Raw genomic sequence first — 54,447 nt, 5'->3', positions numbered from 1 at the left:
AGGGGCGGCCGGCTCAGGTTCGCGCGGGTGGCGCGGGGGCCGGTGCGGTTCACGGTGTCGCTGTCGAGCCCGGCGCTGACCGACCGGATGTGCCTGCCGGCGCGCACGCACGGGTGGCTGTCGTGCCACAACGGGGGGCGCGCGGTGATCAACGCGCGGCGCTGGGGGCTGGGCGCGGCGCCCTACGGCGGTGATCTGGCCGGGTACCGGGAGTATCTGATCAATCATGAGGTGGGGCACGCGCTGGGGCACGGGCACCGGGGGTGCCCGGGGCCGGGGCGGGCGGCGCCGGTGATGGTGCAGCAGACCATGTCGCTGTACGGGTGCCGGGCCAATCCCTGGCCGTTCCCGCGGGGCTGACCGCGCCGTCGCCCGGGGGCCTAGACTCGGGGCCACACCATGCGCATGATCAAGAGGGCGGGCTCCCACGAGCTGGAGGTCCGCAGGTCCCGGTTCGTCTGCACGCTGGCGCGCGTCCCCGACGAGGGCGCGGCGGCGCGGTTCATCGCCGATCATCGCCGGGCCCACCGCGACGCGACGCACAACTGCACGGCCTACGTGGTGGGCGAGCACGGGGAGATCACCAAGAGCAGCGATGACGGGGAGCCGGCGGGGACGGCGGGGGTCCCGATGCTGGAGGTGCTGGTCCGGCGGGGGCTGACGGGCGTGGTGGCGGTGGTGACGCGGTATTTCGGCGGGGTGAAGCTGGGCGCGGGCGGGCTGGTGCGCGCCTACGGGCAGGCGGTGTCGGCGGCGGTGGACGCGGTGGGCGTGGTGGAGCTGCGGCCGGTGGTGACGGTGACGGTGCGGGTGGAGCACGCGGTGGCGGGCCGGTTGCTGGGGGATCTGCACGGTGCGGGCCGGGTGCCGTCCGATGTGCGCTACGCCGGCGAGGTGGAGCTGGACGTGGCGGTCGAGGTGGCGGAGGCGGCGGCGTTCGAGGCGTGGGTGGCGGAGGTGACGGCGGGGCGTGCCCGGACCCGCCGTGGCGCGCTGGGTCATGTCGAGGTCCCGGTCCCCTGACGGGCCGCGCGGGCGGGGGAGCGGCGGCCGAGGGCGAGGCCGGCGACCAGGACGCCGGCCAGGGTCACGGCGGCGGCCAGGTGGTAGGCGGTGCCGAGGCCCTCGGTGAGTTCGCCGCGCAGGGCGTCGCCGTCGAACCCGGCCGTTCCGGCGGCGGACACGGCGACCATGAGGGCGGTGCCGACGGCCAGCCCGGTCTGGTGGGTGACCGAGGCCATGCCGGAGGCGACGCCCTGGCGGCCGGGGGCGACGCCGGTGCCGGCGGCGATCCACATGCAGGTCCAGACGATGCCCATGCCCAGGCCGGTCACCATGATCGCGGGCAGGACGGCGGTGAAGGGCGCGCCGGGGGAGAGGGTCAGGCCGAGCAGGGCCAGTCCCGCGGTTCCGGTGAGCAGCCCGGCGGCCAGGGCGGTGCGCATGCCGGTGCGGGCGATGAGGCGTTCGGCGGCCTTGGTGCCGGCGATGTTGAGCAGGGTGAGGGGCAGGTAGGCCAGTCCCGCGCGCAGGGGGTCGTAGCGCAGGACGTCCTGCAGGTAGACGGTGAGCAGGTAGTAGTGGGCGCCCAGTCCCGCGCCGAACACCGCGGTGATGGCCATGGCGGCGACCAGGCTGGGGTTGGCGAACATGCGCGGCGGCATGAGCGGGTCGCGGCCGCGGGCCTCGATGACCGCGAAGGACGCCAGCAGGGCCAGGCCCGCGCCGGTGGCGGCCAGGACGGGCGCGGAGGTCCATCCCCAGGCGGGGCCCTGGGCCAAGGCCAGGACCAGCAGGGTGATCCCGGCGGTCGCGGTCAGCGCGCCGGGCAGGTCGAAGCGCCGCGGCCGCTCCTCGCCGTGGGCCTCGTCGGGCGGCAGCAGCGCGAACGCGGCGGCGAGGGCGGCCAGGGCCAGCACGACGAAGATGTAGAAGGTCGACTCCCAGCCGAATGCGTCGGTGAGGACGCCGCCCAGCAGCGCCCCGGCGGCCAGGCCGCTGCCGCCCATGGCGGCCCAGACGGCCATGGCGCGGTTGCGTTCGGGGCCCTCTGCGAACAGGGTGCCGACCAGGGCCAGGGTGGCGGGGAACAGCAGCGCGGCGCCCAGTCCCTGCACGGCGCGCACGGCGACCAGGAGGGCGGGGGTCTGGGCGAGCCCGCCGACCAGTGAGGACACCGCGTACAGCAGCAGGGCCAGGACGAACATGCGGCGCCGTCCCAGCAGGTCGGCGGCCCGTCCGCCCAGCAGCATGAAGCCGCCCAGGGTGATGGCGTAGGCGCTGACCACCCACTGGAGGGTGTGGCCGGGGAAGTGCAACTCCTGCCCGATGTCGGGCAGGGCGACGTAGACGATGTTGTAGTCGATGGCGATGATGAACTGGGCGAAGGCCAGCAGGGCCAGTGTCCATCCGGGGCGTGCGGGCGTCGGTGAGCCGGGCATGGGTTCCTCGCGGCGGGTCGGTCGGCGGTCCGCGCGGGGGGCGCGTCCGTCACGCCGCGAGGGTAGAAGCTGACATCAGTGTCAGATTCAAGCCGCGGACAGGCGGGGGCGGTCGGCGTTGATCCCGATCCCCTTGGAGCGGGCGCGCGCACGCCCAGGTCCAGCGCGGCGCGGCGGAACCAGATGCTCGACCACATTCCCGTGTTGCCGCGGTCGCCGATCAGGTTGAGACCAGCCTGCGTTCCTGGGTGCAGGAGCTTCTCCAGCGAGGAATGGCAACGGTGCGGTGGCCGCGTTCGGCGCCGGACGCACCGGCCCTATCGGAGCCGTGTCGTTGGTGCAGTGACCCCCGAGGCCAGGCGTCGTCGTTCACGGCGGCCTCGGCGGCCAGGTCGGACCGGACGGTGTCGGGCACGTGTGCCGTCGGTCATCTGCCTGGCGATCGTGGTGAGCGTGTCGGCGCGGTCACCGGCCGGGTGTCGAAAGGACAGCAGCTCATGTAGGAGAACACACCGTGACGGCGCTCTCGCAGGGCTGCGGCGCGGACGCGAACGGTGGGCCGTCAGGCTTCAAAGGACCTTGAGAAACCGTTCGGCCAGGACGGACGCCGAGGCGGGGTTCTGCCCGGTGTACAGGTTGCGGTCGACGACGGTGTAGGGCTTCCAGGGTTCGCCCTTGGTGAAGTCGACGCCTAGGTCGACGAGTGCGTCCTCCAGCAGCCAGGGGGCCCTGGGGCCGAGATCGAGCGCGTTCTCCTCCTCGTTGGTGAAGGCGCTGACCCGGTAGCCGGCGAACGGCGACTCGCCGCGGACCCTGGTCGCCAGCATCGCGGCCGGTGCGTGGCAGACGATCGCCAGGGGCTTGCCGGAGGCCAGCGCCGCGGTCAGCAGCCGGCCGGCGTCGGCGTCGGCGGACAGATCCTCCATGGGGCCGTGCCCGCCCGGCAAGTAGACGGCGTCGTAGTCCTCCAGGCGGGCGTCCGCGAGCTTGATCGGCCGCCGCATCTCCTCCGCGGAGCGGATGGTCGCCTCCAGGTCCAGGGCGGTCTGCGCGTTGCCGGCCATCTCCGGCCGCAGGCTCATCATGTCCACGTTCGGGACGACTCCCCCGGGAGTGGCGACCTCGATCTGGTGGCCGGCCTGCGTGAGCGCCTTGTAAGGGGCCGCGAACTCTTCGGCCCAGTAGCCGGTGGCCCACCTGGTGCCGTCCTTGAGCGTCCAGTACGCCGTGCCGGTCATCACGAACAGCAGCTTCGCCATCGAAAAGCCCGCCTTCCTCTCGCATTGTCGCTTCAAGTCATACCTTGATTACTTGGAGTTATGTCTGTGCTGGCTGCGGGCGGGAGCTGGAGCGGCGGGATTGCGCCGCGACGGTGTTGGGGGCCGACATCGGCGGGCCGCGTATCGTCACCGATCCGACCTTCGACGACCCCGGCCCCCACGGCTACCTCGGCAAGACGCTCGGCCCGGCAGTGCCCGAGAACCGGCTGGGGCCGGTCGGCGTCGTGCTGGTCAGCCACGACGCGCATCCCGACAACCTCGACGCCGGGGACGCGCCTTCGCCCGGGCGCGTCTCTGGCGGTCCCGGCCGTGCACGGGCCCGAGGACGGCGAGCGTGACGCCGACAGCAACATCAACTGCGAGGTCACCGGGTTCGTCGTGTCCGGCCAGGACCTGCCCAGCGCGCCGTGGCAGCCCGCGTCACGGGCAAGTTCCGCAAGCGCCCGGTGTCGATGGTCGGCCGCGGGGCCGCGGCCGCCGTCACGGTGCTCGGGGTCAGTGTCGTCGTCCCGGCCCACTACGACGGATGGACGCATTTCCCCGAGGGACGAGCCGGGTTGGAGACCGCGTTCGACGAGGCCTGTCGTTCCGCGCTGCTCCGCCTGGCCGACCACGGAGCCTGGACGGCACTGCGCGACCGAAACCGCTCCAGCGGCGGCGTCGGCCACCGCGAGAACTTCTTCAGTTCACCCGGTGACGGCTCCGCCGCGAACGGCGTCGGTACGAGAAGTCGCGTCAGGTGGGTCACCAGATGAGGGTGGCGGCCAGGCCGAGGGCGGCGCAGGCGCCGAGGGTGCGCAGGACGCTCCAGCGGAGCAGGAAGATCATGGCGAGGGCGGCCAGGGTGATGGCCAGGGCGGTGGGCCGCCAGGTGGCGGGATCGGGTACCAGGAGGTGGACGGGGCCCCGGTCGGTGGTGCGGGTGTCGCGGAAGAGGGTGTGGGTGGCGAAGTAGACGGCGAGGTTGGCGATGACGCCGACGACGGCGGCGGTGATGCCGGTCAGGGCGGCGGAGATGGCGGCGTTGCCGCGCAGCCGTTCGACGTAGGGGGCGCCCAGGAAGATGAAGATGAAGCAGGGGACGAAGGTGACCCAGGTGGTCAGGAGCGCGCCGAGCAGGGCGGCGGCCCAGGGGTCCAGGTCGCCGGGGGCGCGGTAGGCGCCGACGAACGCCACGAACTGCACGACCATGATGAGCGGTCCGGGGGTGGTCTCGGCGAGGGCGAGGCCGCGGACCATCTCGCCGGGGTTGAGCCATCCGTAGGTGGTCACGGCCTGCTGGGCGACGTAGGACAGGACGGCGTAGGCGCCGCCGAAGGTGACCAGGGCGGTGCCGGAGAAGAACAGGCCCTGGTCGGTGAAGACGCTGCCGGTGCCGGTGAGGGCGGCGACGGCGGCCAGCGGCACTCCCCACAGAAGGAGCCCGGCGGCCAGCACCTTGGCCCCGCGGCGCAGGCCGGGCGGTTCGTGGTGCAGGGTGTCGTCGGAGATCAGCGGTTCGGGACCACCGTCGCCGTGCCGCGTCCCGGTGGTGAAGGCGTGCGGGCGCAGGCGTGCCAGCAGCCATCCGGCCGCCGCGGCGGCGGCGATGACGACCGGGAACGGCACGGCGAAGGCCGCGAGTGCGGCGAACGCGGTGACGGCCAGGGCGATCAGTGCGGGGTGGGTGAGGGAGCGGCGGCCGACCCGGATGACGGCTTGGGCGACGATGGCCAGGACGGCCGGGGCCAGCCCGGCGAACAGCCCGGTGACCACGGCGGCCGTCCCCCAGCCGACGTAGATCGCCGAGAGCGCGAGCAGGGCGAGCACGCCGGGCAGCACGAACAGGGTGCCGGCGACCAGGCCGCCGCGGGTGCCGTTGAGCAGCCAGCCGATGTAGACGGCCAGTTGCTGGGCCTCGGGGCCGGGTAGCAGCATGCAGTAGGACAGGGCGTGGTTGAAGCGCTGCTGGCCGATCCAGCGTTTCTCCTCGACGAGGGCGCGCTGCATGACCGCGATCTGCCCGGCGGGTCCGCCGAAGGTCTGCAGGGAGATGGCGAACCAGGTCCGCACCGCTTGGCGCAAGGGCACCACATCGCGTGGCGTATGGGCGTGCCGCGGATCGGCTGGGGCGGTGTCGGGCGTGTGTGCGGGCTCGGCGGCCTGGCGCTGGTCGGGGTCGGCTTGGGTCACGGGGGCTCCCTGGGGGAAGGTCAGGCGGGCTCGTGGCCGAGCAGCAGTTCGCGCCGGTAGAACTCGTACAGTCCGTCGAACAGCGGGCGGGTGAGGGCGAGGATGTTGTCGTCGTCAGCGACCATGGACAGGCCGCGCAGTGCGGTGTCCAGGCCTGGGGCTTCGGGGGCGTCGTAGCGTTCGTCGTCCAGGTCGGCCTCGTGGACGATCTCGGCGATCCGCCACAGCACCGGGTCGGTCAGCTCGTAGCGGCGAAGGATGGTCTCGAAGCTGCAGTCGCCGCCGTGGTGGCCCAGCTCCACTCCGCGCATGTCGAAGCCGGTGGCCTCGTCCGGCACTTGGGCGGGGTCGGCCACGAACACGAACTCGGCGCCGGTGTCGATCTCGCGGCGGATCAGCCAGGCGCAGGCGGCCCGGTCGATGTGGATCCCCTGGCGGGTGGCCCATTTCATGACGGTTCCTCGGTGATGGTGGTGCCGGGTGGCTGGGCGAGTCGTTCCACGGCGGTGCGTGCCTGGTCGCGTTCGGGCGGGGGGAAGTGGTCGCGGCGGGTGATGCGCCGCAGTTCGCCGCGCAGCCGCCGCAGGCTCGCGGCCCGTGCGGCAGCCGGGAGGTCGAGGGCGGCCAGGGCCTCGTCCCGCACGGTGCGGTACTCGGCGGCCCGCGCGTCCCGCATGGCGGAGGCGAGCTGGTTCTCCTGCGCCTGGGTGGTGGGCCGGGCCAGCCAGACCCCGGCGGTGCCGCCGGCGTCGGTGACGTCTTCGGCCACCCATTCCAGCTGCTCGCGGGTACGCGCGTCGGCCGGCAGCGCCACCAGGCCGTCTCCGAGCTGGGCCACGCCGAGCCGTTTCAGCTTGCGCCACACCGCGATCCGCGGCGCCGACGGCTCCCGCGGGACCCGGTAGGACAGCAGCACCCACGCGCCGGGGGGCTGCACCACATCGTTCACCGAGCGTCTCCAGAGGTATGACGACCAACGCCTTCTATGTAACCATGGTTACACCAACCTGGCGTGAACTGGGGAGAGGCGAGCATGAAGTCATCAGGGGTGTTCGTTCTCGACCGGTCGGCGTCCGGCGGGCCCGTGCCGGCCGGTGTGTCGGCGCGGATCCCGCTGGGGAAGTGCACCGCGGTGGTGGGGACGAGCGCCGCAGGGAAGACGACCCTGCTCCGCCCGCTCAACCGGCTGGAGGAACCATCCGAGGGGCGAGTGTCGCTGGACGGCGTGTCCCTGCACGAGACCTGGGCGGCCTTCTGCCGTTCGACAACGGCGCGTTCGACGACGTGGTCGCGTCGGTGAGCCACCCTTTCACGGCCTACGCGCACAGGGATCCCCAGCCCGACCACCATGCGACCACCAGTTACACCTTCGACTGGGCCTTCAATGGGCAGTCGGTCCCGGTGAGGTTGTGGCGCAGGCCGTTTCAGGGGAGCGGCCGGAATACGCCAGAAAGGGATCACGGCCTGACGGTTGATCGTTAGGGTGATCGGGGTCGGGTTGGCGGCGGTCCTGGGGGTTGCGGGTGACCTCGATCGATCGGACCGCGTATCCGCAGTTTGCGCGGGTGTTGTCGGCCCGAGAGTTGGCGGAGGCGTTCACGCCGACCGGGGCCGAGGTGGAGTGGGCGCGGTCGTGCACCGATGATGAGCATCATCTGCTGGCGCTGGTGGTGTGGCTGAAGTCCTACCAGCGGTTGGGGTACTTCCCGAAGCTGGCGGAGGTCCCGGCGGCGGTGGCGGCGCATGTCCGTGGGGTGCTGGGGCTGGCCGGCGATGAGGTGGGATTGCGGCAGGCGGCTTCGGCGTCGGCCAAGCGGCACCGCGCGCTGGTGCGCAAACGGCTGGGGGTGTCCTACGAGGCGGCCCGGGTCCGGCAGGTGGCCGAGGCCACGATCCGCAAGGCGGTGCAGTCCAAGGACAACCCGGCCGATCTGATCAACGTGGCGTTGGAGGAGTTGGTCCGCGCGCGGTGCGAGTTGCCGGGCTACACCACCTTGGACGCGCTGGCCGCCTCGATCCGCGCCGAGGTCAACACCGGGTTCTTCGGGTTGGTCGCCGGGCGGCTGGACCGGACGGCCAGGGCGCGGCTGGCGCGGTTGCTGGTGGTGGATCCGGCGAGTCGGCGCAGCGAGTTCGACCGGTTGAAGGACGTGGCCAAGGCGGCGTCGCTAGGCAAGTTCAAGCAGCGTTTGGCGCTGCTGGCCGACCTGGATGCGATCGGCCCGACCGGGGTCTGGCTGGAGGGTGTGCCGGCGGGGAAGGTCGCGCACTTCGCCGGGGAGGCGCGGGTCACCGACGCCTCCGACATGCGCAAGGTCGGCACCGACAAGCAGTTGACGTTGCTGGCCGGTTTCGTGCATACGGTCGCGACCGAGGTCCGCGACGACGTGGTGACGATGTTCTGCAAGCGGATCGCGGCGATCCACAAGCGGGGCCGTGACCACCTGGAGGCGCTGCGCGAGGCGCACCGCGCCGAGTCCGAGCGGCTGCTGGGAGTGTTCGGCGAGGTGCTGGCAGCGGCCCGGGAGGCGAGCTCTGACGCAGCGCCGCCGGACGGCGCGGTGCCGGACGCTGCGAGGTCGGGTGCGGGGGGCGACGAGCGGCAGGCCGCCGAGCACGCGGGCCGGCTGGTGCTCAAGACGCTGGAGCAGGCGGGTGGGGTGGAGGCGTTGACGGCCGCGCACGAGGCGGTGTCGGCGCATCATGGCAACAACTACTTCCCGCTGCTGGAACAGCATTACCGCTCGCACCGCTCGGCGCTGTTCACCCTGGTGGAGGCGGTGGAGCTGGAGGCCACCAGCGCTGATCGCAGTGTGCTGGACGCGGTGGAGTTCCTGACCGCGCTGCGCAGCGCCAAGGCCGCGCTGGTGCCCGAGCAGATCGTGGTGCAACGGCAGGGCCCGGGCGGGGAGCCGGTGTCGGTGACGTTGTCGATCGACGTCGACGCCTTCACCTCGCTGCAATGGCGCAAGACCGTCCGGGACCCGGCGCGGCCCGGCATGCTGGTGCGCCGCCATCTGGAGGTGTGCGTGTTCTCCTACCTGGCGGCCGAGCTGCGCTCGGGCGACATCGCAGTGGCCGGGTCGGACTCCTACGCCAACCTGCACGACCAGCTGATGTCGTGGGAGGAGTGTCGGCCGCTGGTGCCCGCGTTCTGCGCGCAGGCCGGGATCCCGACCGAGGCGGCCGCGCTGACCCGGCACTACCGCGACGAGCTCGCCGCCGTCGCCGCGGCGGTGGACGCCGGCTATCCAGGCAACACCGATCTGCTGCTGGAGGGCGGCCGTCCGGTGCTGCGCCGCCGCAAGGGCGCCGAGCGGCGCCCCTCGGCGCAGGAACTGGAGGCGGCGATCCACGAGCGGCTGCCGCAGCGGGCGTTGCTGGACATCCTCACCCGCACCGCCTACCTGCTGAAATGGCACCGCCACTTCGGGCCCGCGTCCGGCTCGGACCCCAAGATCCGGGGAGACGTGATGGGCCGGTACGTGCTGACCGCGTTCGCGCACGGCACCCTGCTCGGGCCGACCCAGGTCGCCGCGCATATGCGCGGCACGGTGAGCGTGCACGAACTGTCGCTGGCGGGCAACAAGCACACCACCGCGACCAAGATCGACGCGGCGTCGGTCGATGTCATCGACCACTTCAACCGGCTGGACGTCGCGTCGGTATGGGGTGACGGGAAGTCGGCGGCGGCCGACGGCACCCAGATCGACACCTGGGAGGACAACCTGCTGGCCGAGACCTCCATCCGGTACGGCGGGTACGGCGGGATCGCCTACCGGCATGTCTCCAACACCTACATCGCGTTGTTCTCCCACTTCATCCCGTGCGGGGTGTGGGAGGCGGTCTACATCATCGAGGGGCTGCTGAAGAACGCCTCACAGATCCAGCCCGACACCGTCCACGCCGACACCCAAGGCCAGTCGCTGCCGGTCTTCGGTCTCGGCGCCCTTTTGGGCTTCGACCTTTTGCCGCGCATCCGCAACTGGCACGACCTGGTGTTCTTCCGTCCCGGCCCGACGGTCCGCTACAGCCACATCGACTCGCTGTTCGGCGAGGCGGCGGTGGACTGGAAGCTGATCGAGACGCACTGGAGCGACCTGCTGCGCACCGCGATCTCCATCCGGGAGAACAAGCTGTCGTCGGTGACGCTGCTGCGTCGGCTGGGCAACCACTCGCGCAAGAACCGCCTGTACCGGGCCTTCCGCGAGCTGGGCCGCGCGATCCGCACCATCACGCTGCTGCGCTACCTGTCCGAGCCGGAGCTGCGCGAGCAGATCACCGCGATCACCAACCGGACCGAGGCCTTCCACGGGTTCGCCGACTGGCTGATGTTCGGCGGCAAGCTCATCGGCCACAACGACCCCGACCACCAGGAGAAGGTGGTGAAGTTCAACGAGCTGATCGCCAACTGCGTCATCTACTCCAACGCCTGCGACATCACCGACGCCGCCAACGCCCTGGCCGCCGAGGGCCACCCGGTCGACACCGACGACCTGGCCACCGTCTCGCCCTACATCACCCACACCATCCGCCGGTTCGGCAACTGGACCCTCAACCTCACCCCGCCCGACCAGACCCCCACCACCCGGCTGGACCTGGAACCCCGCGTGCTGTTCGGTACACCGCCCGCCTGACACCCGGCCCGGCGCTGTTCCGTAAGGGATCCTCTACCGGAACACCGGCCAGCCGGGATGGAGCCCCAGGTCGAGGTGTTCCGTAAGAGTGTTCCGCGAACTGTCCCGGTGACGGGGGGCTATCCGGAACACTTGAGCGCGTGAACGCCGTGAACGCCCCGACGCCCGGCGCGGCCCCCGGCGTCGTCCGGGTCGGGTACGCCCGCTGCTCCACCGACGAGCAGGACGTCGTCGTCCAGACCGAGCAGCTGCTCGCGCTCGGCGTCCCGGCCGATCGGATCTACATCGACCGGGGCTTCTCCGGTACTACCCGCCGCAACCGCGGCGGCCTGGACCAGGCCCTCGCGGCGGTGTGGCCGGCCAGCGTGTTCACCGTGACCAAGTTCGACCGGTTCGCTCGCAACATGGGCGAGGCCAACCAGATCCTCACCGACCTGTCCGACCGGGAGGTGCTGTTCGGGCTGGGGGGATCGGTCTACGACTGGAACGACCCGTTCGGCCGGCTGTTCCTGCAGACCCTGGCGATGGTGGCGGAGTTCGAGGCGAACCTGGGCCACCTGCGCACCCGCGAGGGCATGGCGCTGGCCAAGAGGAACGGCAAGCTCAAAGGCAAGCAGCCCAAACTGCCCGAGTCCGCGCGGCGTTCCATCCGCCGCCGCTACGCAGAGGGCGAGGTGTCGCTGGCCGACCTGGCCACCGAGTACAGCGTCGGGCGGTCCACCATCCACCGCATCATCCATGGCCAGGAAACACCCAGCTAAGCGACGGTCTCATCCCCTGCTTGCGGCTCGTCGTAGCTGGAGGAGTTCGGGCCTCTTCGAGGACCGGGGTTCCGACGCGCCTCGTCGCGGGTTGGTGTTCCCGGCGGCGGGGCGCCGCCGGGAACACCGCTGCGCTGACGAGGGTGGAGGGCTGACTTGGGTTCAGGTGGGCGGGGTGTTCCAGTCCTGCTGCGCCGCCCACTGCTGGAGGGTGGTGGTGGTCAGGCCGTAGCGGGCGGCGTGGTGGGGGCGTGCGGGGTAGCCGACGAGATCGTTCCAGACATTGCTGTACGCCGAGGGCGCGCCGAGGCGCTGCTCCTGCTCCTGCGGGGTGATGTGGACGGCGGTGATCTCGCGGCCGAAGGCCTTGGAGAGGGTGTCGGCGATCTGGGCGTGGGTCAGCGCGTCGCCGGCGAGATCGATCTCGGCCTGATGGAACTTGGCGGGGTCGGCCACGGCGGCGGCGACGGCTGGTCCGAAGTCGTGCGCGCAGGTGAGCGCCAGCACGGTCTGCGGGCTCGTGGCGGTGAACAGCTTGCCCTCGGCCAGGCCGGGGAACTGTGTGTCCCGCTTGGGCGGGAGGAAGTTGTCCATGTAGAAGGCGGGCTTGAAGATGGTCCACCGGTCGATGCCCGACTGCCGGATCGCCTCTTCGGCGGCCTCCTTCTCGTCCCAGTAGGCCTTCATCACCGGGTCGGTCACCTCGACGTCGGGGTACCGGCTGCGCCACCCGGTCGCCGACACGGAGGTGTGGATGATCTGGGCGACGCCGGCGCGCTTGGCCGCGGTGGCGATGTTGGCCGCCTGGCGCCGCTCGGCGCCGGGATCGGCCGGGTCGACGCCCGCCATCTGCATGGAGAAGACCACGTCGTGCCCGGCGCTGGCGGCGTCCAGGGACGCGGTGTCGTCCATGTGCCCGGTCGCCAGGGCGACGCCCTGCCCGGCGAGCGCCCGGGCGGCGGCCGACGAGGGGTTGCGCACGAACGCGGTCACGGGGTGACCCGCGCGCAGCAGCGCCCGGACGGCCGCGCCGCCCTGCATCCCTGTCGCCCCAGTGACCAGCACTTTCGCCTTGTCGTTGGGTGTCACAGCACGCCCTGCTTTCGATTGATCGTGTTCTTTCCGGCACGCGGGCACGAACACCCGCCAACTAGAGACTACTCGGTATCGAGTCATGGTCGTATCGGGTTGACGGTCTGCTGGGTGCAAGGCTGGCCGGTGACCGGCCGGAAGGGTTTCAAGCGGTGGCGGTGCCGCCGACCAGGGGCAGCAGCACCTGGTCCACCAGGCGGGCTATCCCCTCGACGTCGAGGAGCTCACCGAGCAGGTCCTCCTGCCAGACCAGCACCCCGACGGCCGCGGCGATCTCCAGCCTGCCCGGCGCCAACAGACGCGCCACCCTCTCCGCGGTGATCTCGCCGCGCTTTTCAGCGCGGTACAGGCAGGCGGCGATCCCCTCGCGCTGCCCGGCGATGTACCGCTCGCGCAGGGTGTCGGTGATCTGAGGGTGCGAGCCGGCGACGCCGGCCAGCACAGCCGAGAAGCGACGCCCCTGGGGGTGCAGGCACGCCGAACTGTGGGTCAGCGTGGCGATGAGGTCCTCGCGCAGCGTCCCGGCCATCGCCCCGGCCGGGACGGCGGGGAGCATGAGGCTTTCCAAGGCGTCGGCGACCAGATCCTCGCGCGAGGCCCAGCGACGATAGACCGTGGCCTTGGCCACCCCCGCGCGCGCGGCCACCGCACCCATGGTGAGATCCCCGTACCCGCTCTCGACGATCAGGTCCAGCACCGCGTCGATGATGCGGGCGTCCCGCGCCTCATCACGGGCAGGCCCGAAGGCTCCACTGGGACGCTGACGCCCAGCGGGGCGGGTCGACCTGGTCATGTACACGACGGTATCCCCTGCCATCGGGCCCTTTCGCCCTGTCCACGGGAAGCCGCGGGGCGGGCCATCGCAGCGTCTGCATATGCAGGTTCGACGGCTACTTCGCCCTGGTCGTAGCTGTAGGAGTTCTCACCAACCAGCTATAACGCGACCTGACGATCCCTTTCTGGCGTATTCCGGCTGTCCCCCGACATGAGACACGCATCCGGACCTGGTCGGACTTGGCCACCCGTATCAACCAAATCAACGATGGGAGCGCCCGATGACCCGCACGCAGACCACCGAACCGCCCACCGGCTGGCCGCTTACCGCCGCGGCGGTCTTCCGGGCGCTCTCCGCGTTCCAGACGACCGCGGACGACCTCGGCTCGCTGAACTCCCTCGAGGACGAGTCCTACAAGCTGCGCCGCTCGGAGCTGGTCCGGCTGCTGGAGGCGCTCGATCAGTCCCGGGCCGTGCACGTCGAGATCCTGTCCAGCCTTGAGGGGGTTCGGGACTGGGTGCCCGGCGGCGAGGAGACCTTGTACGAGGCGGTCAACGCGATGCGGGTCGCTGGTGAGTCGCTCCACGAGCTCCTGCGCGACTTGGCCCCTGACCAGAGAGCCTGAGAGGAACTGATGAGCACCGAACAGACCAGCCCACCAACCGGGAAGAAGAGCGCCCGGACGGTGCTGCAGCCTGAACAGATCCGTGCCCTGGAGGCCCGCGCCGCTCGGGCCCGTCCCGATGAGCCGGTCGCCACGGGTCGCGAGGTCCAAGGGGGGCAGCCAAGGTAAGCCGGAAAGGGGCAACGAGCAGGCTGGCCGGGTGGTTGGGGGTCCAGCCCACATAAGCCCAAAACCCGCATTGGGATGATCTTGAAAGCTGCGGGATGCGTTCGACCTCGAACTCGCCGGGATCGACTTCGACGTCCTGCAGGAGGCGGCGTAACCCCGCGCCCTGGACCTGGTTGCCTGACGACTACGGCCGGGCGGGCGGGGACGATCTCGGGCGGCGGGCAACGGCCGTGCCGGTCAGCTCCCCGCCGGGTGCACCAGCAGCACCGGGCCGGCCGGGCCGGGCCGATGTCGTCATCGCCGGTCGGTGGTGATGGTGTCGGGCTGCCACCAGGTGAAGGCGTGGGTGTACCAGGTGGTGGTGCCGTTGCGTGCGGGTCGGTGTCCATAGGTGAGGGCGATGATGCCGCGGCCGCTCTGGCCGGTGGGTGTCTGATCGCCGGGTCCGGGCCGGCCGGGGGTGGTGCTCTGAATTTCACCCAGCAGCAGCCGGTCGGCTGCGCGCAGTTCCAGGCGCAGATCGATCGGGCCGGGGTCTCGCGCGGCGGTGCGGGCGCAGAGTTCTTGGATCAGTGCGGCGACCTGGTGGGTGAGGGCGTCGGCGGCCGGGCCCAGTCCCCACCGCTTGAGGGTGGTGTGGATCGCGTGGCGGGCGTGGGCGGCGGCCGGTCGTCCGCTGGGCAGTCGCCATCGGCCGGCGGGCGGCGCCGGTGGTGTGGGCCCGTCGGCGTGGTCGTGGCGGGACACGGTGGTCACGGAAGCCTCCCATCACGGGCAGGTCCGCCGCGAGTGCTTGCTCGGTCGGCGGCGCCGGGCCGGGTCGGGTTGCGTTGCCGGTCTGATGCCCGGCGTTCAGGTGCTCATGCGGCCGGTTCGGCCTGGGCCTGCGGGCTGGAGTGCGGGCTGGGGGTAGAGGTTGGGGTGGAGGGTGAGACTGCGGTCCAGGCCGGTGATGCGCAGCAGCTTGGCGATCTGGGGTCGGGGGTTGGCCAGGTGCAGGGTGATGCCGAGTCCGGTGGCGCGGCGTTGGGTGCCGATGAGCACGGCCAGGCCGGTGGCGTCGCAGAACGACACCTCGCCCAGATCGATGATCAGCAGGCGGGCGCTGTGGTGCAGGGTGGCGAGCAGATGCTCACGCAGCGCCGGGGCGGAGGCGATGTCGAGGTCGCCGTGCAGGGCGACGATGGTGTGGCCGGGGCGCCCGTGGGTGGGCAGGCTCGTCTTGGCCGCGGCCTGGGAGCGGCGCACGGCGGTGAACCCGGCGTGTCCGGCGTACCAGCTGGACGCGGTGGATGCGGTGGTGCTGGAGGTGATGATGGTCATGGCGATCTCCGATCGCAGGTGGGCGGGCCCCGGCCGTGCCGGCCGGGGTGGCGGGCGGGTCACTGTGCCGCTCACCGCGGCGCCGGGTGTTCGCGTAGTCGGCCGCCCTCGGTTTCCCACGCGCTGTGGGATGCGGTCTGGGTCCCGGCCGGGTTGCGCGCACTGGCCGGTGCGGTGGGCATGGTGAGCGCGGCCAGCAGGCCGGGGGTGCGCAGATGGTTGGCGGTGAGGGCGGCCAGTTCCATGGCCGCGTAGGCCTCCGCGTGGCCGGTGAGTGCCGGGACGGTGAGCAGGTCGACGCGCCGGCCGTCGGCGTAGATCGCGGTGAGCAGCCCGGCGGGCAGGGTGTCGAACCAGCTCAGGCGCACCATCCGGGCGCCGTCTGAGCCGTCGACGCGCAGCTTGCGGGGATGGCTGTCCCAGTCGGACGCCCGCAGCATGATGTGGGTGATGGGCCGATGATCGTCGGGCGGGCCGTGGGCTTGCAGGGCCAGGGCCAGCCCGGGCAGTTCGGCGGCCGGGTCGGCCGAGCGGGGCCACCAGCCGCCGTCCAGCAGCGTCTGGGGCGAGCCCGAAGGAGGCGGCGGCCGCAGGCACAGCCGCGGTGTCGAGGGCGGCGGAAGACCGATCGTTGTTCCTCGTTCAGTCAGGGTCCACATGGGGTCATCGCCCCTTTCCCCCGAGCCGCGGTGGCGGCCCGGGGACAGAAGGTGATCGCGATGGGTCAGCCGGATGGTCAGTGGTGTCCCCGCAGATGCGGGGCGAGGCGGCGTAGCCGGGTGATCCAGGCGGTCCCGGTCACCAGCGTGACCAGGATCGCGCCGGCCACCACGGTCGTCAGCGCCATGACCAGTGCCATCAACAGGCCGGCCTGTACCAGGTACACGATGAACACGATCACCGCGGCCAGCGCGATCACAGCGGGCCAGACCTGGTTCATCCGGGAAGCCGACCTGGCCGGGGTCACCCCGGGTCGGCCGGGTCGACGAGCACGATTCGAGATCGGCATGAACATCCCCCTTGTCGGGGTGAGCCGGTGTGGCGGTTCAGCCTCAGGATGGGGATGTCGTCGTTGCCGGATATCTCTGACTCTACACGCTGCAACTTCCGATACCTAGAAATATCTGAAGTAATATCCGGGTATGGCTTCCGATACTTCGCCCCTGGCCGGTTCCCAGCCCCCACCATCGGCTTCCGCTACTTCGCGGCGCCTGCCCGGCGGGGCGACCCCGCAGGCCCAGCAGCAGCGTGAGGAGCGGCGTGAGCGGCGGCGCGGCGCCCGGCCGACCCCGCTTCCCCAAGCCCTGCAGGCGGTGTTCGCCGCCTACGAACGCGACCTCGCCCAGCCGGGCGGGCCACTGGACGCCGACACCGTCCGCGTCTACGCCTCCCGGGTCCGCCAGTACCTGGCCTGGCTGGCCGCCGCTCTGGCCGACGGGACGGTCGCCGGTGACCCGCTCACCGATCCCGGCGCCCGCGACCGGGCCGCCCGCGGCTACCGCACCCACCTGCAGACGGTGCTCAAGCGCAAACCCGCCACCATCAACGCGCACCTGACCGCGGTCGATGACTTCTACCGCCGCCGCGGCCTGGGCCCGGCCGCCGCCGAACGCGCCGACGTCCCCCCGGCCGCCCCCCGCGCCCTGGACGAACGCGACCAGCTCCGGCTGCTGCGCGAGGCCGGCCGCGCCCCGCTGCGCGACAAGGCGATCGCCTTCACCGCCTTCTACGCCGGCACCCGGATCAGCGAGACCACCAACCTCGACACCGGCGATGTCCGCCTGCCGGCCCGCAACGGGCAGCTGATCGTCCGCCACGGCAAGAACGGCAGATACCGCGAGGTGCCGCTGCACCCCAGGCTCCGCACCGTGCTGGAGGAATGGCTCCGCGAACGGGCCGGCTGGAGGGGCGCCGACACCGAACCCGCACTGTTCCTCAACCGTCGCGGCGGCCGCCTGTCGACCCGCTCGGCGCACACCGCGCTGCGCGCCATCGCCGACGCGGCCGGCCTGCCCCTGGGCCGCGACGGCGCCTTCACCCCGCGCGTCCTGCGGCACACCGCCGGCACCGTCATGACCCGCCAGGGCACCGACATCGTCATCGTCGCCGAACTCCTCGGCCACACCCTCGAAACCGCCCGCCGCTACGGTCTGCCGACCCACCACGACCGCCAGAAGGCCATCGAACGACTCACCACCGACGAATAACCCGACCGACCACACCCCACGCCCCCGGCCCCTCTCCCCGCCCAACCTGACAACCCACAAGATCATCCCAATGTGGGTTTTGGGCTTATGTGGGCTGGACCCCATTGGGGGCCGGGGACTTGGGGAACGGCGGTGGTTCGGGAATGGGGTCGCGAGGGCTGTCTCGTCCCGGTGAATCTGTCGGAAGGCTGGTGCGGCGGCCCGCTCCGACTGCCACGCTGGACCTATCGCCCGTTGAACAGGAGTCCGCCGATGGCCGGACGACGTCGCCCTCCGGAACCAGCCGTGCTCTCCGCCACGGCGCTGCAGCAGATCCCGGCCGTGTTCGCGGCCGCCCCGCCGCTGGAGGACGCCCCCGGCCGCGAAGTCCTGTACGTCTCGATGCCGATCACGCTCCGCGCCGGCGGCAGCGAGTGGCACGACGGGCCCCAGAGCCGAACTGCCCGCGCGGGTCTGCGTGACGACAAGCGGGACGAGTTCATCGCGCACATCGAAGCGGGCCGCCTCGTAGAGGCCGTGCACATGGTCTTCAACGACTACTGGCCCGACCCCGAAACAGCCGATATCGAAGGTATCCACAGCATCACCTGGTGACCGGCTCGGCCGTCCGCGCGTTCATCAAACGACCGTTAAACGAACGCGACGAACGCCCCGCAAGGCCCACACTCGACACCCGCCACCCCAGACCGTCACTCCGACCTGGCCGCTACCGGCCGTTCCGACCTGCGGATCAGTCCTACCCAGGTTGAACGCGTAGGGTCCGACGTTCACCAGCGGAGCGACGTACGGCGACACCCGCAGGTCTGGATCGTCGAGGGGGCGTCCGGTATCGACTTGGTTCTGGCCAGTCGTGCATGAAGGCGGGGTGGGACAGATGGATGCTGTGGCGTCGGTCTTGTTTGCGGGATGTTGCAGAATGCACGCGACCTGCGCATCAGGTTGTCGCCGACCAGGCCGTGTCCGTCGACTTCGAGGAGGATGGTGCGGGCGTCGATGCCGTGCTGGCGGGATTGGCCTCGGGTGGCGGGGAGTCGGAGCAGACGTCAGGGTGGCCGAGGGCAAGGGGTTCGATCTGGACGGGGCGGTCCCGACGGCGGACACGATCAAGGGGTCTGGTCGTCGTGGTGACGATCAAGTCCATGACCCGTGCCTTCTGCTGGGGATGACGGGGTGAACCCACGACCCCATACGCGCGGCGATCGCCTCTCGCGCGTGGGAAGTGCGCGGCAGGGACTCCTTGAGTTCGTTCCAGTGGCTCGGTAACACTCCGGTCGGTCTCGACACGTAGGGGGTGTCCGCCTCCAGAGTGAAGGAGATCGCCGATGTGCCGCCAAAGACACCGGGCCGCAGATGGCTGACCGCGAGACCGCCTTCGAGATGATGTACGCCGCGGCGTATGAGCCGATCCTGGGGTATGCGCTGCGCCGCTGCTCGTCTCCGGAGGACGCCGCCGACGTCGTCGCGGAGACCTTCACCGTCGCCTGGCGCCGCTTTGAGGAGATACCGTCCGGCGACCGGGCACGGCTGTGGCTGTACGGCGTCGCCCGCCGTGTCCTGGCCAACCACCGTCGTTCGCAGGAACGGCATCGGCTACGGATCACGAGCCTGCGCGACGAGATCGCCACGGCGGCCGTCGATCCCACCGACACCGCCGCGATCTCCCAGGCGTTCGGCCGCCTGTCCGAGAGCGACCGCGAAGTGCTGAGCCTGGTCGCCTGGGAGGGGCTGGACCACACCGGCCTGGCCATGGTGCTGGGCTGCTCGACCGCAGCCGCGCGCGTCCGGCTGCACCGCGCGCGCAAGCGTCTGTCCCGCGCACTGCGCTCGGCGGGTGTCGAATACCGGCCCGTGACCCGCCCCATGAAGAACGGAGCTCGCTGACATGAAGCCTCACCCCACCGACGACCTGGTTCGTGCGATGGCCCGCGTCGACGACGCCTCCCTGGCCGGGTACGCCGGCCGGCCCGCCGCGCGCGCTCTGCTGAACGACGTCATGACCGTCCCCGAACCGCCGGCCGTGTCGGCCCGCCGTTTCCGGCTGCCCGGCCTGCGGCTCGCGGTGGCCGCCGCGGCGGCGCTCGCGATCACGGCGGGGGTCGGCGTCGCCGGCCAGATCGGCGGCGACGCCGTGCCGCCCGGACCGGTCCTGCCCGAGATCCGGCTGGCATCGGCCGCCGAGACGGGCCGGGTGCTCGACCGCGCCGCCGCGGCCGCCGAGAGCCGCCCGGTCACCGCCCCCAAGGCCCAGCAGTGGGTCTACACCAAGATGCGGCTGACCACCGGAGCCAAACCGGCCGGGGCGGTCGCCGGCGGCCCCTATCGGACCGACGAATGGGAGCTCTGGCGGCGAGCCGACGGCAAGCAGTTCGCCGCGTACAAGAACGGCGAGATCGAGGTCAACCACGAGATGGTCTCGTCGGTCATCGCAGCCAGGTACAACCCCATCCCCACCGATCCCGCAGCGCTGCTGCGCAAGGTCGGCGGCGACCGGCCAAAGGGCCGCGAGATGGCCTACCTGACGCTCATCACGCTGCTCCGGGACAACGTCTACCCGCCGGCGACGGAGGCGACGATCTTCCGTGCCATCAAGCTGATCCCGGGCGTGACCCTCCTCAAGGACAGGGCCGATGCGGCCGGCCGTCCGGCCCTGGCCCTCGGCCTGACGACGGGCTGGGTGCGCGAGGAAGTGCTGCTCGATCCCCGGACCTACAGCTACCTCGGCGAACGTGCCATCGCCATCAAGGACCGCACGCTGCGGTCAGAGGGCGAACCCGCCCTCCAGATACCGAAGGGAACCCTGCAGCGCCTCATGGTCCGCGTCACCACCAAGATCGTGGACAAGCCCGGCCAGCGTTCCTGACCTCGCCCGGACAGGGCCCGGCGAGCCGACCCGCATACCGCTCGCCGCGCCCTGTCCGGCATCACCCGTGGGTGAGTGCCCCCGGCGCCGGGCGGTCGGGCAGGTCACCACAACTGGTCGTCTTCGCCGCCCCGCCCCTGAAGCACCTGGTCCACATGTCAAACGCAAACTGAAGAAGATCCGGTACCGGCCCGGCCATCGACCCCTGGTGAACATCGGACCCTACACGTTCAACCTGGTTAGCGTTACTACCGGTCAGTAGAGTTCCGTACCCCCGGATCCACGACGAGACCAACCGAGGCGTGTGGGGCCATCTCGACCTGCACACCGGCGAGCACGTCCCGGTCCGCCGCGACGCCGACGAACAGGAACGGTTCCGGCACCGGCTCCACCGCATCAACCCCCAGCACGTCGCGGCCTAGGAGTCGGCCTGCTCAGGGCGTCGGCTGCCCGGAGGCAAGGGTCGCGGGTCCTCGCGGCCCCTTTCTGCCGTATTCCGGCCGTCCCCCTTTCACGCGATGACCGATGCCTTCACCGGCGCCGGCTTCCGCCTCGCCGCCATCAGCGAGCCGCAGCCCGACCCGGCCGCCCGTGAGCTGTTCCCGGACGGCTTCCAGGACCTTTCGACCAATACCAACCCCCTGTTCTTCGTCGTCGAGGTCCCGCCGTCGGCTAACGGCTCGGGCTGCCAGCCCTCGCGGATGATGAGCGGAGCGAGTCGGCGCCTGGCCCCAGTACTGTCGCGTCGTATGACCGACTCCGAGATCGAGATCACCGCGGATCTGGTCCATGAGTTGCTGCAGGAGCAGCATCCAGACCTTGCGGGGCTGGCCATGCGCGAGGTGGCGGGCGGTTGGGACAACCAGCAGTGGCGCCTCGGGGAGGAGTTGGCCGTGCGCATGCCGCGTACAGAGCATGCCCCGGACCTGCAGCGCAAGGAGCGCCGGTGGTTGCCCGTCCTGGCCCCGCGCCTGCCGCTCCCGGTCCCGAACCCGGTACGGACTGGTGAGCCGTCCGCGCGTTTCCCAAAGCCCTGGACCGTCATGACGTGGGTTCCCGGCGAGCCACTGGACCACGCCTCGATCAGCCGCGGCGACCACGCGGCCGACACTCTGGCGGGTTTCCTCAGGGCGCTGCACGTGGAGGCGCCCGCCGAGGCGCCGATCAGTTCGGACCGCGGCGCTCACCCCAGCAAGTACACGGAGGGCTTCGACCACTTCTTCCACGCCGTCGTCCCCGACGGCATCGCCGACGATGTCCGGGACGTCTGGGATGACGCCGTCGCGGCGCCAGAGTGGAAGGGCCCACCGGTCTGGGTGCACGGTGACCTCCATCCCGCCAATGTCATCGTCTCGGACGGGACACTCTCAGGCGTGATCGACTTCGGTGACATGTGCGCCGGCGACCCGGCCTGGGACCTCGCGGCCGCATGGGTGATCCTTCCCGCCGGCGCCGCCTCACGCTTCTTCGACGTGTACGCGCACGCCGACGAGGCGACGATCCGGCGCGCCCGCGGGCTGGCCGCTCTGAAAAGCCTGATCCTCATGCTGATAGGCCAGAACGGAGACCGAGGCATTCCCGGCGGCAAGCCGACATGGGGACCCGCAGGCCGCGCAGCACTCGATCGCGTTCTGAGAGGCGCTCTGCCGTAGGCACGCAGTGACGCTGTTACCTGGTGGCCTCAGTCAGCTGAGCAGGGAGAACCGCACGCTGAGCAGCGCTTCGATCCGCTGCAGGGGCTTCGTCGAAGGGGAGCGGGCCCAGGTCGGACGGCCGACCGGTGTCGAGTCCTTGGCGGTCAGCCGGATCGCGTAGGCGTTCTCTTCGCCGACTTCCAGATCAGCTCTTGCCGGATGCGGGCGAGTTCGGGGTCGGTGTCCGCGGGCTTGCGTCACCACTCGCTCGCCGTCGCGGGCGAGGTCGCCGCCGGGCCCCTCGGCACCAGGCTGACGCTCACCGCCCTGGCCGTCTTCGAACTGGAAGCGCATGTGCTCGTCCCGGCCGGGGAATGGTGGTGGCCATCGCGATGCAGGCCACCGCCCTCACCCTGGTCCGGCTACGTGACGATGCGGCCGCCTCCCGGCTCGCCGTGGAGGCGCGGCTCAGTCTCGGGCTGAGCGCGCGCGTGGCGTTCGCCCCCACACCGTCGGGGCCCTGCGCACCGCGCTGATCCTGGAGGGCGTCGACCCGGTGACGGCGACCCGCTACCAGATCGTGGTGATGTACATGCTGCTCGCCGCCGGGGCGCTGGCGGCCTTCACCGCCGCCCGCCCCGTCCTCTTCGACGACACCCAACGCCTGTGCGACCTCACCAAGGCCCTGCCCTGACCTGCACATAGTGTTTGTGGACACCACGATCCTCACCTGCGCTGCCATTATCGGCGCCGGGGTCACGGAGTTCGCAGGCGCCGGTCGGTGCGGTTGAGGTGCTTGCGGCCGAACGGCGATAGCAGCGGGCGGCGGTTAGCCTCCGGCGCGCAGGTGGTCCAGGGGCCGGTCGATCGGGCCTGAACGTGAACCGGCCGCTCGGGCCGTCGGACCAACGGGTCAGGCGGGTTGGGGGTTGCCAGGGCGGCAGTGCCGGCAGGGGCGGTAACCGGCGGCCTGGGCGGCGGCCAGGGTGGCGAAGCCGCGCCGGTGCTCGGCGGTGATGCGGCGGGCGTCGGCGCAGGTGGGGAAGCACACGATGCCGGTGGTGTCGCTGCCCAGGTACTGCACGCCCCGGCGGGCCAGGGCGGCCAGCTGGTCCAGGTCGACGTCCTCGGCGCGCAGCAGGTGTTCCTTGGCCTGGGCGCCGAACACGTACTGCCCGATCGTCCCGTCGGAACGGGTGACGCGGTGGCAGGGGATCAGCAGCGGCACCGGGTTGCGGCCCAGGGCCGATCCGGCGGCCCGGACGGCCTTGGGGTTGCCCGCCTGCCGCGCGACCCAGGCGTAGGGGCGGGTCTGGCCGCGGGGGATGGTGGCGGTGGCGCGCAGCACGGCGGCCTCGAAGTCGCTGAGGCCGCGCAGGTCCAGGCGCAGCCCGCCCGGCCGCCCGGTGCGCAAAGCGGGCACCAGGCCGGCGGGCGGGCGGTCGGCGGGCAGCAGGGGACGGGCGAAGCGGCGGCGGAAGGCCTCGGCGAACGCGCGCTCGTCCAGCCCGGCGCGCAGGAACGCCACGCCCTGGTCGGTGAAGGCCACCTGCAGGTCGCGGTGGGGGCCCTCCAGCGGTCCGGGCACGTGCACGCGGCGCGCGGCGACGCGGTCCAGCAGGGTGGGCGGGGCGTCGGCGGCCAGCGCGGCCAGGGCCGCCTCCAGACCGTCGGCGGCGTGCGGGTCGTGGTGGGTCATGGGGTGCCCCCTTGCCAAGAGCCGAGCGGGTGGAGCGCGCGGAGCCTGGACAGGCCCCGGGAGATGTGCGACTTGACGGTGCCCTCGGGCAGGTCCAGCACGGCGGCGATCTCGGTGACGGGCAGGTCGGCGACGTGCCGCAGCACCACGGCGGCGCGCTGGGCGGGGCTGAGCCGGGCCAGCAGCCCGGCCAGTTCCCGGCCGGTCTCGTGCCGGGCGGCGGCGGCCTCCACGCCCTCGGCCGGGTCGGCGGGATCGGCGGCCTCCTCCAGCGGGGAGGTCGCGGGCCTGCGCGCCGCGGTGCGCAGGCTGTTGCGCCACAGGTTCATCAGGATCGTCAGCAGCCAGGCGCGGGGACGCAGCTCGGCCAGCCGCTGCGGGGCGTACCCGCACAGGGCGCGGTAGGCGCGCAGGAACGTCTCGGCGGCCAGGTCCTCGGCCTCGGCCCACCGCCCGCACAGGCGCAGCGCGGTGGAGAACACGGTGCCGCGGTAGGCCTGGTAGAGGGCGGCGAATCCGGTGTCCAGGTCCTCGCCCAGCGCCGCGACGACGCGCGCGGCCGCCGCCTCGGCCGCAGCGGCTTGGCCGGCCGGTCCGGCGGCGGGTTGGAGCTGTTCGTCCGTTACCGTCACCTCCCTGTCAACACCGCGGCGTGCGGCTGCGTTGCGCCCACCGGACCCGAAAGGGGGCGGCCAGGTGCGGGGAGAGGACGGGGGCGGCGTCAGCCGAGCCAGCCGGGACGGATCATCCCCGTCTCATAGGCCAGGACCACCAGCTGGGCGCGGTCGCGGGCGCCGAGCTTGGCCAGGATCCGGCTGACGTGGGTCTTGGCGGTGGCGGGACTGAGCACCAGCCGCCCCGCGATCTCCTCGTTGGACAGCCCCGCCGCGACCAGCTCCAGGACCTCGCGTTCCCGGTCGGTCAGCGCGTTGAGCTCGGCGGCCGGCGGCGGCGCGGAGATCCGGGAGGCGAACTCGGCGATCAGCCGCCGGGTCACGGTCGGCGCCAGCAGCGCGTCCCCGCGCGCCACCACCCGCACCCCGTGGATCAGCTCGGGCGGCTCGGTGTCCTTGACCAGGAACCCGCTGGCCCCCGCCTTGATCGCGCCGTAGACGTAGTCGTCCAGATCGAACGTCGTCAAGATCACAACCTTGACGTCGGCCAGCCGGGGATCGGTGACGATCCTGCGGGTGGCCTCCAGGCCGTCCAGCACCGGCATCCGGATGTCCATCAGCACCACATGCGGCCGCAGCTGCGACGCCAGCCGCACCGCCTGCTCCCCGTCCCCGGCCTCGGCGACGATCTCGATGTCGTCCTCGCCCTCCAGGATCGACCGGAACCCGGCCCGTACCAGCGTCTGGTCGTCGGCCAGCACCACCCGGATCACGCGTCGTCTCCCGCCCGGTCCGCCATCGGCCCCCGCTCCATCCGTTCCCGCATCGCCTGCCCGTCCGTTGTGCCCGTCCCGCCGGCCCCGCCTGCGACCGCGTCCGTGGCGAGGCCGCCACCGGCCAGCGGCAGCCGCGCCCGGACGCGGAACCCGCCGCCGGGCCGGGGCCCGGCGGTCACCTCGCCGCCCACCGCGACGGCACGCTCGCGCATGCCGCGCAGCCCGTTGCCGCGTTCCAGGGCCGACACGTCGACCGGCCCGGGACCGTCGTCGTCGATCTGCACGATCACCGCGCCGTCCGCGCACCGTATCGTGACCGTGGCCTCCGCCGCGCCCGCATGCCGCACCGCGTTGGTCAGCGCCTCCTGCACGATCCGGTACCCGGCGAGCGATACCGGCGGCGGCAGCATACCGGCCAGAGCCGCATCGGTGATCTTCCCGGCGCGGCGGACCCGCAGCCCCGACGCCGAGGTCCGCTCCAGCAGCCCCGCCAGCCGGGCCAGGGACGGCGCCGGCTCGACCGCACCGCCGCCCTCCTCGTCCTGGTCGACCTGCCGCAGCACCCCCAGCACCCCGCGCAGCTCCCGCAACGTCTGCTTGCTGGCCTGCTTGATGGCCTCCAGCGAGGCGTAGGCCTGCTCGGGGTCGTCGCGGCGGTGCAGCGCGGCACCCGCCTGCACGTTGATCAGCGAGATCTGGTGGGCCAGCACATCGTGCAGCTCCCGGGCGATCCGCAGCCGCTCCTCGGTCGCGCGGCGGCGGGCCTCCTGCTCACGGTCGCGCACCGCCTCGGCGGCCCGCCGCTCGGCATCGGCCAGTTGCGCCCGCCGGCTGCGGACGTACTGTCCCATCCCCACCACCAGCAGCAGCAGCACCCCGACGCCGGCCACGTCCTCGGCACCGACGATCGCGCTGGGATCGGCCTCCGCGCTCCCGCCGCGCACCGCGCCCACCACCACGAACCCCGCGTTGATCACGATGACCGCGGCCAGCGAGACGTGCAGCCGGCACTCCACGGCCGCGGTGAGCAGCGCGATCACGAACACGAACGCAACAGGCCCGTCCGGGTACCCCAGCGGGTAGTACAGCGGCGTCAGCAGGGTCGTGACCACCAGCGTCAGCACCGGATGGCGGCGCCGCGCCGCCAGCGCGCCCGACACGGCCACGATCAGGATCACCCCGCCCGGCCACAGCGGGCGGTCGGAGGGCCCGGCGGCCGCGACGGACATCACCAGGGTGACCACCGTCGCGGCGATCGCCAGCACGAGGTCGGCGGCCTGGCCCCGCGGCCAGCGGATCGCGTTCACGGCACCACCGTAGTTCAGCCGCCCGCCCCGCCCGCCCCGCCCGCCCCGCCCGCCCGCGCGCCTGGTCAGCGGCGTCACGACCGGGGCGGACCCCTGACTTTCGTCAGTACCGGCAAGGTCGAGCGACTTGTACCGTGGCCAGGGTGAACGGCCTGAACACCCCCGCCATCGGCACGCCCCCCGCCCCTCCAAGCCCCGTTCCAAGCCCCGCTCCAGGCCCGGGGCACGGCGGCGGCGACGGGCTCGAGCGCGGCCGCCCCGGCCATGGCGGACCCCATCGGGACGGGACGCGCCGGGCACCGTCGGCGCCCGCACGGCGCACCGCGCTGCTGGACGCGGCGCTCTGGGCGATCCTGGCCCTCCCCGTCATGATCGGAATGATGACGCCCCAGCCCCAGGACCTGGGCTGGTGGGCGCAGGGCGCGGGCCTGGCCGCGCTGGCCGCCGCGATCGTGCTCGGCCGGACCCGCCCGCTGATCATGCTGCCGGTCGTGGTCACACTGATCCTGGTACACCCCAACTTCGTGTTCGGCATGCCGGTCGCGGCCTACCTGACCGGCCGACGCCTGGACCGCGCCCGCCCCCTGCTGTGGACGTTCACCGCGATCTTCGTGGCCGGCACCGCCATCAACATCGTCCGCGGCATCGACGTCACCACCTGGTTCCCGCTCACGATCTACCTGGTCCTGCTGGGCGTGCTGCCCTGGCTGGTGGGCCGCTACTGGCGCCAGTACCAGGAACTGCTGCACGCCGGATGGGAGCGGGCCGAGCGACTGGAACGCGAACAGCGCATCGTCACCGAACGCGAACGGCTGCGCGAACGGGCCCGCATCGCCCAGGACATGCACGACTCCCTGGGCCACGAACTGGCCCTCATCGCCGTGCGGGCGGGCGCGCTGCAGGTCGCGCCCGGCCTGGCCGAACAGCACCGCGCGGCCGCCGCGCAACTGCGCGCGGGCGCCGCCGAGGCCACCGAGCACCTGCGCGAGATCATCGGCGTGCTCCGCGAGAGCGGCCCCGGCGGCCCGGCCCCGGCCGCCGCTGCGCACCCTTCCGCCGGAACGTCCCTGGACGATCCCGGCCTCCACGACGCGGCCCTGACGCGCCCGGCCCGCGAGAGCATCGCCGAACTGGTCGAACGCGCCCGCGCCTCCGGCATCCCGGTCCGCCTGGCCGCCCCCGCCGTGACCGGGGCAGGCGGGGGAGCGGGGGGAGAGGCGGACGTCCTGCCGGAGACCACCGCGATGGTGGCGCTGGCGGCGCACCGGGTCGTCCAGGAGGCCCTGACCAACGCGGCCAAGCACGCCCCGGGCGCCCCCGTCACCGTCCACCTGGCCCACACCACCGACACCCCCGGCGGGATCGCGGTGTCGGTCATCAACCAGGCGCCACCCGACGGGCCCCCGCTGCTGCCCCCCGCCACCTCCAACGGCGGCGGCACGGGCGGGGGACACGGCCTGGCGGGCCTGGCCGAACGGGTCCGGCTGGCGGGCGGGACGCTGCACACCGGCCCCACCCCCGAGGGCGGGTTCGAGGTCGCCGCACGACTGCCCGCCACACCACCGGCCACCACCGCGGCTTCGGATGCCACGCCGCCCGCCGCACGGCACGACGCCCACACCCACGGCGCCCCTGAACCCGGCGGGGACGAGCAGGCGGCGATGTCGGAATCGGCGCGGCGGCTCGCGCGCGAACGCCGCCAGGTTCGCCGCGAACTGGTCACCGCGATCGCCGTCCCGGCCGCCCTGGTGGCGGTCCTGTCGGGGATCATGGTCGGCTACTACGTCTACGCGACCCTGAACTCGGTCCTGCGGCCCGCCCAGTACGCGGCGCTGCAAACCGGAACCCCCCAGGACAAGGTGGAACCGGCGCTGCCCCGCATGCAGACCCTGGACACCGGCGCCCGCCGCGCCCAGTACCCCGAGCCCGGCGGCGCCCTCTGCCGCTACTACCGCTCCAGCGCCAACGTGCTCGGAGTGGGCGACATCTACCGGCTGTGCTTCACCTCCGGCCGACTGGCCTCCAAAGAGGTCCTGCGCGCGCCCGCCCCCGCGCAGCCCGGCGACGGCGGCCCCCAGGACGACCACGCCCCCACCGGGGAAACCGGGCCCGGGGGAGCGGGGCAGTGATCCGCGTCCTGCTCGCCGACGACGAGGCCATGATCCGCGCGGGCGTCCGCGCGATCCTGTCCGCCGACCCCGCGATCGAGGTCGTCGCCGAAGCCGGCGACGGACGGGAGGCCGTCGAGCGGTCCCTCGCGCACCGCCCCGACGTCGTCCTGCTCGACATCCGCATGCCCCGCCTGGACGGCCTGGCCGCCGCCGCCGAACTGCGGCGGGTGCTCCCCGAGACCTCGGTGGTCATGCTCACCACCTTCGGCGAGGACGAGTACATCGCCCGCGCCCTGTCCGACGGCGCCAGCGGCTTCCTGCTGAAATCGGGGGACCCCCACGAACTGATCGCCGGCGTGCACGCCGTCGCCCAAGGCGCCGCCTACCTCTCGCCCAAGGTCGCCCACCGCGTCATCACCGAACTGGGCGGCGGCCGGATGTCGCACGGCTCGGCGGCACGGCGCCGCACCGACACCCTCACCCCCCGCGAACGCGAGGTCCTCGCCCTGGTCGGGGCCGGACTGTCCAACGCCGAGATCGCACGGCGGCTGCACGTGGTCGAGGGGACCGTCAAGGCGTACGTGAGCGCGATCCTCACCCGCCTGGAGGTCCGCAACCGCGTCCAGGCCGCCATCATCGCCTACGAGGCCGGACTGATCAGCCAGACCTGACTCCACCCGCCCCCGGCCCCGCCTCCCGACGGCCGAAGGCCCCGCGGCGACACCGGCACCGGCACGCCACGGGGCCCTCGAACGCACCCGCCCCTCACACGGCTCAGGTCCGCGGGGGAGCGGGGGAGGAGTGCCTACCGGCCATCACATCGGGAGTGGTCACCGCCGGCGCGGCAGACGGACCCACCGGCTCCGGCGGACCCACCCGCCGGTGCACACCGGCACCGGCCGCCCGCGGCCCCACGGCACCCGGGAAGCCACCCGGCACGACGCTCGCCGCGGCCGCGACCGCCGGCGGCGGCCCGAGCAGCACCGCACCCGCGCCCACCCCGCGCAACGACCTCACCAGCGGCGCAACCGCACGCACCAGCACCAGCGCCACCAGCGGCGCCACCACCACACCCACCACGAAACCCGCCGCCACGTCATGCGGGTAGTGCACCCCGACGAACACCCGCGAGAACGCCATCAGCACCGCCAGCGGCAGCACCAGCGGCGCCATCACCCGCCAGGCCACCACGATCGCCGCCGCCGAGGCCGCCGCGATCGTCGCGTGGTTGCTGGGGAAGGACCAGTCACCCGGAGCGGGGCACTCGGCGATGTTCATCGCCCCCGCCACCGCCCGGCACGGCCGCTCCTCCTGCAGGAACGACTTGGACACCTCGCTGACCAGGTACGCCGCCACCACGGCCACCGGCGCCAGCAGCGCCAGCCCCATCTCCCGCTCGCCGAGCCCGCGGGCGCGCCACCAGCCCGCCACGAACAGCACGGCGAACACCAGCAGCCCCGCGTCGGTCCCGACCTCGGCCACCGGATGCACCCAGGAGGGCAGCCCGTGGGCGAACTCGGTCACGGCGCGATACCAGTCGGCGCTGAAGCCAGGCGCTTGCATGCTCTCCCTCACGCTCGAAGACGGCCCGTACACAGGAATGAGATCCCGCGCCGGACCGTCTTTGTTCACTTCGCGTTCACGAACATGTAGAGAATGTCACGCCATAGACCACCTTTGCCCCGACAATCGCACAGTCACCGCCACCACTTCGCCCACCCCGGCGCCACCCCCGCACCCCTCGCCACCGCCGACACCGGCCAGCCCCGGGGAGCGCCTCACACCGGCGTCACACGCTCCTGCGAACCGGCCCCGGCACCCTCCGCGCCACCCTCACGACCCGCAACGGCGCCGACCCGCCCACCTGCACCGGCATCCGCGGCACCGCCCTGCGACCCCGCCCCGACCCGCGCACGCCGGCGCAGATAACGCACCGCCTCCACCACCACCGTCAACGCGATCGCCAACCCGATCCCCAGCGCCACACCCTTGATCGGATCGTGCTCGAACGCCCTGCCGCCCACGAACCCCAGCAGCGCCCCGTACAACGCCCAGCTCACCGCCGCCACCGCCGCGAAGAACGAGAACGACCGCAGCCGGAACCCCACCGCACCCATCGTCAGCGTCACCGCCGTACGCCCACCGGGCACATACCGCGCCACCACCAGGATCAGCCCGCCGCGCTCGTCCATCACCCGCCGCGCCCACGCGAACGCCCCATACCGCCGCGACCCCGGCCGCAACCGCCCCGTCAACCGCCCACCCGACCCCCGCCCCACCAGATACGACACGTGATCACCCGCGAACGCCCCCAGCGCCGCCAACACGATCACCAGCACCAGATCGGGCTCACCCGACGCCGCGTACACCCCACCCGTGATCACCATGCTCTCGCTCGGCACCACCGGGAAGAACCCGTCGATCATCGCGACCGCGAACAACGCCACGTAGAACCACGGCGAGGTCACCGCCGCGTGCAGTACATCCAGCACTCCGTCCATGCCACGACGCTAGAAAACGACCACCACCCCGCACATCGCACCTACGTCCCCGCCCACCCCCTACTTCCGGCAGTGGTCACGACGGCATCCTGCGAACGATGTACCACCGATTCCTCACCCTGGAGGACGACCCCGCCCACCCGCGGCGGCCATCCTGGAACCACCGCAACCTCACGGGGAGCCACGATGGAGACACCACACGCCACACACCCGCCCGCACCCGACCTCCGCGCCTCCGACGACGACCGCAACACCACCATCGAACGACTCGGCGACGCCCTGGCCGAAGGCGCCCTCGACACCGCCGAATACAACAAACGGCTCGAGCAGGCCGCCACCGCCACCACCCAGCGACAGCTCCAACCGCTCACCGCCGACCTGCCCCCCTCCCGCACCGCCCACGCCAAGGCCGCCGCAGCCCGCAGAACCGCCAAAACCCAAGCCGACAAACGCGAGTGGCTCAACGAATGGAGCTACTGGACCGGCGGCGCCCTCATCATGACCACCATCTGGGCCGTCAACGCCGTCCGCGAGGGGGAGTGGACCTTCTACTGGCCCATGGTCCCCCTCGGCATCTGGGCCGCCATCCTCCTGTCCTACGCCATCTGGCCCGAACGCGACGACGACTGACCCCCGCGGCACCGGCCCGCCCAACAAAACGACTCGCCCACCACCAACCAGATCCGACAGAATTCCCCACTTGTGGGAACCCTGCACATCTTCGACATGGACGGCACCCTCCTCACCGGCACCACCGCCAACCTCGAGGTCGCCCGCCAACTCGGCACCCTCCCCGAACTCCACGCCCTCGAAGCCCGCTTCTCCGCCGGCGACATCGACACCCGCGCCTTCTCCGCCGAAATCCACCGCCTCTGGCGCCACCTCACCCCCGACCACGTCACCGCCGCCTACACCGCCGGCCCCTGGCTGAACGGCATCCGCGACGTCTGCGCCGACATCCGCGCCCGCGGCGAACACTCCGCCGTCATCACCATGTCACCCGACTTCTTCGCCCGGAACCTCCTCGAACTCGGCTTCGACGACGTCATCGCCTCCAGGTTCCCGCCCCTGCCCTTCACCGCACCGCTCGACCCCGACGACGTCCTCACTCCCGCCGACAAAGTCCGCATCACCGAACAACTCCGCACCCGCCACCGACTGCCCCTCAACCGCTGCCTGGCCTACGGCGACTCCATGTCCGACGCCCCCCTCTTCCGCCACCTCCCCAACACCGTCGCCGTCAACGCCGACCACCACCTCGCCGACCTCGCCGCCCTCGACTACCGTGGCAACGACCTCACCGAGGCCTACCACCTGGCCCGCACCCTCCTCGCCACCCCCTGATCCCCGCCACCGCCCACCCGCCCCGCGCCATGATGGAACCCACCACCCCCGACCCCGGAGGGCGCGCCCATGGCCCCGACCGACGCCACCGCACACCCCTCCGACACCCGCACCGACACCAGTACCCGCCCCCGCACCGGCCCCCTGCCCTGGCTCGCCCTCACCGCCATCGCCTACGCCCTCACCCACCACGTCGGCGTCGGCCTGGCCTGGCTCGGAGACATCGGCGACACCCGCTGGGCCGACTGGATCGACATCCTCACCCCCTACGCCGTCCTCCTGCCCGCGGCCGCGGCCCTACGCGCCGCACACGCCCGCCCGCGCACCTGGACCCTCTACCTCGTGGGCGCCCTCACCTACGTCGAAGGCCACGGCATCCACCTGGCCGCCAACTCCGTCGGCAACCGCGCCCCCAGCGACATCGCCCACCTCTGGGACGAATACGTCGGCCACTACCTCTGGTACGGCGGCCTCACCCTCGTCCTCATCGCCCTGGCCACCACCCTCGCCCACCACCAACCCGCACGCGGCCCGCTCCCCATCGCCCTGGCCCTCCTCACCGGCCTCACCTACACCACCAACGCCCTCGAAGGCCAGACCGCCCTACCCTCCATCGCCATCACCGCCGCGTTCGCCGCCTGGGGCTGGACCACCCGCCACCGCTTGGGCCGCCTCATGCTCATCGCCTTCGCCCCCGCCCTCCTCATGCTGATCATCTACGGCATCTGGCACCGCGGCTTCCCCGAACCCACCGACCTCGGCTGGGTGTGACCACCCACCCCTCCCGAGAGATCAGGCGTCCTCGCGCCGCAGCAGCGGATGCACCCGCATCGCCGCCTCCAGCTCACCCGGCAGCTCATCGCGGTACCGCCCCAGCGTCGACAGATCCGAATGCCCCAGCACCCTGCGCACCGCGTCCATGTCCGTCGCCGCCGCCAGCAGATGCGTCGCCGTCGTATGCCGCAGCCCATGCGGCGTCACCCCGCGCCGATGCTCCGGATCCACCCGCGCCAGCACCCGATCGATCACCCCCTGCACATCACCGCGCGCCAGCCGGTGACCGCGCCACGACAGCAGCAGCGCCTTGGGCTCACGCCCCCGATCCAGCGCACCGCGCCCCTCGGCCAGGTAGGCGTCCAGCACCTCCGCCACGGGCCGGGGGAGAGGCACATCCCGCGTCCGCCCGCCCTTGCCGAAGATCCGCCAGTACCGCACACCCCCGTTGACGAAGAAGTCCTCCACATCGGCCCGCGTCAACTCCGACACCCGCGGCCCCACCGCCGCCAGCAGCAGCACGATCAGCGCGTCCCGCAACTCGGTCCGCTGATCGGCCCGCCGCCCCGGATCCGCCGGAGCCGCCACCAGCCCCCGCGCCGCACCCACCAGCCCGTCGGCCTGCTCCACCGTCAGCGCACGCCGCCGCGCCCGCAACCCGCCCCGCTCCTTGGGCTTGAGCGTCACCGCCCGCATCGGATCCAGCTGCACCCACCCCACGATCGCCGCATACCGGAAGAACGCCGACAACGACCTGCGGAAACGCGCCTGCGACGACGCCGACTGCCGCGGCACCGCACCCCCCGTCCCGGCACCGCCGGCCGCCACGCGGCGCCGCCCGTCGGGCTTGTGCGCGAACTTCAGCAGCACCTCGTCGACGTCCGCGCCGCCCAGATCGTCCAGCACCCGATCGGGCCCCGCCAGCTCGGCGAAGGTGTGCACGTCACGCGTGTACACCTCGGCCGTGCCCGGCGCCAGAGCACCGGTCGCGGCCTTGGCCCGGATCATCTCGGCATAACGGTCGGCGGTCTCGTGAACGGTGAGGCGCTGGACATCGCTGGGACGCACCCCGCGGACGTTACCGTCCCGCGCCGACAGAACGCCCCCGCATCCCGATCATCACTCTGCGTGATCACGCGACAAGGCGGGCGCGACGGCGGGGGGAGAGGGCGATGGCTTCGCCGCGTGCGGAAGGCCCATCCGGGGGAGTACCTCGAGAGGAGAGCCTCATGGACTGGATTCTCGAAGTGGTGTCGGTGCCCGTCACTGACACGGACCGCACGAAGCGTATCTCCGGCGCGCATCGTCCGGCTGCGTCGGCTCGCTCGACCGTCGTCGGCACCGGCGCCGTCCAAGGTGGAGCCGGGCATCCGGCAAGTTGGCCGTCCACGCCATCGAGACCGCTCGCGCCCGACGCCAACCCGCGGATCCTGCAGGAACGCCCCAGAGCCCGCCGAGAATCCTCTCGATCAGACCCGACAGAATCCAGCTTCTGTCTGGTTTGCTCCATTTTGTCGGTTTCCAGTTCTCGGCTCGAGCGCCACAGCACAGCGCGGACACCGCACAAAACACCATCTGACCTGCCCGAGCGCCCACAGCGATGACTCCCGCGCCCGGTTATCACTTGACCCGAGCAAGAAGCCTCAGGCGCCAACCAAGATTCACCCCGGAGCGCCGAACCCGAAACCCTGGACATACGGCCGACCGCACGCCGCCACGGCGACATGCCGAGGCGTACCCCAGGCGGACGATCGACTTGTGCGCGGTTCCGCGTGCCGCCGTCCTGCATTCGCACATCGCGCGGGCAGCGCGGACAGTCGCGCGCCGACGCCGTAGGAGGCGAGTGCGCGGTGCGATGAGCATTCCTCACTGGACGGCGTTCAGCCCGTTTCGCCCCTCTTCTGGGCCGTGAAACCGATGGTCGATAATGAACATTATGTTAAGTAGAGCCTGAATCGGCCCCCTGGCCACCCCCCGGGCTCTCAGGGGTGCTCACGAGAACGTCCGGGGCAGGCCCCTTGCGCCCACGCCGAGGCCTACCAGAACTTCCGACCGGCACCCCGACGGCACCGGGCACGGGCTGCTTCGATCGCGGCGTGCATGTGGGTGAGCACGTACGCCCGAGCCAGAAGAGCAGGCGCGCGGCGACTCGCTCCTCGTTTGTCCTGGCGCCGTTAGAGGTAGGCGGGGCCGGCCCAGCGTTGGTCAGATCCACGTGGTTGGGGCAACGACTTCCAGGGGCGGCCAGGCGCAGTTCACCCCGAATCGCAGCGTGTTCTCGCTCCGCTCGAGCTGGAACCACGCCGACCCGGCACCAGCCCCCCGCGCATGGTGCGGCCCGTCCAAAGCGCGATCCCGACCCTGAGGGCGACGACCAGTAAGCCCAGGCCTGGGGAGGTGCTCCGGCCAGGTATGCGCGCGGGTACGTGCGACCGACCAGCCTTCCTCGTCGTGATGCGACTGCGGCGTACACGTTCCTCGTAATGCTCAGCCGCTTGCGCAGCCTGACTCCCCCCATCGCACCAGCCGACACGACCCGGTCGCGTACAGGGGCCGAGCAGATCAGGCCCGCGCAGGTTTGGCTTTGGGGCACCAGCCGGGTCTACCCGAGGGCCTTCCCGCGCGCCACGTACAGCAGGGAGTTCACGTGCGGGCTCCCGTCGTAGTGCCGCACGCCCGGCCGAACATCACGGGCACCACCGCCTGTCCACCTCTCCCCCGCCGCGTGCCGGGCGACGGTCACGGCCAGGCGTGGTGGGCGTGGAAGCGGACGACCACGAGGTAGCGGCCCTGCCCGGTTTGCCAATTGCCCCCGGGCTGGTCGGGGCGCAGGCCAGCCGGTGGTGCCATTCAGCAGCGGTGGCTGGATCGGACCCGCTCCACCTCGTGGGATCTGCGGGCCTGTGACGGGGGCGCAAACACGCCCGGCCCAGTGGCCTGCCAGCCGGGTACCTCAGCGGCACGATTGGGTTCGTCGGCTCGAGCGGGTTTTCACCATCGAGTGGCGAAGCGGGTGCGGGTGGACGTGCGGTGCTCTCGTCCCCTCCCCTGCTCCCAGCGGCATCGGCGTGGGCATGGGCGGCGCGGCGGGTGGAGTCGGTGCCTTGCCCTGTGTGAGGGGGTGTCGCCGCTGTTCATGGTGCTCCCCCGCTGGTGGTGCGGGGGTCGGGTGGTTGCGGGTCTTGGTCGGCGGGGGTCATGCCGGTGTTGTGGTGGGTTGGCGGGTGTGTACATCCCGGGATGTAGGCGGTGGGGTGGGTGTGCGCGAAAGATGTAGGGCGGGTGCATGCTCGGGCACGATTCGCCGGTGGGGGTGGTGGGCCCAGGATCGGTGGGACCGATCGAGGGTTGAGGGTGAGTGATGGACGACCCGTTGATGCTGGCCCGGTTGCAGTTCGCGCTGACGGCGGGGTCGCATTTCCTGTTCGTGGCGTTGACGCTGGGGTTGGCGACGCTGGTGGCGTTGATGCAGACGCGGGCGACGCTGTCGGGGAATGCGCTGCATGCGCGGATGACGCGGTTCTGGGGCCAGCTGTATGTGATCAATTATGCGGTGGGGATCGTCACCGGGCTGGTGATGGAGTTCCAGTTCGGGATGAACTGGGGTGGGATGTCGTCGCTGGTGGGGCAGGTGTTCGGGGTTCCGCTGGCGATGGAGACGGTGGTGGCGTTCTTCGTCGAGTCGACGTTCCTGGGGTTGTGGATCTTCGGGTGGGATCGGCTGAACCGGTGGGTGCATCTGGGGTTGATCTGGGTGGTGACGCTGACGGCGTACCTGTCGGCGTATTTCATCCTGGTGGCCAACGGGTGGATGCAGCGGCCGGTGGGCTATGAGATGCGGGACGGTGTCGCGCATCTGACGGATCTGGGGGCGCTGCTGACCAATCCGACGGCGGTGCTGGCGTTCTTGCACGTGGGCTTCGGGGGGTTGCTGACGGCGGGGCTGTTCATGGCCGGGGTGAGCGGCTATCACCTGTTCCGGCGGACGGCGGAGGTGGAGTTCTTCGGCCGTTCGATGCGGATGGGGTTGCTGGCGCTGGTGGTGGCGGTGTTCCCGGTGGTGGTGTTCGGGGGGATGCAGTTCCAGTACGTGCAGCCGACCAAGCATCGGTCCTCGGATGAGGCGAAGGCGGCGGCGGCCGATTTCGCGGCGCGGTTCGGGCCGGGTGACTATCTGCCGCCGGGGTTGGCGTCGGCGGCTGAGGGCGTGATGGCCATGGTGTGGTCGCTGCTGTTCCTGCTGGCGATCGTGGCGCTGGTGAAGGCGGCGTTCGGTGGGTGGCTGGTGCGGGGCCGGATCTTCCATGTGGTGGTGATGGCGGCGGTGCCGCTGCCGTATGTGGCGATGCTGTCGGGGTGGGTGTTCCGTGAGGTGGGGCGGCAGCCGTGGGCGGTGTACGGGGTGCTGAGGACCGAGGACGCGTTGTCGGGGGTGGGCCCGGGGCTGATCACGGCGTCGTTCGTGGTGTTCACGGGGTTGTTCGCGGTGCTGGTGGCGGTGAACGCGTGGTTGCTGGCGCGGTTCGCGCGGCGGGGTCCGGAGGGTGCGCGGCTGGGGGCCGCTCCCCCGCCGGATGAGGCGTCGGGTGCGTCGGCTGCGGCGTTGACGCCGACGTTCTGACCGGGCGGGGTTCCGGGGCCGGGTCTTTTGCCTGTGGCGGGGGCCCGGTGCCCGGGTCCTCTCGCTCCTTCGATGGTTTCGTTCTGGTCGCGCGGGTGGCGCGGGCCACGGCAGTGGAGGTCGATGATGGAGTTGCTCGCGGTGGCGATGCTGGCGGTGTTCACCGCCGGGTATCTGGTGCTGGCCGGCGGTGATATCGGTGTGGGGATGCTGCTGCCGTTCCTGGGTCGGGACCAGGCGGAGCGGCGGGTGGTGATCGCTTCGATCGCGCCGTTCTTCCTGGGGAACGAGGTGTGGCTGGTGTCGGCGGCGGGGATCACCGCCGGCGCGTTCCCGGGGTTGGAGCACCATCTGCTGGAGGGGTTGTTCCCGCTGTTCGTGGTGCTGCTGGTGGCGTGGGTGGTGCGGGACATGGGGTTGTGGCTGCGGGGGCGGGTGGACGCGGCGGTGTGGCGTGGTGGTTGTGACGCGGCGATCGTGGGGGGCAGTTGGGCGCTGGCGCTGGTGTGGGGTGCGCTGCTGGGGTCGATCGCGGTGGGCGGTGGTGATGGGGATCTGGGGTTGAACGTCGGCAGTGTGCTGGGGTTGCCGCTGGCGGTGGTGTTCGCGGTGCATGGTGCGGGGTTCGCGCGGTTGCGGTCGGCGGGTGCGGTGCTGGAGCGGGCGCGGCGGGTGCCGGCGCGGTACGGGGTGTCGGCGGCGGTGCTGGTGGTGGTCGCGGTGGCGGCGGGTGCGCGGTTGCCGTGGTCGGAGTCGGCGTCGTCGGGGACGGCGTTGGCGGCGACGGCGGTGATGACGGTGGTGCTGCTGCCGTTGCTGCTGGCGGCGCAGGCGCTGGTGTGGTGGACGTTCCGGGGGCGTGTCGACTCCCCTTCCTACCTGTGAGTGTGCGGGAGTGGTGATGGGCGGTGGTGAGGCGGTGGGCCGGCGGCTGATGGGGTTGCTGTCGCGGCGCGTGGTGGTGGTGCTGGGTGCGGCGGCGGTGCTGCAGGGCGTGCTGCTGGTGGTGCAGGCGGAGTTGCTGGCGCGGGCGATCGCGGGTTTGGACGCGGCGCCGTTGCCGTATCTGGCGGGTGCGGTGGCGGCCCGGGCGCTGGTGGCGTGGTTGGTGACGGTGGTGGCGGGTCGTTCGGCCGCTGCGGTCAAGCGGGGTCTGCGTGGTGCGTTGCTGGCGGCGCCGGGGGGCGGGGCGTTGCCGGGTGGGCGGGTGACGTTGCTGACGCGGGGGTTGGACGCGGTGGATCCGTTCTTCACCGGGTACGTTCCGCAGCTGGTGGCGGCGTGCGTGGTGCCGGTGGTGGTGCTGGGGCGGCTGGTCGCGGCTGATTGGGCGTCGGCGCTGGTGGTGGCGGTGACGGTTCCGCTGGTGCCGGTGTTCGGTGCGCTGGTGGGGATGCGGACGGCGGCGCTGACGGGGCGGCAGTGGGAGTTGCTGCATCGGCTGGGCGGGCATTTCCGGGATGTGCTGGCGGGGCTGGGGACGTTGCGGGCGCATGGGCGGGTGGGGCATCAGTCGGGGGTGGTGCGGCGGCTGGCCGATGAGCATCGGCGGGCGACGGTGGCGGCGTTGCGGGTGGCGTTCCTGTCGTCGCTGGTGCTGGAGCTGGTGTGCGCGTTGTCGGTGGCGTTGGTGGCGGTGCCGGTGGGGTTGAGGTTGCTGGGCGGGGAGATGGCGTTGGCGACGGGCCTGCTGGTGTTGATCTTGACGCCGGAGGTGTATCTGCCGTTGCGGGCGCTGGGGACGCGGTTCCATGCCAGTGCGGAGGGGGTCGCGGCGGCGCGGGAGGCGTTCGCGGTGATCGACGGTGTCGCGGGCTCGTCGGCGGGCTCGTCCGGTGAGGGGCGGCCGGGTGCGGGCGGCCGTGCGGTGGTCGCTACCCGCACTCCCGCCCCTCCCCCGGGCGGTGTGGCCGGGCGGGGGCCGGAGATCGTGTTCGAGGAGGTGACGGCGCGGTATCCGGGTGCGGTGCGGCCTGCGCTGGAGGGGGTGTCGTTGCGGGTTGCGGCGGGTGAGCGAGTGGCGGTGACGGGTCCTTCGGGTGCGGGCAAGTCGACGTTGCTGCTGGTGGCGCTGGGGTTGTGCCCGGTGGAGTCGGGGCGGGTGCTGGTGGACGGGGTCGATCTGTCGGAGCTGGATCTGGGGGCGTGGCGGCGGATGGTGGGGTGGGTGCCGCAGCGGCCGCATCTGTTCGCGGCGTCGGTGGCCGACAACATCCGCCTGGGGGTGCCGGAGGCGGACGCGGCGAGTGTGGAGCGGGCGGCGGGGGCGGCGGAGTTCGTCGGGGCGTTGCCGCAGGGGTATGGGACGGTGCTGGGTGAGCGGGGTGCGGGGTTGTCGGCGGGGCAGCGGCAGCGGCTGGCGGTGGCGCGGGCGTATCTGCGGGGGGCGCCGGTGATGTTGCTGGACGAGCCGACGGCGCGGCTGGATGTGCTCAGTGAGCGGTTGCTGGTGGAGGCGGCGGGCCGGTTGCTGGAGGGGCGCACGGCGGTGGTGGTGGCGCATCGTCCGGCGTTGCTGTCGCTGGTGGATCGGGTGGTGCGGGTGGAGGGCGGCCGGGTGGTGCGGGACGCTCCCGCCGGGGCGGCTGGCGCGGACACCGGCGTCGGTGGAGGTGCGGGCCGTGGTGCGGGCCGTGGTGCTGACCGTGGGGCGGGTCGTGGGGATGAGGAGGCGGCGTGAACGCGGTCGGCGGGATGTGGGGGGCGGTGCGTCCCCATGGGGTGCGGCTGGTGGCCGCGGGGCTGGCCGGGGTCGCGGCGGAGTTGTGCGGGCTGGGGTTGATCGCGGCGGCGGCGTGGCTGATCGCGCGGGCGGCGCAGCAGCCGGGGATGGCGGCGCTGGGCTTGGCGGTCGTGGCGGTGCGCGCTTTCGCGGTGGGCAAGGGTTCGCTGCGGTATGTGGAGCGGCTGGCCGGTCATGATGTGGCGTTGCGGGCGCTGGCGGAGCTGCGGGGCCGGGTGTTCGACGCGCTGGGTCGTGCGCCTGGGGAGCGGCGGGAGCGGTTGCGGGAGGGTGAGGCGCTGACCGGGCTGGTCGCCGATGTGGACGCCGTTCAGGATCTGCTGTTGCGGTGCGTGCTTCCGGCGGTGGCGGCGGTGGTGTGCGGGCTGGCGGGTGTGGTGGTGTGCGCGGCGGCGGTTCCGGTGGCCGCGGTGGTGCTGGCGGCCGGTCTGGTGGTGGCGGGGGTGGTGCTTGCGGTGGCGGCGGCGGTGCTGGGTGGGCGGTCGGCGGCGCGGGCGGCCGAGGCGCGGCGGGTGTTGGCCGTGCGGGCGCTGGATGTGCTGGAGGGCGGGCAGGATCTGGAGGTGTTCGGCGCGCGTGAGCGGTTCGCGGGTGCGGCGGAGGATGCGGCGCGGCGGTTGGAGCGTGCGGAGCGTTCGGCGGCGCGGGTGTCGGCGCTGGTGGCCGGGGCCGGTTTCGCGGTGCAGGGGTTGACGGCGGCTGCGGTGGCGTGGGTGTCGATGCGGGCGGGGGCCGATGAGGTGGCGGTCGCGGTGGCGGCGTTGACCGCGCTGGTGGCGGTGGAGGCGGTGCTGCCGCTGGCGGCCGCGGCGCAGCGGTTGCGTGAGGTGCTTCCGGCCTCGCGGCGGGTCGCCGAGCTGCTGCGCACTCCCCCGCAGCCGGTCCCGGCGCGGCCGCGGGTGCTGCCGCCGGGTCCGTTGAGCGTGGAGCTGCTGGGCGTCCACGTCTCCTACGACGGTGGTGTGGGGTGCGGGCGGGCCGGGGCGGCGGCGTTGGACGGGTTGGATCTGCTGGTGGAGCGGGGCCGGCGGGTCGCGGTCGTGGGGGCCAGTGGTGCGGGCAAGAGCACGCTGCTGGCGGTGGCGTGCGGTGAGGTGACGCCGGGGGCGGGGTCGGTGCTGCTGGGCGGGCTGGAGGTGTCGGCGTGCGATCGGGACGCGGTGCGCGCGGCGGTGCGGGGCCTGTCGCAGGACGCGCACGTGTTCGCTGGCACGGTCCGCGCCAATCTGCTGCTGGCCCGGCCCGGGGCGAGCGGGGAGCAGATGGAGGCGGCGGCGCGGCGGGCGCGGTTCACCGAGGTGGTGGAGCGGCTGCCGGAGGGGTGGGACACGGTGGTGGGCGCGGGCGGGCACGGCCTGTCGGGCGGGCAGCGGCAGCGGCTGCTGCTGGCGCGTGCGCTGCTGGCCGATCCGCCGGTGCTGGTGCTGGACGAGCCGGCCGAGGGCCTGGATCCGGTCACCGCGGACGCGGTCGTCGGGGATCTGCTGTCGGGGGCGGGCGGTGGAACCCTGCTTTTGGTGACGCATCGTTTGGCGGCGCTGGGCGGCGCCGACGAGGTCGTCGTCATGGACGGCGGGCGGGTGGTGCAGCGCGGGGGGCACGGTGATCTTCTGGCACGGCCCGGACCGTACCGTGATCTGTGGGAGGCTGAGCTCCTGGCCGCCTGATACGGCCCTCTCCCGCCCGGGCGCCGGGTGCGCGCGGCGGTGCCGTTTCCCGGCATGGAGGGCCGTGTCGTGGGTAAAGGCGGCGACAAGGTTTGTTGAACCATGTTGAAAGGGGCGTACGTCGATGGCGGGTCTAGGGAAGGTGGGGGCGGCCGTGCGCGGCCGGTGGGCGCGGGCGCGTGCCTCGGCCGGGGAGCGTCACGGCGAGGGCACCCGGGTGTATCACGTGGCGCTGACGATGGTGGGGCCCCGGCTGGGCAAGCCCCAGGGCGCCGAGCCCGCCGAGGCGTCGGAGGACTCCAAGGCGCCCAAGGCGGTCGAGGGGTCCGCGGCGCCGGCCGAGGGTTCGGAGCCGGTGGAGTCGGCCTCGGCCTCCGGCAAGGCCGAAGTCCCGCCGAAGACGGAGCAGCCGGAGAAGCCCGAGCCCGAGAAGCCCGCGGCGTCCGAGGCCAAGCCCGAGGCCAAGCCTGAGCCTGAGCCCGCCGCCGGGTCCGAGTCTTCCGAGGCCAAGGCGGAGGCCCCCGCGCCCGAGTCCAAGCCCAAGTCCGAGGTTGCGTCTGAGGTTGCCGAGCCCGAGCCTGCGAGCGCGGAGTCCAAGCCGGTTGAGTCGCCGGTCGAGGCCAAGACCGCCGAGCCGGACAAGCCCGAGCCTGAGCCCGAGAAGCCGGAGGCGGTTGACGCTTCCAAGGCGGCGGAGGTCCCCGCCCCCTCCCCCGCTGAGCCTGCCGAGTCGAAGGCCTCCCCTGAACCCGAGTCCGAGCCCGAGTCCGAGCCGGTGGCGAAGGAAGACGTGAAGGCGGGCGCGGCCGGGGCGCCGGTGCAGGTGGATGAGTCCATGGGCAAGCAGGAGCTGTACCAGCTGGCGCGTGATCTGGACATTCCCGGGCGTTCGAAGATGAGCAAGCAGCAGCTGGTCGAGGCGATCCGGCAGGCCTCCCGTTCCACCGAGCCGGTCAAGTAGGCGGTCACATAGCCGCCCTCCCCCGCGTCCCCCGGTTTCAGATCCTCGTACAGGCCCCGGCACCGCTCCCGTGCGTGCCGGGGTCAGTCGTCGGGAAGGAGGGGGCCCAGGGGGCCGAGGTCGAGGTTGAGGTCGTGGTCGTCGAGGTCGAAGTGGTCCTTGAGTTTGGTCATGGCCTCTTCGAGGCGCATGAGGGCCAGGCCGAGGCGTTCGATCTGCTCGTCGGTGAGGTCGCCGCCTTCGGCGCGGCGCAGCGCCTGGCGTTCCATGAGCTGGCGGATCAGCTCGACGAGGGTGAGGACGAGTTTGACCAGGTCGCGTTCCACGGTCTCGGGGTCGGAGCGCAGTCGTTGCCGCAGGGCGCTGGATCCGGGGGTGGAGCGCACCGCGCGTGCCTGTACCGGTCCTTGGAGTTCTTGGAGCGGGTCGGCCTGCTGGTCGGTGGGGCGGGTGTTCCAGGGTGCGTTGGCGGGGGTGGCGTCGTGGACGGTGGCCTCGCCGGTGAGGGGGTCGCGCCTCATGGCTGCTCCTTCCTGGCGCCTGGCCGGGCTCTGCCGTCGGCGGTGAGGCCGGGCAGGATCTCTTCCTGGACGGTGGTGATCAGGGCGCGCAGGGAGACGTGCACGAGGTCGACCTCGGCGATGGAGATGACCAGGTCGCCGGTGATGACGACGCCTCCGGCCAGGAGCCGGTCGAGCAGGTCGACCAGGGCGACCCGTTCCATCGGCGCGCCGGGAGAGGGGCCGGTGCCGGTGTCGAGGGGGATGGTCATGGGGCCGCGCGCGTCCCTTCGGTGTGCGTCCCCTCGATGAAGGAGTAGGGCGGCCAGGGGCCGGTCACCTGGATCTCGATGCCGGGGAGGCGGTCGTCGAAGTCGCGTGCGGTCTGCAGGAAGTCCTGGGCGTGGTCGTCGTCGACCAGGTAGGCGACGTTGAGGACGATGGTGCCCTGGTGGCCTGACAGGCGCGGGTCCTGCGGGGGGTGCCGGCGTGTGGCGGCGGCGTGGGCGGCCAGGTCGGCGTGGAGCGTCTCGGCCTGTTCGGTGATGCGGCGGGTTGCGTCCTGGGTGCGGCGGCGTTCGTCCTGCCGCCGTTTGAGGTAGGCGGTGCCGGCACCGCCCGTGTCCGGTTCCGTCGCCGTCGCCGGTGCCGTCGGGGTGCCGGTCGGGGGGTTCTGGTAGGCCTCGGCGTGGGCGTAGGCCTTGATGCCCCATTCGGTGCGGCCGGTGATGGCGTCCAGGATCTGGGTGAAGTGGTCGTGCTGGTCGGTGAGGAGCCGGGTGACGCGGTCGTCGTCGCGGTAGAGGGTGGCGATGCGCACGGGGGCGGTGGGCGCGGTGTGCGCGGCGCGGTCGACGACCTGGTGGTGGGCGCGGGCGGTGTCCTCCAGGAAGGTCAGGTCCTCCAGGTTGGCGCGCAGCGCGTCCTCGCCGTACTGGTCGAGGCGGACGGTGCTGACCAGGGCGGTGAGGCCGGTGGGGGCGGTGAGGGCGCGGACGGGGGCGGCGGCGACTCCGGGGGTGCCGTCCAGTGCCGCCGGGTCCAGGTCGCGTGCCACGCCGTAGAGGTAGACGGCGGTGGCGGCGGTCGTGGTGGTGTCGGTGGTCACGTGCGGTCGGCCTTTCGTCGGGTGGGGGCGCCGGTCTTGCTCTGGCCGCCGGCGTCCCCGGTATCGGCGGCGGTGTCGGCGGTGTCGCTTGTTTCGTTGGGGGTGTGCGCGGCTTCGAGGGCGTCGAGGCGTTCGCGCAGTCGCCGGTTCTCCTCCAGCAGCGCCTGTTCTGAGGACAGTTCGGAGGTGGAGGAGGTCACCGCTTGGCTCTGGCGGGCGCGGGAGGACAGTGAGGGGTCGTGCTCCCACCAGTCGATGCCCATCTCCTTGGCGCGGTCGACGGAGGCGACCAGCAGCCGCAGTTTGATGGTGAGCAGTTCGATGTCCAGCAGGTTCACGCGGATGTCGCCGACGATGACGATGCCCTTGTCCAGGATGCGTTCCAGCAGGTCGGCGAGGTTGGCCGCGGGTGGGCCGCCGGGTCGTTCGGCGGTGGTGCGGGCCGGGTTGCGGGCCCCGGTCCAGGAGATCTCGCTCACATGTCCTCCAGCAGTGTCGGGTCAGTCGTGGCCGGTTCGTCCGCGCGGGTAGCGGCGGAGCCGCCGGTAGGAGACCAGCTCGCCGTCGGCGTCGACCTCGGCCTGGTAGGTGGCCAGGATGTCGGCGGAGTCGGGGATGCGGTGGGTCTCGACGACCTCGACGGTCACGCACCATCCGCCCTCTCCCCCGCCGGCGTCGCCGTCGCCGGAGGGGGCGGTGCGCTGGACGCCGATGACGCTCTCGGCGGCGCGGCCGGTCATCTCGGTGACGTGGTGAACGGCGCGTTTGGCGGCCTCGGCGGCGGAGATCATGGTCAGCCTTCTCCCGGGGGACGGCGGGCGAGCCTGCGGACCAGTTCCTCCTCGCGCTCGGCGGCCTCCTCCTCGCTCATCTCCCCGGCCGCGACCGCGTCGGCGATGTCGCGCATCTCGGCGGCGATGCGGCCGGGGTCGTAGAGCTGTGCCTCGGCCTGTTCCTGCAGGACCTCCGCGAGCCAGACGACGCCGCGGACGGGGGCCAGCGGGAGGGTGACCAGGCCGGTGAACAGTCCCATGCGGCTCAGGCCTCCGGTACGAAGTCGTAGGGCGGCAGCGGTCCGATGAGCCGCAGGGTGATGCGGTCGGCGTGGGCGGCACCCAGTTCGCGGACGGTGTTCTCGAAGTGCTCGCGGCGGGCGGCGTCGATGAGGAAGGCGGCGTCGACGACGTCGTCCTCGCGGGCGGGCTGCTTGCGGACGGTGGCCTCGGCGGCTCCGGCGAGGGGTTCCAGGAGGGCTTGGGCGTCGTGTTCGCGGCGCTGTTCGAGGGCGTGGGCGATCATTTCGCCGAGGCGGACGCGGTCGTAGTAGGCGGCGTCGGCGGCGTCCTCGGGGATCTGGCGGAGCCGGGCGTTGAGGTCGGCGATCTGCGGGTCGTCGGTGAGGAGTTCGCGCAGGACGGCGTCCTGGACGTAGGTGCCGCGGACCCGCATCTCCAGGCGGCCGTCGAGCTGGTCGAGGATCTGGGTGAGGCGGTCGGCGTTGGCGGCCAGCAGTTCCTTCTCCACCGCTTCGGGTCCGGCGAGCGCGGCGCCGAAGCGGAAGGGGACGGCGACGGTGCCGGCCTCCAGGAGGGCTTCCAGGACGTGCTGGTGGGCGAGCAGGTCGGAGCGTTCGCCCAGGGGGCGGCCGGCGGGCAGGTCGCTGGTGAGGGCGGCGCAGTCCTGGTGGGCGATGAGGGTGACGGGCCGCCCGTCCAGGCCGGTGAGCTCGCCGGGGAGGTCGCTGTCGGCGCGGGTGACGCCGTAGACGTACTGGGCGGCGGGTCCGGCGCCGGCGCCGGTGTCGGTGGGGGCGGTCACTGGTCGTCCTCCTTGTCCTCCTTGCGGGCCGAGCGGCGGCGCGCGGGTTGCTTGGCGGGCTCGGCGTCCTCGTCGTCGGAGCCGAAGGTCTCCTTGAACTTCTCCTGCGCGCCCTGCAGGGCGCCCTTGGTCTTGCGGTTGGCGGCGGACTCGGTGAGGCCGCCGACCATGTCGGGCAGGCCCTGGGCGTTGCCGGTGTTGGCGATGTCGAGCCGGTTGCAGGCCTGGGCGAAGCGCAGGTAGGTGTCGACGCTGGCGACCACGATCCGGACGTCCACGGTGAGGATTTCGATGCCGACCAGCGCGACGCGGGCGTACAGGTCGATGACCAGGCCCTTTTCGAGGATCAGGTCGACGACGTCGGCGAGGCCGCCGCCGCGTCCGCCGCTCTGCTGAGCGGGCTGGTAGGTGCTGGTGCCGGCGGTCTGTTGAGCGATGGGGCCGCTCATCTCATTCCACTCCTTGTCCTCGGGGTTTGGGGGTCGGCATCGCTGTTGCTGCCGATGCCGATGTGACTTGTGGTGGTTTGCGTGTTGTGTGCCAGGCCGGTCTAGTACCCGAGCGTGCTCGCCTAAACAGGACGCCACGATTCGGTCATACGCGTCCCAACAGGGAGGACCGGGCCCGTGCGGGCCCGGCCCTTCACACAGCGCACGCTGGAGGAACGCCCGGACCACGACGAGCACCCGGGGCGCCTGCCCTGGCCGGCGCCGATCGGCGCGGGCGGGCATGGGCGCGGATGGGCACGGGCGCGGATGGGCACGGGCGCGGATGGGCACGGCTCGGCGGTGGGTCGGCGTTGCTGTGCGCGGGGCGGCGGCCGGCAGCCGGCCGGGTGTCGTCGGCCGGGTGCGGCGGGCCGCGGTCAGCGCTTGCGGATCACACGGCGGCCCACCAGGACCGCGACGCCCGCGGCGGCGACGGCGGGAGCGGCGCGCAGCACCCGCCGCAGCGTCATCAGCTTGGTGAGCTTGGCGACCTGGCCGGGAACGGCCGTCACCGCACCGCCCACCTGCCCGGCGGCCTGGGACGCCGCATGCTGCGCGCCCTGCCCTGCACGACGGGCGGAACGGCCCGCGCTCCCGGCGGCGTCCTTGACGCCGCCCTTGGCGACGACCGCGGTGTCCTTGGCGCGGCCGGAGATACGGCCGCCATTCTCCTTGGCGGTGTCCTTGGCGGTGTCTGTGGTGTCCTTGGCCGTATCGCCGGCGGTGGCGGCGCCGCGCTTGACGCGGTCGGCGCCGCTGCGGATCGAGGGGGTCTCCATCGGGGTCTTCCTCTTCTTCTCCGGGGGCGAAGGGGCATGGGGGGCGGCCTGTATCCGGCCGTCATGCCCGGGGGGTGCTGTCAATCCCGCTGTACCCCGCCGACCAGCGGCAAACATCGCCCCCTCCACGGCCCGGCCAGCTCAGAGCAGCACCGGCCGTGCCCCGAGCCGTCCTCCAGCGACCCCCGGGGGAGGGCTGCGGCGGTCCGCTTTGGCCACGCCCGGGCCGGGACGGGGTTGATCGCGGCGCCGCGGGCACGGCACGCTGTGGTGTTCATCGGCCGGTACGGCAGCGGGAGGGCATCCATGGCGCGATCCCCCATGCGCCGCCGGTCAGGCGCCTGGCTGGCCTTCATCGCGGCCGCGGCGCTGACCGCCGTTCTCCTGACGCCCCTGCTCGGCCCCTCCACACCATCGCCGGTCACCGACGCGGCCCCGCCCTCCCGCGTCCTGTCGCGGTACGAGACCGCCGCGCCCGGCAACCGCGTCGACCGCGACTGCGGCTTCTCCGCCGAACTGCCCGGCGACCCCGGACGGGCCCTGTGGCTGTTCTGCGACACGGTCTGGTCGGGTGCGCACCGCGGCCTGTGGATGGGCGCGACCGCCGCGTCCGGGCCCTTCCGCCCCGGCCGGGTCCCCACCGCCCTCACCGAGATCCCCGCGCCTCCGGCCGCGCCACGCCCCGGCCCGTCCCCGCACCCGCCGCAGGGCATGCTGCCGACACCGCCCGGACTGATCCTCCCCGCTCCCGGCCCGGGCACAGGACCGGCCGGCCCCGGCCCCGGCGCGCAGGCTACCTACCAGCCGTGCCGCATCCCCGGCCAGGCCTACAGCGCCTCCTGGGCCTCGGGCATGGCACGCCTGCCCGGCACCCGCACGCTCCTGATCGCCTACACCGACGTGTGCGTACGCGGCCAGGTCATCAGCACCCAGGGATTCGGGCTGGTGTCCTACCGGCCGGCCGCCAACGCCCTGGGCGGTCAGGTCCGGGTGTTCACCGCGCCCCACGGCCTGCCGTTCCAGCACAACCTCGGCTCACCCGTCTTCGCGGGCGGCCACCTCTACCTGTACGCCTCGGTCTGCGACGACCAGGCGTTCGGAACCTGCCGGGGCGGCCGCGTCACCCTCGCCCGGGTCCGCGCCGACCCCGGCGCCTGGGCGACGGCCTCGGCCTACGAGTACTGGAGCGCCGGCCGGTGGACGACCGACGCCTCCCGGGCCCAGTCCGTGCTATACGGGGCGGCGCCCACCGGCGTCCACGTCGCCGACTACTCCCGCGTCGGCAAGGGGTACGCGCTCATCGAGCAGCACGGCGTCAACGGGGACTTCCGGATATGGCGCGCACCGTCCCCGGCCGGACCGTGGCGGCCCGCGCGGTCGGGACGGATGCCCTGCGGAGGGCAGTCGGGAGTGGACCTGTGCCGCGCCTACATCGGGCACCCGGAGCTGAGCACCGGCAGCGACCTGCTGATGTCGTACTACAACCCCGCCGACGACCACATCCGCGTCGCCGCCGTCCCCTGGTGACATCAGCGGCCGCCGGCGCGGCCCTCGGGCGCTCTTCCCGGTTCCCGCCGCGCGCGGGCGCGGCGGGACGAGTCTCCCCGGCAGGAATCGAACCTGCGACTTCCGGCTTCGGAGGCCGGCGCTCTGTCCGCTGAGCTACAGGGAGGAAGCGCTGGTGGGATTCGAACCCACGTAGAACGGCTTTGCAGACCGTCACCTCAACCACTCGGTCACAGCGCCACATGGCCCCGCCCTCCCCGCAGGGCGGACCCGCGACCTCGGTGGGATTCGAACCCACGACCCCCGGTGAGACAGACCGGTGCTCTCGACCACTGAGCCACGAGGCCTTCGTAGACCGGGGCGGACTCGAACCGCCGGCCGTCCCGGTGTGAACGGGATGCTCTGGCCACTGAGCTACCGGTCTTCGGCACAACAAGAAGAGAACGAGCCCCAACGAAAGGCGCGTCAAAGAGAAAGGAGGGAAGGAAAGGAACCGGGGAGTCCGCTGCGGACGCGGGACCCGGGGAAGGCGTCCGCGGTCAGAACGCCGCGGGCCGTCGCCGCCGGGGACACACCGGAGCGGTCACCGCCCGATCATCCCGACCGCCGCACCGATCATCACATCGGTCGCACCGCGTCGCCATGCCGCTCCACTCCCTCCGCGCCCTCACGCGCCCCTTTCCGGGGCGCCCGGCCTGTGGTCACTACAGTGCCCGCCCGCCGCCCCGTCCCGCAACGCATTTTCCGCCCGCCCCGCGCACCCGCCCCTTCCACTCACCGGAAGGGTTCTGCCCGGCCGCTCCCACCCGGCGGGCAGGTTGGGAGGAGCGGGCGAGCGCCGCCGGCCCAGGAGGAGGAACCAGAATGCCGCTGCTCGACACGGACACATGGTCCGGCAAGATCTTCAACGGAGCCTGGACGCCCGGCGCCGCCGGCACCTACGACGCCGTCGAACCCGCCACCGGCGCCACCCTGGGCGTCCTGGGCCGCGCCGCCGCATCCGACGCCGAGCACGCCGCCGCCACCGCGGCCCGGGCCCAGCGCGACTGGGCCGCCCGCCCCTACCCCGAACGCGCCGCCGTCCTGCGCCGCGCCGGCGCCCTCTTCGCCGAGCACGCCGCCGAGATCCAGGACTGGATCGTCCGCGAGGCCGGATCCATCCCGCCCAAGGCCGAACTGGAAACCGGCTTCGCCGCGAGCCTGTGCCACGAGGCCGCCGCCCTCCCCTCCCACCCCCAGGGCCAGGTCCTGCCCTCCGCCCAGGACCGCTGGAGCCTGGCACGGCGACGCCCCGCCGGCGTCGTCAGCGTCATCGCCCCCTTCAACTTCCCCCTGATCCTGTCGATGCGCTCGGTCGCCCCCGCCCTCGCGCTCGGCAACGCCGTCCTGCTCAAACCCGACCCCCGCACCGCCGTGTGCGGCGGCGTCGTCCTCGCCCGCGTCTTCCAGGAGGCGGGCCTGCCCGAAGGCCTGCTGCACCTGCTGCCCGGCGGCGCCGACGTCGGCGAGGCCGTCGTGACCGCCCCCCAGGTCCGCGTGGTCTCCTTCACCGGATCCACCGCCGCCGGACGCCGGATCGGCGAAACCTGCGGACGCCTCCTCAAACGCGCCCACCTGGAACTGGGCGGCAACAACGCCCTCATCGTGCTGCCCGGCGCCGACATCGACAAGGCCGTCTCCGCCGCCGCCTGGGGCTCCTTCCTGCACCAGGGCCAGATCTGCATGACCACCGGACGCCACCTGGTCCACCACAGCCTCCACGAGGACTACGTCGACGCCCTGGCCGCCAAGGCCGACAAACTCCCCGTCGGCGACCCCGCCACCGCGCAGGTCGCCCTCGGCCCCATCATCGACCGCAACCAGCTCGACCACATCGACACCCTGGTCCGCGACACCGTCTCCGCCGGCGCCCGCCTGGCCGCGGGCGGCACCCACCACGACCTGTTCTACCGGCCCACCGTCCTGGCCGAGGTCACCCCCGCCATGCCCGCCTACGCCCAGGAGGTCTTCGGCCCCGTCGCCCCGGTCCTGGCCTTCGGCACCCTCCAGGAGGCGGTCGAGCTGGCCACCGACAGCGAGTACGGCCTGTCCCTGGGCGTCCTCGGCGACGTCGGCCAGGCCATGCGGATCGCCGACGCCGTCCCCACCGGCCTGGTCCACATCAACGACCAGACCGTCAACGACGAACCCTTCGTCCCCTTCGGCGGCCTGGCCGCCTCGGGCAACGGCGCCCGCTTCGGCGGCGCCGACGCCAACATCGAGGCCTTCACCGAAACCCAGTGGCTCACCATGCGCGGCGACATCGCCCCCCACCCCTTCTGACCCCTCCCCGCTCCCCCGGGGGAGAGGCCCCGCCCCCGGCCGCGACCATCCCCAGCGGCCGGGGGCAGGACCCGTTAGGGTCGGCCAAGTGAACCGACGGGTGGACCGACACCACGCCCCGCAGGCGCCCGCACTGAGCACTGCCCGCCTGCTGCTGCGCCCCTGGCTACCCTCCGATCGCGCCCCCTTCGCCGCCCTCAACGCCGACCCCGACGTCATGGAGCACTTCCCCGCCCGCCTCACCCCCGCCCAGAGCGACGCGCTCGCCGACCGCATCCAGGACGGCTTCGACCGCAACGGCTTCGGCCTCTGGGCGGTCGAGATCACCGCCACCGGCGAGTTCATCGGCTTCACCGGACTGTCGGTGCCCTCCTTCACCGCCCACTTCACCCCCGCCGTGGAGATCGGCTGGCGGCTGGCCCGCCACGCCTGGGGCCACGGCTACGCCACCGAAGCCGCCCGCCGCGCCCTGGCCCACGGCTTCCAGGACCTCGGCCTTGGGGAGATCGTCTCCTTCACCACACCCGCCAACCTCCGCTCCCAGGCCGTCATGACGCGCATCGGAATGACCCGCGACCCCGACGGCGACTTCGAGCACCCGCTCGTCCCGGTCGGCAGCCCCGTCCGCCCCGGCGTCCTGTACCGCCTCGACGCCGCCACCTGGAAACGCCAGGCCGCCGCCTCCCAGCCGCCACCGACCTGAACCCGCGCCCGACCGGGACGCCGCGTCCCCCTTGAAGCCGGCGCTCAGGCGTCGGGGGACGCCGGCAGCAGGAACCGGCCCTCGGCGATGCCCTCCCGCACCGCCGCCGCCGTCCCCACCGCGTCCAGGCCGCCGTTGTCCAGCACGTGCGCCTCCAACGGCCCCAGATCCGCGAACTGCGCGTACATCCCCCGCAGCACCTCCGGATCGGTCAGCTCACCCTCCCCGCGACCGGCCCCGCGTGCCACCGTGGTCTCCTCGTCGGCCCGCAGCACCACATAGTGCAACCCCAACCCCGCCTCACCGGCCGCGCGCGAGAACCGATCCAGGAACCAGGGGCCCACGACACCGTCCACCACCACGTGGAACCCGCCGCCCGCATACCCGCACGCCGCGCCCGCCAGAACCTCCATCACCACCGCGTTCTGCCGCCTCGCCCCAGGCAGATACGGCATGATCCCGCCACGCCGGATGAAACGCCAGAAATCATCGGCATGCAGATGCACACTCGACGACATCTCATCGGCCAGCAACCGCGCCACCGTCGTCTTCCCCGTACCCGGCGACCCCGTCAACACCACCAGCTCGCCCGCCTCCACCACGTCCTCCACGCGCTCCGCTCCCCCTCCTTCTCCCGAACACGACCCAAAGTAGCGACGCGGCAGGCGACCCAACTGGAGACCGGGGCCGCAAGACGCGGAAACGGCGAGCGCTCTGGACGGACCGGCGGAGCCGCCAGTCAGGTCGGTGCCGCCTCCGATCACCCGGTGTACCCCGGGTTCTGCCGCCGGGCGAAGACCCCACACGAGCGCGCCCCAAAGGCCGGTCGCAGTGGCGGTGCGTCTCCACGTCCAGAGCGGTGAATGCGACAAGGAGGACGTCAAACCTGGTCGCCCGACCGGCCTACGGTGGGCGCATGGCGACGCTCATCCCGCGCGAACGCTCCGAACCGGCACCAGGCGCCGTCCACATCCCCGACTGGCTCGACGGCGGCGAGCAACGCCACCTGGTCCAGGCAAGCCGCGAGTGGGCGCGCCCACCGGCGGGAATGCGCCACACCCGCCTGCCGGGCGGCGGCGTCATGTCGGTGCAGACCGTCTGCCTGGGCTGGCACTGGGAGCCCTACCGCTACCTCCGCCACGTCGACGGCGCACCGGTCAAACCCTTCCCCGGCTGGCTCGCCGAGCTCGGCCGCCGCGCACTCGCCGACGCCTACGGACCCGGCGCCCCCGACTACCGGCCGGACGTCGCGCTGGTGAACTTCTACGACGACGCCGCCAAGATGGGCCTGCACCAGGACCGCGACGAACGCAGCCGCGCGCCCGTGGTCTCCTTCAGCCTCGGCGACACCGGACGCTTCCGCCTCGGCAACACCGACAACCGGGGCCGGCCGTGGCGCGACATCGAACTCGAATCCGGAGACCTGTTCGTCTTCGGCGGCCCGTCACGCCTGGCCTACCACGGCGTCACCGGCATCCTCCCCGGTACCGGACCCCGCGACATCGGCCTCCCCCGTGGGCGACTCAACATCACCCTCCGCGAGTTCGGTTTGCGCTAGGTGCTGTGATTTTTGGGGTTTGGGTGGTGGTGAATCTGCCACCACCCAGCAGCTTGACGGCGTAAGGTTTTGCTCGATGGGTGTGGAGGTGAAGAAGGTGCTGGTCAGGGGGTTCTGTTCCGCGGGGTGATGCTCCCCTCGGCGAACGGGCGTGGCCGCGGGCGCCCTCACTCCCCCGATCGCGGAAGGGCCGCCACTCCTCGCAGGAGTCGCTCGGCCTCCCCCAGCACGGCCTGCAGGGTCTTCTCCGGGGCGTCGGAACGCGCCAGCATCATCCCCGCCTCGCACAGTCCCCCGAAGATCATCTGGGCGCGGACGTCCAGCGGCCCCTCCACCATCGACTCCTCGGCCGCCGCCTGCCGGATCCCCGCCTCCAGCACCCGCAGGGTGTGCTCGTACTCAATCGCGCGGACGGCGTCCCAGCCCAGCACCGCCGGCCCGTCCAGCAGCACGATCCGCCGGAAACGCGGGTCCAGGCAGTGCTCCAGGAAGGTCCGGCAGCCCCGGCGCAGCGCCGACCACGCGTCGGGCTCGGCGGCGGCCGCCTGCTCCAGCCGCGCGGCGATCAGTTC

At 72.5% G+C, this 54,447-nt stretch carries 59 protein-coding genes and 4 tRNA genes (2 of these 63 running past the window's edge); 29 read left to right on the top strand and 34 right to left on the bottom strand.

The window, feature by feature from the left end:
• Together ACZ466_RS49085 and ACZ466_RS49080 are read left to right on the top strand one after the other, a co-directional pair.
• Positions 1-360 carry the 3' end of a DUF3152 domain-containing protein gene (locus tag ACZ466_RS49085; RefSeq protein ID WP_464042076.1) on the top strand. Its footprint begins 477 nt before the window's first position, so only the last 360 of its 837 coding nucleotides appear in the window; the start codon falls outside the window, past its left edge; its stop codon occupies positions 358-360.
• A gap of 39 nt (positions 361-399) precedes the next feature.
• Positions 400-1,023, top strand: a complete 624-nt coding sequence (locus ACZ466_RS49080) for a YigZ family protein (RefSeq protein WP_378283149.1) — start codon at positions 400-402, stop codon at positions 1,021-1,023.
• Here ACZ466_RS49080 and ACZ466_RS49075 read toward each other — a convergent pair.
• Complete coding sequence (locus tag ACZ466_RS49075; protein ID WP_378283150.1) at positions 999-2,441, bottom strand: MFS transporter; 1,443 nt, start codon at positions 2,439-2,441, stop codon at positions 999-1,001. The two genes, ACZ466_RS49080 and ACZ466_RS49075, sit on opposite strands and share 25 nt — an antisense overlap.
• A 569-nt stretch (positions 2,442-3,010) precedes the next feature.
• On the bottom strand, positions 3,011-3,700 hold the full coding sequence (locus ACZ466_RS49070) for a type 1 glutamine amidotransferase domain-containing protein (protein WP_378283151.1): 690 nt from the start codon (positions 3,698-3,700) through the stop codon (positions 3,011-3,013).
• Positions 3,701-3,813: 113 nt separating this feature from the next.
• Here ACZ466_RS49070 and ACZ466_RS49065 point away from each other — a divergent pair, with 113 nt between their 5' ends.
• Positions 3,814-4,059 (top strand): MBL fold metallo-hydrolase, encoded by a 246-nt coding sequence (locus tag ACZ466_RS49065; protein ID WP_378283152.1) that lies wholly within the window; start codon positions 3,814-3,816, stop codon positions 4,057-4,059.
• Positions 4,060-4,128: 69 nt separating this feature from the next.
• Positions 4,129-4,476, top strand: a complete 348-nt coding sequence (locus tag ACZ466_RS49060; RefSeq protein WP_378283153.1) for a hypothetical protein — start codon at positions 4,129-4,131, stop codon at positions 4,474-4,476.
• Here the strand turns inward: ACZ466_RS49060 and chrA are convergent.
• The 3 genes from chrA to ACZ466_RS49045 are packed head-to-tail and all read right to left on the bottom strand — an operon-like array spanning position 4,466 to position 6,842.
• Positions 4,466-5,893 carry a chromate efflux transporter gene (chrA, locus tag ACZ466_RS49055; RefSeq protein ID WP_378283154.1) on the bottom strand — a complete coding sequence of 476 codons (1,428 nt, stop codon included), beginning with the start codon at positions 5,891-5,893 and terminating at the stop codon, positions 4,466-4,468. The two genes, ACZ466_RS49060 and chrA, sit on opposite strands and share 11 nt — an antisense overlap.
• 20 nt (positions 5,894-5,913) lie before the next feature.
• Positions 5,914-6,345 carry a chromate resistance protein ChrB domain-containing protein gene (locus tag ACZ466_RS49050; RefSeq protein WP_378283155.1) on the bottom strand — a complete coding sequence of 144 codons (432 nt, stop codon included), beginning with the start codon at positions 6,343-6,345 and terminating at the stop codon, positions 5,914-5,916.
• Entirely contained in the window at positions 6,342-6,842 is a 501-nt protein-coding gene (locus ACZ466_RS49045; RefSeq protein ID WP_378283156.1) for a Chromate resistance protein ChrB, read from the bottom strand. The genes ACZ466_RS49050 and ACZ466_RS49045 overlap by 4 nt, the downstream gene beginning before the upstream one ends.
• Before the next feature lie 84 nt (positions 6,843-6,926).
• Here ACZ466_RS49045 and ACZ466_RS49040 point away from each other — a divergent pair, with 84 nt between their 5' ends.
• From ACZ466_RS49040 to ACZ466_RS49030, 3 genes are all read left to right on the top strand, one after another.
• Positions 6,927-7,193, top strand: a complete 267-nt coding sequence (locus tag ACZ466_RS49040; protein ID WP_378283157.1) for an ATP-binding cassette domain-containing protein — start codon at positions 6,927-6,929, stop codon at positions 7,191-7,193.
• A 223-nt stretch (positions 7,194-7,416) separates the two neighbouring features.
• Positions 7,417-10,530 carry a Tn3 family transposase gene (locus ACZ466_RS49035; protein WP_378283158.1) on the top strand — a complete coding sequence of 1,038 codons (3,114 nt, stop codon included), beginning with the start codon at positions 7,417-7,419 and terminating at the stop codon, positions 10,528-10,530.
• Between the two features lie 140 nt (positions 10,531-10,670).
• The gene (locus ACZ466_RS49030; RefSeq protein WP_378283159.1) at positions 10,671-11,291 is read left to right on the top strand and encodes a recombinase family protein; all 621 of its coding nucleotides are present in this window, start codon (positions 10,671-10,673) and stop codon (positions 11,289-11,291) included.
• 162 nt (positions 11,292-11,453) lie between these two features.
• Here ACZ466_RS49030 and ACZ466_RS49025 read toward each other — a convergent pair whose 3' ends face one another.
• On the bottom strand, positions 11,454-12,380 hold the full coding sequence (locus ACZ466_RS49025) for an NmrA family NAD(P)-binding protein (RefSeq protein ID WP_378283160.1): 927 nt from the start codon (positions 12,378-12,380) through the stop codon (positions 11,454-11,456).
• 148 nt (positions 12,381-12,528) lie between these two features.
• Positions 12,529-13,176, bottom strand: a complete 648-nt coding sequence (locus ACZ466_RS49020; protein WP_378283161.1) for a TetR-like C-terminal domain-containing protein — start codon at positions 13,174-13,176, stop codon at positions 12,529-12,531.
• A gap of 262 nt (positions 13,177-13,438) precedes the next feature.
• Here ACZ466_RS49020 and ACZ466_RS49015 point away from each other — a divergent pair, with 262 nt between their 5' ends.
• A complete protein-coding gene (locus ACZ466_RS49015) occupies positions 13,439-13,783 on the top strand; it encodes a hypothetical protein (protein WP_378283162.1) in 345 nt (114 codons plus the stop codon).
• 462 nt (positions 13,784-14,245) lie between these two features.
• Here the strand turns inward: ACZ466_RS49015 and ACZ466_RS49010 are convergent, their stop codons facing one another.
• The 4 genes from ACZ466_RS49010 to ACZ466_RS48995 all read right to left on the bottom strand — a co-directional run bounded on the left by ACZ466_RS49010 (position 14,246) and on the right by ACZ466_RS48995 (position 16,214).
• A complete protein-coding gene (locus tag ACZ466_RS49010) occupies positions 14,246-14,707 on the bottom strand; it encodes a hypothetical protein (protein WP_378283163.1) in 462 nt (153 codons plus the stop codon).
• A 96-nt stretch (positions 14,708-14,803) separates the two neighbouring features.
• On the bottom strand, positions 14,804-15,274 hold the full coding sequence (locus tag ACZ466_RS49005) for an STAS domain-containing protein (RefSeq protein ID WP_378283164.1): 471 nt from the start codon (positions 15,272-15,274) through the stop codon (positions 14,804-14,806).
• Positions 15,275-15,345: 71 nt separating this feature from the next.
• Positions 15,346-15,933 (bottom strand): DUF5994 family protein, encoded by a 588-nt coding sequence (locus ACZ466_RS49000; RefSeq protein WP_378283165.1) that lies wholly within the window; start codon positions 15,931-15,933, stop codon positions 15,346-15,348.
• 77 nt (positions 15,934-16,010) lie between these two features.
• Positions 16,011-16,214: a hypothetical protein gene (locus ACZ466_RS48995; protein WP_378283166.1), complete on the bottom strand. Its 204-nt coding sequence runs from the start codon at positions 16,212-16,214 to the stop codon at positions 16,011-16,013.
• Between the two features lie 202 nt (positions 16,215-16,416).
• Here ACZ466_RS48995 and ACZ466_RS48990 point away from each other — a divergent pair, with 202 nt between their 5' ends.
• The 5 genes from ACZ466_RS48990 to ACZ466_RS48970 all read left to right on the top strand — a co-directional run bounded on the left by ACZ466_RS48990 (position 16,417) and on the right by ACZ466_RS48970 (position 21,993).
• On the top strand, positions 16,417-17,481 hold the full coding sequence (locus tag ACZ466_RS48990) for a tyrosine-type recombinase/integrase (RefSeq protein WP_378283167.1): 1,065 nt from the start codon (positions 16,417-16,419) through the stop codon (positions 17,479-17,481).
• A 252-nt stretch (positions 17,482-17,733) separates the two neighbouring features.
• Positions 17,734-18,075 carry a hypothetical protein gene (locus ACZ466_RS48985; protein ID WP_378283168.1) on the top strand — a complete coding sequence of 114 codons (342 nt, stop codon included), beginning with the start codon at positions 17,734-17,736 and terminating at the stop codon, positions 18,073-18,075.
• Between the two features lie 756 nt (positions 18,076-18,831).
• On the top strand, positions 18,832-19,362 hold the full coding sequence (locus ACZ466_RS48980; protein ID WP_378283169.1) for an RNA polymerase sigma factor: 531 nt from the start codon (positions 18,832-18,834) through the stop codon (positions 19,360-19,362).
• 1 nt (position 19,363) lies between these two features.
• The gene (locus tag ACZ466_RS48975; protein WP_378283170.1) at positions 19,364-20,341 is read left to right on the top strand and encodes a CU044_5270 family protein; all 978 of its coding nucleotides are present in this window, start codon (positions 19,364-19,366) and stop codon (positions 20,339-20,341) included.
• A 749-nt stretch (positions 20,342-21,090) separates the two neighbouring features.
• Positions 21,091-21,993 carry an aminoglycoside phosphotransferase family protein gene (locus tag ACZ466_RS48970; protein ID WP_378283270.1) on the top strand — a complete coding sequence of 301 codons (903 nt, stop codon included), beginning with the start codon at positions 21,091-21,093 and terminating at the stop codon, positions 21,991-21,993.
• A gap of 33 nt (positions 21,994-22,026) precedes the next feature.
• Here the strand turns inward: ACZ466_RS48970 and ACZ466_RS48965 are convergent, their stop codons facing one another.
• Positions 22,027-22,329, bottom strand: coding sequence for a hypothetical protein (locus ACZ466_RS48965; RefSeq protein WP_378283171.1), 303 nt, complete (start codon positions 22,327-22,329; stop codon positions 22,027-22,029).
• A 20-nt stretch (positions 22,330-22,349) separates the two neighbouring features.
• Here ACZ466_RS48965 and ACZ466_RS48960 point away from each other — a divergent pair, with 20 nt between their 5' ends.
• Positions 22,350-22,511, top strand: a complete 162-nt coding sequence (locus ACZ466_RS48960; protein ID WP_464042068.1) for an ABC transporter permease — start codon at positions 22,350-22,352, stop codon at positions 22,509-22,511.
• 20 nt (positions 22,512-22,531) lie between these two features.
• Positions 22,532-22,669, top strand: a complete 138-nt coding sequence (locus tag ACZ466_RS48955; protein WP_378283173.1) for a hypothetical protein — start codon at positions 22,532-22,534, stop codon at positions 22,667-22,669.
• A 219-nt stretch (positions 22,670-22,888) separates the two neighbouring features.
• On the opposite strand, the gene ACZ466_RS48950 is transcribed toward ACZ466_RS48955, so the two are convergent.
• From ACZ466_RS48950 to ACZ466_RS48935, 4 genes are all read right to left on the bottom strand, one after another.
• Positions 22,889-23,674, bottom strand: a complete 786-nt coding sequence (locus ACZ466_RS48950; RefSeq protein ID WP_378283174.1) for a methylated-DNA--[protein]-cysteine S-methyltransferase — start codon at positions 23,672-23,674, stop codon at positions 22,889-22,891.
• Positions 23,671-24,306, bottom strand: coding sequence for an RNA polymerase sigma factor (locus ACZ466_RS48945; protein ID WP_378283175.1), 636 nt, complete (start codon positions 24,304-24,306; stop codon positions 23,671-23,673). Before ACZ466_RS48945 ends, ACZ466_RS48950 begins: the two co-directional genes overlap by 4 nt.
• An 89-nt stretch (positions 24,307-24,395) precedes the next feature.
• Positions 24,396-25,061, bottom strand: a complete 666-nt coding sequence (locus tag ACZ466_RS48940; protein ID WP_378283176.1) for a response regulator — start codon at positions 25,059-25,061, stop codon at positions 24,396-24,398.
• Positions 25,058-26,371 (bottom strand): sensor histidine kinase, encoded by a 1,314-nt coding sequence (locus tag ACZ466_RS48935; RefSeq protein WP_378283177.1) that lies wholly within the window; start codon positions 26,369-26,371, stop codon positions 25,058-25,060. The genes ACZ466_RS48940 and ACZ466_RS48935 overlap by 4 nt, the downstream gene beginning before the upstream one ends.
• 143 nt (positions 26,372-26,514) lie before the next feature.
• Between ACZ466_RS48935 and ACZ466_RS48930 the strand changes: the two genes are divergently transcribed.
• Both ACZ466_RS48930 and ACZ466_RS48925 read left to right on the top strand, forming a co-directional pair.
• On the top strand, positions 26,515-28,500 hold the full coding sequence (locus ACZ466_RS48930; RefSeq protein WP_378283178.1) for a sensor histidine kinase: 1,986 nt from the start codon (positions 26,515-26,517) through the stop codon (positions 28,498-28,500).
• A complete protein-coding gene (locus ACZ466_RS48925; protein ID WP_378283179.1) occupies positions 28,497-29,153 on the top strand; it encodes a response regulator in 657 nt (218 codons plus the stop codon). Before ACZ466_RS48930 ends, ACZ466_RS48925 begins: the two co-directional genes overlap by 4 nt.
• Positions 29,154-29,256: 103 nt before the next feature.
• On the opposite strand, the gene ACZ466_RS48920 is transcribed toward ACZ466_RS48925, so the two are convergent.
• Entirely contained in the window at positions 29,257-30,045 is a 789-nt protein-coding gene (locus ACZ466_RS48920; RefSeq protein WP_378283180.1) for a phosphatase PAP2 family protein, read from the bottom strand.
• Between the two features lie 215 nt (positions 30,046-30,260).
• Entirely contained in the window at positions 30,261-30,983 is a 723-nt protein-coding gene (locus ACZ466_RS48915) for a DedA family protein (protein WP_378283181.1), read from the bottom strand.
• A gap of 186 nt (positions 30,984-31,169) precedes the next feature.
• Between ACZ466_RS48915 and ACZ466_RS48910 the strand changes: the two genes are divergently transcribed.
• The 3 genes from ACZ466_RS48910 to ACZ466_RS48900 all read left to right on the top strand — a co-directional run bounded on the left by ACZ466_RS48910 (position 31,170) and on the right by ACZ466_RS48900 (position 33,098).
• Positions 31,170-31,613 carry a DUF1707 SHOCT-like domain-containing protein gene (locus ACZ466_RS48910; RefSeq protein WP_378283182.1) on the top strand — a complete coding sequence of 148 codons (444 nt, stop codon included), beginning with the start codon at positions 31,170-31,172 and terminating at the stop codon, positions 31,611-31,613.
• Between the two features lie 72 nt (positions 31,614-31,685).
• Entirely contained in the window at positions 31,686-32,327 is a 642-nt protein-coding gene (locus ACZ466_RS48905; RefSeq protein WP_378283183.1) for an HAD family hydrolase, read from the top strand.
• Between the two features lie 69 nt (positions 32,328-32,396).
• Positions 32,397-33,098, top strand: coding sequence for a hypothetical protein (locus ACZ466_RS48900; RefSeq protein ID WP_378283184.1), 702 nt, complete (start codon positions 32,397-32,399; stop codon positions 33,096-33,098).
• Between the two features lie 21 nt (positions 33,099-33,119).
• Here the strand turns inward: ACZ466_RS48900 and ACZ466_RS48895 are convergent, their stop codons facing one another.
• Positions 33,120-34,169, bottom strand: a complete 1,050-nt coding sequence (locus ACZ466_RS48895; RefSeq protein WP_378283185.1) for a tyrosine-type recombinase/integrase — start codon at positions 34,167-34,169, stop codon at positions 33,120-33,122.
• Between the two features lie 2,293 nt (positions 34,170-36,462).
• On the opposite strand from ACZ466_RS48895, the gene ACZ466_RS48890 reads away from it, so the two are divergent.
• The 5 genes from ACZ466_RS48890 (at position 36,463) to ACZ466_RS48870 (ending at position 43,093) form a co-directional block, all read left to right on the top strand.
• On the top strand, positions 36,463-37,722 hold the full coding sequence (locus ACZ466_RS48890; protein ID WP_378283186.1) for a cytochrome ubiquinol oxidase subunit I: 1,260 nt from the start codon (positions 36,463-36,465) through the stop codon (positions 37,720-37,722).
• Positions 37,723-37,845: 123 nt separating this feature from the next.
• Positions 37,846-38,607: a cytochrome d ubiquinol oxidase subunit II gene (locus ACZ466_RS48885; protein ID WP_378283187.1), complete on the top strand. Its 762-nt coding sequence runs from the start codon at positions 37,846-37,848 to the stop codon at positions 38,605-38,607.
• 16 nt (positions 38,608-38,623) lie between these two features.
• On the top strand, positions 38,624-40,402 hold the full coding sequence (gene cydD, locus ACZ466_RS48880) for a thiol reductant ABC exporter subunit CydD (protein ID WP_378283188.1): 1,779 nt from the start codon (positions 38,624-38,626) through the stop codon (positions 40,400-40,402).
• Entirely contained in the window at positions 40,399-42,132 is a 1,734-nt protein-coding gene (gene cydC, locus ACZ466_RS48875; RefSeq protein WP_378283189.1) for a thiol reductant ABC exporter subunit CydC, read from the top strand. Before cydD ends, cydC begins: the two co-directional genes overlap by 4 nt.
• 226 nt (positions 42,133-42,358) lie before the next feature.
• A complete protein-coding gene (locus ACZ466_RS48870; RefSeq protein ID WP_378283190.1) occupies positions 42,359-43,093 on the top strand; it encodes a Rho termination factor N-terminal domain-containing protein in 735 nt (244 codons plus the stop codon).
• An 83-nt stretch (positions 43,094-43,176) separates the two neighbouring features.
• Here ACZ466_RS48870 and ACZ466_RS48865 read toward each other — a convergent pair whose 3' ends face one another.
• The 9 genes from ACZ466_RS48865 to ACZ466_RS48825 all read right to left on the bottom strand — a co-directional run bounded on the left by ACZ466_RS48865 (position 43,177) and on the right by ACZ466_RS48825 (position 47,786).
• Positions 43,177-43,614 carry a gas vesicle protein K gene (locus ACZ466_RS48865; RefSeq protein ID WP_378283191.1) on the bottom strand — a complete coding sequence of 146 codons (438 nt, stop codon included), beginning with the start codon at positions 43,612-43,614 and terminating at the stop codon, positions 43,177-43,179.
• On the bottom strand, positions 43,611-43,865 hold the full coding sequence (locus tag ACZ466_RS48860) for a gas vesicle protein (protein ID WP_378283192.1): 255 nt from the start codon (positions 43,863-43,865) through the stop codon (positions 43,611-43,613). The genes ACZ466_RS48865 and ACZ466_RS48860 overlap by 4 nt, the downstream gene beginning before the upstream one ends.
• Positions 43,862-44,701 carry a GvpL/GvpF family gas vesicle protein gene (locus ACZ466_RS48855; protein ID WP_378283193.1) on the bottom strand — a complete coding sequence of 280 codons (840 nt, stop codon included), beginning with the start codon at positions 44,699-44,701 and terminating at the stop codon, positions 43,862-43,864. Before ACZ466_RS48855 ends, ACZ466_RS48860 begins: the two co-directional genes overlap by 4 nt.
• The gene (locus ACZ466_RS48850; protein WP_378283194.1) at positions 44,698-45,180 is read right to left on the bottom strand and encodes a gas vesicle protein; all 483 of its coding nucleotides are present in this window, start codon (positions 45,178-45,180) and stop codon (positions 44,698-44,700) included. The genes ACZ466_RS48855 and ACZ466_RS48850 overlap by 4 nt, the downstream gene beginning before the upstream one ends.
• Before the next feature lie 21 nt (positions 45,181-45,201).
• A complete protein-coding gene (gene gvpO / locus ACZ466_RS48845; protein WP_378283195.1) occupies positions 45,202-45,492 on the bottom strand; it encodes a gas vesicle protein GvpO in 291 nt (96 codons plus the stop codon).
• A 2-nt stretch (positions 45,493-45,494) separates the two neighbouring features.
• A complete protein-coding gene (locus ACZ466_RS48840; RefSeq protein ID WP_378283196.1) occupies positions 45,495-45,734 on the bottom strand; it encodes a gas vesicle protein GvpG in 240 nt (79 codons plus the stop codon).
• A gap of 5 nt (positions 45,735-45,739) precedes the next feature.
• Positions 45,740-46,519 (bottom strand): GvpL/GvpF family gas vesicle protein, encoded by a 780-nt coding sequence (locus ACZ466_RS48835; RefSeq protein WP_378283197.1) that lies wholly within the window; start codon positions 46,517-46,519, stop codon positions 45,740-45,742.
• The gene (gvpJ, locus tag ACZ466_RS48830) at positions 46,516-46,968 is read right to left on the bottom strand and encodes a gas vesicle protein GvpJ (protein ID WP_464042058.1); all 453 of its coding nucleotides are present in this window, start codon (positions 46,966-46,968) and stop codon (positions 46,516-46,518) included. The genes ACZ466_RS48835 and gvpJ overlap by 4 nt, the downstream gene beginning before the upstream one ends.
• A 416-nt stretch (positions 46,969-47,384) precedes the next feature.
• Positions 47,385-47,786 carry a hypothetical protein gene (locus ACZ466_RS48825; RefSeq protein WP_378283199.1) on the bottom strand — a complete coding sequence of 134 codons (402 nt, stop codon included), beginning with the start codon at positions 47,784-47,786 and terminating at the stop codon, positions 47,385-47,387.
• A gap of 306 nt (positions 47,787-48,092) precedes the next feature.
• Here ACZ466_RS48825 and ACZ466_RS48820 point away from each other — a divergent pair, with 306 nt between their 5' ends.
• Complete coding sequence (locus ACZ466_RS48820) at positions 48,093-49,313, top strand: hypothetical protein (protein ID WP_378283200.1); 1,221 nt, start codon at positions 48,093-48,095, stop codon at positions 49,311-49,313.
• A 72-nt stretch (positions 49,314-49,385) separates the two neighbouring features.
• On the opposite strand, the gene ACZ466_RS48815 is transcribed toward ACZ466_RS48820, so the two are convergent.
• The 4 genes from ACZ466_RS48815 to ACZ466_RS48800 form a co-directional block, all read right to left on the bottom strand.
• Positions 49,386-49,458, bottom strand: a tRNA-Arg gene (locus ACZ466_RS48815).
• A 1-nt stretch (position 49,459) separates the two neighbouring features.
• Positions 49,460-49,532 (bottom strand) — tRNA-Cys (locus ACZ466_RS48810).
• 33 nt (positions 49,533-49,565) lie between these two features.
• Positions 49,566-49,639 (bottom strand) — tRNA-Asp (locus ACZ466_RS48805).
• A 4-nt stretch (positions 49,640-49,643) separates the two neighbouring features.
• Positions 49,644-49,716, bottom strand: a tRNA-Val gene (locus ACZ466_RS48800).
• Between the two features lie 440 nt (positions 49,717-50,156).
• On the opposite strand from ACZ466_RS48800, the gene ACZ466_RS48795 reads away from it, so the two are divergent.
• Together ACZ466_RS48795 and ACZ466_RS48790 are read left to right on the top strand one after the other, a co-directional pair.
• Entirely contained in the window at positions 50,157-51,614 is a 1,458-nt protein-coding gene (locus tag ACZ466_RS48795) for a benzaldehyde dehydrogenase (protein WP_378283201.1), read from the top strand.
• An 88-nt stretch (positions 51,615-51,702) separates the two neighbouring features.
• Positions 51,703-52,317, top strand: a complete 615-nt coding sequence (locus tag ACZ466_RS48790) for a GNAT family N-acetyltransferase (RefSeq protein WP_378283202.1) — start codon at positions 51,703-51,705, stop codon at positions 52,315-52,317.
• Between the two features lie 44 nt (positions 52,318-52,361).
• Here ACZ466_RS48790 and ACZ466_RS48785 read toward each other — a convergent pair whose 3' ends face one another.
• Complete coding sequence (locus ACZ466_RS48785; RefSeq protein ID WP_464042055.1) at positions 52,362-52,916, bottom strand: AAA family ATPase; 555 nt, start codon at positions 52,914-52,916, stop codon at positions 52,362-52,364.
• Positions 52,917-53,233: 317 nt separating this feature from the next.
• On the opposite strand from ACZ466_RS48785, the gene ACZ466_RS48780 reads away from it, so the two are divergent.
• The gene (locus ACZ466_RS48780) at positions 53,234-53,875 is read left to right on the top strand and encodes an alpha-ketoglutarate-dependent dioxygenase AlkB family protein (protein WP_378283204.1); all 642 of its coding nucleotides are present in this window, start codon (positions 53,234-53,236) and stop codon (positions 53,873-53,875) included.
• Positions 53,876-54,042: 167 nt separating this feature from the next.
• On the opposite strand, the gene ACZ466_RS48775 is transcribed toward ACZ466_RS48780, so the two are convergent.
• On the bottom strand, positions 54,043-54,447 hold the 3' portion of the coding sequence (locus ACZ466_RS48775) for a TetR/AcrR family transcriptional regulator (RefSeq protein ID WP_378283205.1). The gene runs 204 nt beyond the window's last position; 405 of the gene's 609 nt are visible here — the last part of the coding sequence; the start codon falls outside the window, past its right edge; it ends in the stop codon at positions 54,043-54,045.

This window comes from Actinomadura rugatobispora (genome assembly GCF_055379765.1).
The sequence above is the reverse complement of the archived record's forward strand: the minus strand, read 5'-3'. Positions and strand labels throughout refer to the sequence as shown.

Bases quoted from the DNA above. Each gene is read 5' to 3' on its own strand.
- ACZ466_RS49080 (WP_378283149.1), top strand. From the start codon at position 400: ATGCGCATGATCAAGAGGGCGGGCTCCCACGAGCTGGAGGTCCGCAGG.
- ACZ466_RS49075 (WP_378283150.1), bottom strand. From the start codon at position 2,441: ATGCCCGGCTCACCGACGCCCGCACGCCCCGGATGGACACTGGCCCTG.
- ACZ466_RS49070 (WP_378283151.1), bottom strand. From the start codon at position 3,700: ATGGCGAAGCTGCTGTTCGTGATGACCGGCACGGCGTACTGGACGCTC.
- ACZ466_RS49050 (WP_378283155.1), bottom strand. From the start codon at position 6,345: ATGAAATGGGCCACCCGCCAGGGGATCCACATCGACCGGGCCGCCTGC.
- ACZ466_RS49040 (WP_378283157.1), top strand. From the start codon at position 6,927: ATGAAGTCATCAGGGGTGTTCGTTCTCGACCGGTCGGCGTCCGGCGGG.
- ACZ466_RS49020 (WP_378283161.1), bottom strand. From the start codon at position 13,176: ATGACCAGGTCGACCCGCCCCGCTGGGCGTCAGCGTCCCAGTGGAGCC.
- ACZ466_RS49015 (WP_378283162.1), top strand. From the start codon at position 13,439: ATGACCCGCACGCAGACCACCGAACCGCCCACCGGCTGGCCGCTTACC.
- ACZ466_RS49005 (WP_378283164.1), bottom strand. From the start codon at position 15,274: ATGACCATCATCACCTCCAGCACCACCGCATCCACCGCGTCCAGCTGG.
- ACZ466_RS49000 (WP_378283165.1), bottom strand. From the start codon at position 15,933: ATGTGGACCCTGACTGAACGAGGAACAACGATCGGTCTTCCGCCGCCC.
- ACZ466_RS48995 (WP_378283166.1), bottom strand. From the start codon at position 16,214: ATGAACCAGGTCTGGCCCGCTGTGATCGCGCTGGCCGCGGTGATCGTG.
- ACZ466_RS48990 (WP_378283167.1), top strand. From the start codon at position 16,417: ATGGCTTCCGATACTTCGCCCCTGGCCGGTTCCCAGCCCCCACCATCG.
- ACZ466_RS48985 (WP_378283168.1), top strand. From the start codon at position 17,734: ATGGCCGGACGACGTCGCCCTCCGGAACCAGCCGTGCTCTCCGCCACG.
- ACZ466_RS48980 (WP_378283169.1), top strand. From the start codon at position 18,832: ATGGCTGACCGCGAGACCGCCTTCGAGATGATGTACGCCGCGGCGTAT.
- ACZ466_RS48975 (WP_378283170.1), top strand. From the start codon at position 19,364: ATGAAGCCTCACCCCACCGACGACCTGGTTCGTGCGATGGCCCGCGTC.
- ACZ466_RS48970 (WP_378283270.1), top strand. From the start codon at position 21,091: ATGACCGACTCCGAGATCGAGATCACCGCGGATCTGGTCCATGAGTTG.
- ACZ466_RS48965 (WP_378283171.1), bottom strand. From the start codon at position 22,329: ATGCGCTTCCAGTTCGAAGACGGCCAGGGCGGTGAGCGTCAGCCTGGT.
- ACZ466_RS48960 (WP_464042068.1), top strand. From the start codon at position 22,350: ATGGTGGTGGCCATCGCGATGCAGGCCACCGCCCTCACCCTGGTCCGG.
- ACZ466_RS48950 (WP_378283174.1), bottom strand. From the start codon at position 23,674: ATGACCCACCACGACCCGCACGCCGCCGACGGTCTGGAGGCGGCCCTG.
- ACZ466_RS48920 (WP_378283180.1), bottom strand. From the start codon at position 30,045: ATGCAAGCGCCTGGCTTCAGCGCCGACTGGTATCGCGCCGTGACCGAG.
- ACZ466_RS48915 (WP_378283181.1), bottom strand. From the start codon at position 30,983: ATGGACGGAGTGCTGGATGTACTGCACGCGGCGGTGACCTCGCCGTGG.
- ACZ466_RS48910 (WP_378283182.1), top strand. From the start codon at position 31,170: ATGGAGACACCACACGCCACACACCCGCCCGCACCCGACCTCCGCGCC.
- ACZ466_RS48900 (WP_378283184.1), top strand. From the start codon at position 32,397: ATGGCCCCGACCGACGCCACCGCACACCCCTCCGACACCCGCACCGAC.
- ACZ466_RS48890 (WP_378283186.1), top strand. From the start codon at position 36,463: ATGGACGACCCGTTGATGCTGGCCCGGTTGCAGTTCGCGCTGACGGCG.
- ACZ466_RS48885 (WP_378283187.1), top strand. From the start codon at position 37,846: ATGATGGAGTTGCTCGCGGTGGCGATGCTGGCGGTGTTCACCGCCGGG.
- cydD (WP_378283188.1), top strand. From the start codon at position 38,624: ATGGGCGGTGGTGAGGCGGTGGGCCGGCGGCTGATGGGGTTGCTGTCG.
- ACZ466_RS48865 (WP_378283191.1), bottom strand. From the start codon at position 43,614: ATGAGGCGCGACCCCCTCACCGGCGAGGCCACCGTCCACGACGCCACC.
- ACZ466_RS48860 (WP_378283192.1), bottom strand. From the start codon at position 43,865: ATGACCATCCCCCTCGACACCGGCACCGGCCCCTCTCCCGGCGCGCCG.
- gvpO (WP_378283195.1), bottom strand. From the start codon at position 45,492: ATGATCTCCGCCGCCGAGGCCGCCAAACGCGCCGTTCACCACGTCACC.
- ACZ466_RS48840 (WP_378283196.1), bottom strand. From the start codon at position 45,734: ATGGGACTGTTCACCGGCCTGGTCACCCTCCCGCTGGCCCCCGTCCGC.
- gvpJ (WP_464042058.1), bottom strand. From the start codon at position 46,968: ATGAGCGGCCCCATCGCTCAACAGACCGCCGGCACCAGCACCTACCAG.
- ACZ466_RS48825 (WP_378283199.1), bottom strand. From the start codon at position 47,786: ATGGAGACCCCCTCGATCCGCAGCGGCGCCGACCGCGTCAAGCGCGGC.
- ACZ466_RS48820 (WP_378283200.1), top strand. From the start codon at position 48,093: ATGGCGCGATCCCCCATGCGCCGCCGGTCAGGCGCCTGGCTGGCCTTC.
- ACZ466_RS48795 (WP_378283201.1), top strand. From the start codon at position 50,157: ATGCCGCTGCTCGACACGGACACATGGTCCGGCAAGATCTTCAACGGA.
- ACZ466_RS48780 (WP_378283204.1), top strand. From the start codon at position 53,234: ATGGCGACGCTCATCCCGCGCGAACGCTCCGAACCGGCACCAGGCGCC.